Below are 41,053 nucleotides of genomic sequence, written 5' to 3'. Positions count from 1 at the left end.
AAGATAATCGGGCGAGGGGTATCTGCGGACGCAATCTGAATAGCGCAACAAAGCCGGGAAAGGGGAACTCCGGACATAACCGGATTTGCGCAACAAAGCCCTGAGGCCGTAAAATTTCACCTTCGCTCTGGCGGGCGGGGCTAAGCCTTGCCGCTGTTAGGACTTGGGCAGCGGACAGAAAGACTCAATGATACTTCGATGGGGCTGGCTGGTCTAAGGAAGTTTCATCCGGATTATGTGGCATTGCAGCAGCATCGTCCGCCCTGTCCTACCTTGGCCCGCGAGGTGTCAGGGCGATAGTAGAGCTGTAGGCAAGCCCAAAACGATAATCAGCGGGCGCAACCGGATCGCTGCGCCTGCCCCATACGTACCGTCGTCGCGCGCTGCGCAAGTTCGGGACCATTAGGGATGTCGAGGTAAGCAAGCGAGGGCCGACGACCCCTAAACAATACCACAACACTCGATTCGACCCACACCAGCCATCCGGCCGGGCTCTTTCACATCCATCATGGAGTCTGACAAGAGTTAGATCGCTCTGGTGATCGGGCATAGCGCTCGGGATGCAGGACGCCATGGTCCGCACCCTCAGCCTACGGGGTCGCGGTGTCAAGGTGATTGCGCGGGACGGACAGGGCGGCACCTCAATTGGGACCGGCAACCCTCCCGCCATCCTGATCGCGCCGTATTTTGGCAGCAACGCGGGCGACTGCACCGCCACTGATCGCAATTTCCGGTGCTTGCTCGCACCCAAATTGGGCGAAAACTGTCGAACGGCGGTGCGGCGTGGCTGACGGAGAAACTTGTAGGAGCAGCCGTTCAAGCGGACCGCAGCGAGATCATAGACACTTCAATTATGACCGGCAGAGAGCAGTCCGTGGTGCAGCAGGCTGACTCGCTGGGCCGATTGCCAGTACACCCTGTTCTATTTGACCACTCCGGGTATTGTTCCTTAGCGGGCGCCGGCACCCGCAAACCAGAGTGCCTGGTCAGGCCCAGGCGGGTATTTCAACAGCAGTCTCCCCCCCGTCGGCGTCGTTCAGCACGGGTGCGATCCCGACGTTGATCGCGTCCAGTACCCGTAGCCCATTTACGGCTGCTTCGACAAATGCATCAAAAAGGATGTTCCGGCTTGAGATTCGCCCTGCGCGGATTAGCAGGGCGATCATGGCGGCGTCATCTAGGGGGTGAAAGGCGGTGCGTGCGGAGCACCTGTTCGGGCGAATCTTCTCTAATCCAAGCCTGTGCAGGGCCTCAAAACTCAAGCCGGTCGATCTTGGATAGGCTTCCTGCAGGCACAGACGGAAGCCGTCACACTGCCACCAGAACGCATTCAGCGCCAAAGCGTTAGACCATCTGATGAACTGAGAGAACCGCGCCTCATCTCCGCCGGTCAGTGCGATGATCCGCGCATAGGTGGCCACCTGTTCTGTTGTCATCGCCTCGGCCGGTAGCAAAGAGTGACCGTCTGGCGCTATGATGGTCTCTGGATCATGTCCTGCGATCAACAGATCCTGAAAATCCATGGGCTGCGCCGAGGGGCGACCACTCCAGTGGCCGTTTACCGCCACGGTTTTTGCAAAGCCTGCCTGATCCATGATCTCCAAAACCCGATGGCGCGGATGGGCGATGACCAGTTCCGGATTGACCGGGTTTTCGACCCGGCTTTCGCCATTCTGATACTTCAGGGCGAAATGCCCCCTGCCAGCGGCCAGGAGCTGATCGACATCGGTATCAAGCAGGAAGATCGTGGTCACCAGGCGCCCCGAGGGCGTCAGTACCCGCGCCGTCTCGCGCAAATAGGTCTCGACCGTGGGCAGATCAACATGGGTCAGAACCGAGATCATGAAGACCAGATCCAGACTGGCATCGTCAAAAGGAAAGCGGAACCTGGCTCCGTCTTCGGTACCATCGGGATTGTAAGGCTTACTTTTGACGTCAATCCGCCGGAAGCGGAAATTCGGATAGTGCGGCGTGATGTTCTGCTGCGCCCAGGCGATACCATCGGCATTGGGATCAAGGCCGGTATAAGCGACATCCGGCCCCAACCGCCGCGCCAACGCCATCGCAATCCGCCCGAAACCGCAACCCAGATCCAGGATCCGGGCATTCTCTGGCAACTCGCTTGACGTCAGTATCCCGGCGTAATGATTGGCAACCTGAGGCGCGACACCGCCATTGAATCGGGTTTCCTGTGCGACCGTAGGCTGAACGCGGGTCTCAACGCGCTCTTCCAGCTCTGCGGCAATCATGCAGGCAGAGGTCCAGAGGCGCTGGTGAACTTCGGTTGGATTGAGATTTGGCGACAAGGATCAATATCCGGAAAGAGTTAATATGCCACGCTGGCACTGTGGCACACCGACAGTCGACCAAAACCTCCTACGTAGCGCTAGCCAAACGTATAGCCACCATTGCAAAAAGGGTGAATTTGTCCAGTGTCGGTAATCATTTCGAAAAAGAGGTGGCATGCACATGGCCGAGACAGTCCGCAGGTCATCCGCGACTGGCAGCCCATTGATCGCCACATGCAGGTCCCGTAGCGGGGCCAAGTCTATAAAGATCCGCCTGTTCGTGTCCTTGCCCTCCGATCAATTCGATGTGGATCGGCATCGGGATCGACAGCACCGGCGCCAGACCGCGTTGACGAACTGCCGGAACGAGTGGTTGACGTAACTATGGCGTATTTCGACGCCGGGGAGCAGAAGTCATCCAACCCTTCCCACGTCACTACCACGGCCACCCGTGTTGTGCTGTGTCAGTGCTAAACATTGCAACGGTGGTCCATGCCCCAAAGCGTATAGGTCCGGGCGCTCATCTTCGCTGAACCAAAACACCCGCAGCTCGCCCATTGCTTCCGCAACGCAACGGCGCCAAGGTCAAGTGGTGGAATCGGCCTCGGTTGTGTGAGCATCTGACTGCCCCCAGCAGAGAAGCGGCTTAGGCAACATGTATGGCTAAACCATCACGACAGTCTGTCACACCCCAGTGATCTTCTTCCCTTCTTTCAGACAAACCGCCACGAAACGGGTCATGAGACAGGAATTCTTCGACACTGAACACTATTGCCGTCAATGCGGTCATGTCCTGAGCAAGAGTGGGGCATGGAAGCATTTCCAAAATGACGGCGATGCTCTTGGACTGGACCCTTCTCCCTACTTTTCAACCCGGTTCTACAAGGATCGCTATCGGGACTGGGGTACGAATGGCGCCACAGCTTTAGAAGATTACCTGGTTCGGACCGCCAAAGGTGATAAGCGTCAACCGCACCCTTTGATAGATGCAGACGACTACCTTGGCGCCTATCCAGACCTGCTCGGCTTCGGACCAAGTGCGGTCTTGCATTTCATACTGCATGGCGATGCCGAGGGGCGCTCGCCTTCCAAAGGGTTCGATGCCGGTTTCTATCGCCGGTGTTACCTCGCGCTCGGCCAAAGCCACCCGTTTCGTCACTATATCACCGAAGGCTCTGCGCTAGGATTTCTGCCGCGGCCAACACCTGTCGATGCGGCAATGTCACGCGAAGCGATGGGGGCTGCGATGACCGGACGGCCACGCCCCTTCGTGCTGGTCTGCCATGACGCGCAAAAGGCCGGGGTGCCGATCCTGACGCTCGATCTGGCGCGCGCCCTTGGCGCACGGGGCTATGATCCGGTTTTCCTTATGGGCAATGCCGGGCCTTTGCTCGACAGGTTTCGCGCGCTTGGCCCCGTTTTCATCCTGGCAGAGGGATGGGATGCAACCGGGCTGGCCTCTGCTCTGCCACAGGGCACGGCTGCGCTGATCAATACCAGTGCCGCCGCCGCGCTGGCGTTGCCTCTGGCGCAGGCAGGTCTCGACTGTCTGGTGCTGCTGCATGAGATGCCCGATTACATCCGGGACCAGGGCCTGATGCCGGATCTTCGTCTGGCGCAAGCGGCGGGCGCGCGGCTGATTGCCTCGATGCCGCAGATTTCACGGGGCATTTCACCGCTCATCTCGCAGGGGACCTCACGGGGCAAGGCAGGGCCGCCGGCGGGGGCCCCCCCTGTCGGGGAACTGCGCCCAGGGATCATTCCGCCCCCGACGCCGCTGGCCTCATTCCGGCGCGCGCGTCTCTGGCGGCAGCGGCAGGACGGGCCGGTCTTTATCGGCGCCGGCCATGCCGACCGGCGCAAAGGCTTTGATCTCTTTCTCGACGCGGCCCGGCGTATCCGGGCGGCGCAGCCCGGCGCGCGCTTTGTCTGGCTGGGGGCGCTGGACGCCTGGGCCAGGGATCTCGCGAATGCCGCCCTGGCCGGGGGGCTGCCCCTGACCCTGCCCGGATTTGTCGAGGATTGCCTCGGCTGGTATCGCGTCGCTGACGTCTATCTGCTGACCTCGCGCCAGGATCCGGGACCGACCACCGCGATCCATGCCGCAGCGGTTGGCACGCCCTTTGTCGGCTATGCCGCCGATATCGGCCTGATCGGCCTGATCAGGATGACGGAGGGCGTCGGGCGTTTTCTGCCCCCGGAGGATGAGGCCGGATTTGTCGCGGCAGCGGTTGCCGCCGCCAATTCCGTCACCGCCGGGTCCCGGCGCGATCTGCGCCGGCTGATCCGACGGGAGACCGGGTTCGGGCCCTATGTCACAGCGCTTCTGAGCCGGTTTCACCCCGCAGCAGACGGCGAAGCCTGACCCAGTCGCGGATCGGCATGGCCGGATTGCCGATCATGCGCGCCCCGGCCGCGACCTTGCCGATCACCACCGCGCCGCCGCCGATCTCTGCCCCGTCGCCGATCTCCATCACCCGGCGGCGGCTGCCATTCATGACCGCCCCCCTCGGAGCGATATTCACGCTTTCGCCGATCTTCACATGCCCGGCCAGGGCGGATTCGATCGCCAGCGTTGAGAAATCGCCGATCTCCACATCATGGCCGATGCTGGAGGACAGGATCATCGCACAGGCGCCGATCCGCACCGCCGGCCCGATCCGGGTCCAGGGCATTGTGATCGAACCGGGGCCGAATTGCACATCCGGATCTACATGCGGCAGATCGGGACAGCAGGCGGTGGCAAGAGTTGCACCTTCCTCGCGCAGCCCCCCGGCCACCCGGCGCCGCAATCCGGGGTTCGAGACCGTCAGCAGCACAGGCAGGGCTGCGTGGTCACGCAGCCGCACAGCCGAAGAGATCACCGGCACACCAAGGCCGGAATGCACGAACCCGTTCTCGATATCATCAATCAGCGCCCGGACACGGACGCGGCCCCGCCAGTATTCCTCAAGCCCGCGCAGGATCATCAGACTATGCCCGCGTGCACCGAAGACGGTGATCTCGTCGAAATCACTGGTGGATTTCATTCGGCCTGCTCCGGTTTGGGGTCGCTGTGATCAAGCACCGCCGCAACGATTGCGGTGATCCGGGTCAGCTGTGGCGCAGTAATACGGCCATGAAAGGGCAGGCAGAGGAGTTCAGGCGCTGCCTCCGGCGCCACCGGGGGCGTGCCGGAGGCGGTTACGATACCGGCACCGTCCCAGTATGTGCCAGGGCCGCAAAGCAGCGGAAAGTGATCTCGCGCGAAGATGCGCCCCTCGGCGAGGGCCAGCACAAGCCGCGCGCGCAGATCCGGCGCAAGACGCAGCGCGTAATAGCCGGGGCTTTCGCCCCCTGCCCGATGCAGCCGCAGCCCCGGCAAGCCGGAGAATGCACTGTCATAGGCCTGGCGCAACGCCCGGCGCGCGGTCTGCTCTGCCGGCAGATCGGGCAAGAGCGCCAGCCCCATGGCGGCATGCAGTTCCGAAAGTTTGCCATTGAGACCCGGCCCGGTCGCCCGCCCCTGTTCCAGCCCGAAATTGCGCAACCGGCGCAGCGCCGCCGCCTGATTGCCGCACGTGACGACAAACCCGCCCTCAGCCGTATGCAGCAATTTGGTCGCATGCAGGGAAAAGGCCGAGGCATCGCCGAAATGACCAATCGGCATGCCGTCAATCTCGGCCCCGAAGGCATGGGCGGCATCATAGACCAGCCAGAGGCCATGCCGCCGCGCCAGGGCTTCCAGCGCCACGACATCGCAGGGTATCCCCAGGAAATGCACCGGCAGAATGGCCGCCGTGCGCGGCGTGATCGCCGCCTCAACCGCGCGCGGGCAGAGCGTCAGCCGGTCTGGATCGACATCGGCAAAGACCGGCACCAGCCTGAGCGCTGCAATCGCCTGCGCGGTCGCGGCAAATGTGAGCGGGGTGGTGATGACCTCGGCTCCTGCCGGCAGCTCGCCCAGCATCAGCGCAAGTGTCAGCGCCATCGTTCCCGATGAGGTCAGCGAGACCGTATCCCCCCCGTGCTGCCACGCACTCAGCGCGCGTTCCAGCCGCATATGCAACACACCGCTATTGGTCAGCCAGCCCGCATCCAGCGCCTCGGCGGTCAGGCTGGCGAAACGGGCGGGATCGGGCAGCATCGGCGCTCCGAACACAACAGGCGGCAGATCAGTCATTGAAGGCTCCGCTCGCAAGCGCCTCGCGATAAGAGGTGATGCGTGGGAGATTGCCGCAGCCTGGCCGTAAGAAGGTTTGTGCAGCACGGGAGATCGGGCTGTCTGTCCTGGGTCGAAATTGCACAAAATACCATCTGACATGTGCTGGATTATTGCAGGTTAAAGAAGTCAAGAAATATAGATTTATAGCCACATTTTGCCGCCACTGCCGGCCACAACCGCTCGATCAGATGATACTCTGTTCCATCGAGTGCCAACGGCTCTTCTGGCCAGGGGTAGTCATTGCCAAAGAGATCCAGCATGGCCTTCGCAACCGCACCACGACAGAAGAACATATTGCCGGCGGGAAAAAGCATCGGCTCATCGGGGAGCGGTTGCGTGAAGGCGCCCTCGACCAACGGTAAATGTCGCGCAGAGGGCCCCCAGATTTTACCTACATTGCAAAATGGCGAAATCACTCCGAGATCCGTATCCGAGAGATCAATGCCCACGGAAGGTATGGCTTCCTCGCGGGAGGGTGGTGACAGTAGGGTCGTCAACAGATGGTCGCGCCATTGCAGACCCTTGGACAGATGAGCAGAGCGCTTCTGATGAACATGACCCCACCATAACGCCGGCGCGGCCACGAAATCATCATAGAGAAGGCGCAGGAAGGGAAGGACGTCACGGCCGAGATTTGCCGTCACAACGATCTCGGGGGTATCCATCAGACCCCGAAGCGCCTCGCGCAAGCGCGCCGCACTGGCGGCGGACGGAACAGTGAAAACCACCCGGCGCGCATTGCGATAGGTGGCCAGATGCTGGCGAACTGTTCCGGTGATCTCACCCGGGTAGAACACGTGGTGATGCAGGGCGTACGGGGCGCTGCCATGGAGGATGCGGGTCTGCTCGGGCGGTGGGACCTTCAGCATCCGATGCAGCCAGTTATTTGACCGGGCGATTTCCGCGCGACAATCCTCAATTGATAACCAGGAATTACGCCGCCTGGCCGGTAGTAACCGCGCCTGATCGTAGATAACCGGATGAAAACGCGCGATACGGACCGGATCACCTCTCTCTTTCGCATGATCCTTCACAACCTTCAGCACGGCTTTGGCAAAGACCGGACCGAAGGGCGGCAGCGGTGTTGAGCTGGCCCAGTCCCGTCCCTTCTCGGCCATCAGGAAATCGTACAGCGCAAGGATATCGATGACGGGAAGCGATCGCAGCCGGTCGCTCAGACCCACCTCTCGCGCGAGGGTCATGGCCTCGGAGGCTTCCCCGCAGATTGCGACCTGCGCCCCGGCCTGAGCGGCCAGAAGAATGGCTGTGTTATCCGACGTGCTGCGATGAAAAGACAGGTAATGGCTACAAACACCGGCCAGAATCGGTAGGAGGGACGGTGTCTGCCATATTTCAAGCGTCTCCCCCGCTCGGGCAGGCATCGCTGCGTGATCCCGACTATCCTGGCCGTCTGCCACATCCGGTCGCGGGCCCGGCAGTATAATCCAGAGGAAGTGCGCTTCCGATCCGGCAGCCCGCATGGTTTGGGCGAGAGCCCGAAACACCTCAACCCCCGATGCAGGTCCGGAAGCGAGGACCAGAGGGCGAGCGCGCCACTCTGCCCCGAATCGCACGGTTAGTGTGCGATGGACCGCAGCTTCCTGGGCGCCATTGTCGCCTTCGGGCGAGGGGATGAAGACAGAGGCCGGTGCCAGATGGAGACTGGCTGGCGGTATCCCGACTGTTCTGCCGAATAGTTGCCAAGCCCGTGCAATCTCCTGGTCCGGGGAGATCAGGCCGTGGGCATATGTCAGCAAAAGTGCCTCACGCCTTTGCTTCTCTGCACCTGCGGGGGCGCTGAGCGGTGCGGCAAAAAGCGGTATCCCCGCTGCCTCACATTCGTAATACAGCGACGGCAGCTCGCCCCCGGAAAGATCGACCGCCGCCGCAAGTTCCTGCGGTAACTGCCCAGCTAGAGCCCGTAGTTGCCAGACCGGAAGGTCGCCGCTTAGAATTGCCGCCGGATCAGGGTCCGAGGTATCGTCGGAGAATGTTTCTACATCGGCCGAGCCAATACAGAAAACCGGAGTCAATCCGACTTTCCTCGCCTGCCTCGCGAGCGCCTTCGCCACGCTCTCACCTGCCGCCGTCAGTGGATCAGGGGTAGCGATCAGCAGGATCGGATCGGTTGCTGCTGGGCGCACCAGTCTGGACCGGTTCCGGAGCTTAGCGGGAGTCAAGCGCATCGCCTCACGGTGGCCCCAGCGAAGATAGTGGACAATTGCCGGGCTACCGCTACGTGCGATGTCGTGATGCTGGTCGTAGTAAAGCGAGGCGGAGAATCCCGAGACCATCCGATCGACCGGCTCCCCAAGGGCGATCAGCTCAAAAAACAACTCATCGGGGAGCGATATTAGAGCCGGATCTCGGATGAAATCAGGAAGCTGGCGGAGCTTTGCAAGCAAAGCAGGCAGTTCCTCCACCTGCTCTTTTATCCACGCGTAGAGGTTCGTCGGTGTACTGCCATCACGTAGCCGGAACCCGGAAGCGTCCATCTCCGGATCGCGCCGGTAATCCTGGCGCGCGGAAGCGGGGTCGGCGATTTGCAGGTAGCGGCACCAGAGGGCGAGGTTTTGGGCACTCAGCGCATCCGGCACTTCGACCGAAAGGGCTTCCACCTGGGCGCTACCGCAACTGCCAGACGTATCTCCGACTTCATACCCGGTTTCAGGAGGATCTCCCTTTTTGTCTGATGTCACACTGTAACCCCCGCAGTCGAGAAGAGAGGTTGCATCGTTTGGCCGAGATACTTCTCAGCGATATAGGCGTAATCTGCGGCTTGGGTCAGGATAACACGCTGAACAGCTTCGGCTTCGACCAGTTGCGGAAAAATTTCGAAATCTCCCACAGCTTCGCCACGCTGGACGCGGCGGTTGAGCTCTGCTTCCTGGACCTGAACCGGCCCTGCTGATCGATTGTCCCGCCGGAGTTCGATATGCGCCAGATGCTCCGGCAGGGGGGTGCTGATCTGCAGAAAGAAGTCGTGCACCATATTCAGAGTTTCTGACTTTCCGGCCTCGTTGCGATGCAGGTCATGCGTCAGCGGGCGGACAACGATGTTTGCGGCAGGAAAAGCCGCACGCCAATGGTCCAGTAGCGCACCGTAGGAGTGAAAATGATCAGGATGCCTAGCCAGCCAGTCGACATAGCCAGCAAAGCCCGGCGACCATGGAAAAGCGCCGGGAATGCTTGCCACTGCCTGGGCATAGAGCGAGGCATACCAGTAATCGTGGCGCCGCAGATAGACCACCACGGTCAGTTCATGTCCGGCGAGGAATTGCTGCAGCCTGCTGATATCCCGGCGCAGACAAAAATACTCACTGCTGAGAAGCAGGAGGTTCGGATTGTGTGCGGTGATCTCGTTTTCAAGATCGGCCTTCAGCTTACCCGCATCACCCTCAGAGCCGGCAGGCGTGTTGGAATATCCGAGCATGCGGCTCAGTTCATACTGAAAGATCATCGAAGTGCCGCTCAGGCCGCAGCCTGTCTCGGGATAGAGCATACCCGCAGAGAGAAGACCGGCGCGGCCCCAATAAAGCGCGTTTTGCAAGGAGGTGGAACCGGTCTTGTTCATACCTATATGCAGGACAGTTCTCACGACGCCACCTCCGTGACGGCCTGAAGCTGATGATATACCTTCTGTATTTCATCAACATCCACTGGGACGATATGGCCATTGGGGGCGGCCATGACCGCTTCGCCTTGGGCTCCGATGTTGAATGACATGACTGGCAGACCAGTCGCGATCATCTCATGGGTGGTGAATGAAAACGTCTCTGGACAGATCGAAGGCATCAGCCACACCGCAACCCGGTGCCGGTACATTATATCCGCGAGATTGCGAATATCGTATCGACCGGTCACCACCGTGGACGGGGCAAGGGGAAAACGCCGGTCAAACTCGCCAATTATGACCAGGTTCGGGCCATCACTGCGACCCTCCAATGCAAAGGACAGCTTGCTGACGATCCGCGCTCCTTTTTCTTCGCCAATAGCCCCCAGCACTGCCAGAGAGACCTTCTGCCCGGCCCTCGCTATCGCGGGCTTCACCCGAGGAATATTTCCCGGCAGCCGGCTGGGCTTCAGACGGATCTTACCTTCCGCCCAAGGCCAGCATTGCGCAACGATACCTTCGCTGCTGCCGGAAAAAACGGTGAGTTGATCTGACCGGCGGATAAGCTGACTCTAGGCCGCACGCCATTCAGCCAGACTAACCTTTTGACCGTCAGGCCGCGCAGAGATATGCGCAGGATCTTGGCTGGCGGGATTGGGTACACCGCGCCATGTGGCGTCGCCGTCCAATAGGTTGAAGGATGGACTGATCGGCAGATAGTCGTGGAACAGCACTTCCAGGCTGCTGCCTTCTCCCGCGGCGAGGTCACAGAGAAGACCCGGCAGCGCAACCGGATCTGGATCGCCGACGCCGCAGGAGTAAACCACATGCAGCGTGCCTACCGGACCGAAAAGCTGCCGCAGATGCTGCGGGTCTTCGATCGTGCAGGTGAAGCTTCCGCCGTCCACGTGCAGCGCAACCACGAATCGATCAGAGCCACCAATGCGGATCACAGCAGTCGCGTAGCCATCCGCCTCGCGCTCGCTGATACGGCGATCCAGCCAGCTCTGCGCGCCACCGCCCATCGAATGCGCGAGATAGACATGCAGCGGAGCCTCCGGACGGCTGGCGGCAAGGGCCAGCGCCAGCACAAATCGCGCCTTCCAAAGTGGATCGAGACGGACGAATTCCTGAACCTCTGCATCATATTGTGGATAGCGGCGCGCAACAATCTGCCCTGCGCTTCTCATCGCCTCAAGCTTATGCGCCTGTCCGAAGGACTGGCCACCGCGGTGCTCTACGAAGAGATTGCCAATACCGACATTTTTCATGCCGGTTTGCGCGACGCGCTGGCACCAGTCGACCTCTTCGCCGTATCCCTTCCCAAAGATGGTATCGAGTTGCGGAACCCGGCGCAGCGCCTCGCGATTGAGAGCCATACAAAAACCGACGCCGGTCGGGGCGACCGCATGGGCGGATCCGGGGTCGAGTCTCGCAGCGACCGCGTCTATATGATCGACTGCGCCCGGCATGATCTGGCAAGAACCGGCGATCAGCGGCACCGAAAAGATGGTTGCATCATTCGACATCGGCGTGACGCTGGCGATCTCCGGGTTCGAGGCGATCGGTGCAATCAGGCGCGAGGCCCAGCCCTGCGGCACAAACGCATCGCTGTTGAGGAGAACGACATGCCCGCTATCGCGACTAGCGCGTTTCAGGCCGTGGTTAACACTCTCGATAAAGCCGAGATTTTGGTCATTCGCGATCAGCGTGACCAGTTCCTCACGACCTCGCGCCCAGTGTTGCAACCAAGGTCTGACCCTGGCGTCACTGGAACAATCCTCGATCAGAATCAGATGCCACGGCAGATCCGTATGGGCCTCGACTCGGGCAAGCACCTCAGGCAGCAGATCAAAAGCATTGTAGACGGGCAGCACTATCGTGATCGGAGTATCGCCGGCTGGCGTGACGGCTACGTCATCGCCGCGTTGAAAAATGTCCACATCGAACCTCTGCGACACGCGCAGGGGAGGATGTAGATTGAAGTGGTGGACAAGCGCTGTGCGTAAATGCTTCGGGCGCCCAAGTAATAGATAAGCGCAGCCCTTCGGAAGCGCCTTAAGAACCTTGCCGGCAAAGGGGAGCAGCAGTTTCCGCCGGGCATCGCCGATTCGCTTTTGCGAAGGAACCGGAACCAGCCAGTTCAGCACAGTATTGTCGCGCTGAAGTGCCAGAGTGACGGATCCACCACGCCATTCTGCCTCCTCGTCGAACGCCACCCGTCCATCTGCGTTACCCGTACTAAACATCGCAGGCTTGCCTAGTGCCGCAATCACGTCCCCACGGTGCAGGCCGCGCCGGATAGAAATCCGTCCGGAGAGTGTTGAAAGCTGCAAGTTATCAAACAAACACCAACCAGCCACTCGGACCCGCCTGTCGCGGTATTCGATATGTTCGATGTATCCAATCAACTGACCAGTAAGATCGCGCAATGGCATAGGCTTCGCCGCGAAAACCGTGCTGACACCCTGATAACGATACCAAAGATTTTTGAGTGAGGATATTGCCATCAGAGGTGAAAGTAGTAAGTGTTCGTACCTTGACGCACAAAGAAGAACACGTTCTCCGATAATAAGTTAGCAGCAACGCTGAAGCCAAATTGCTTGCTGCTGCTGGCTCGGTCGAGTTCAGGAAATGTCTCGATCACATCTGGACGTGGCAAGTTGGGAACTTTCGATATCCTAGTACCGCCATCCTGTAAACCTACCTCATCTGCATTAGCCCAGCCGGTTACTGAAATTTGGTCACCGTTCAATTCGATGGAATCGACAAAGCCGATCATGCTGTCGTCACCCGCCCATATTGGGAAGTTCTTGGAGATTTCTTCAGCAGAAAAAAAACAAACCATGGCTCCTGCTTATGTCCTCGATTAATTCAGAGACGATACTCGGTACGACCAGCCTGTGTACTATCTTAACTATTTCTCACATACACTGAGCGGTGTGAAGGGCAGCCCAGCAAATTTCTTCGTCCTGATGCTGAGCGAGAGTGAGTTTTCCCGGGCTCGATGCAGTTTGTAACGAAGCTTGTGTTCGGAGTTTGATATTTTGCTGCCATTCGCAATTGCCCTCATAAGCTACACCGTTTGGTGGTGCTTTGCGTTCCGCCCTAGCAACTGTGTTCACCTATCGGGCTGGGTCTGCCACGGGACGCCTGTATCGATGATGGCGTTTGCGATTGTAACCAGCCTGCGGGCGATAGCGACGATGACCAGCTTGTGGGGTTTGCCGCGTATTTTGAGGGCCTGTGCGACTGGCTTCAGAACGGGGTTGTGACAGGCTGCAGCCAGTGCGGCCTGGAACAGGACATGTCTCAATGCGCGCCGACCTCCGGCGATTGCCCGCTTGCCCCGCATTGCGCCACTGTCACGCGGGATGGGAGCAAGGCCGGTCATCGCCGCGGCTTCACCGGATGTCATCCGCCCGAGTTCCGGCATTTCCGCGATCAGCATGGCCGCGGAGACGGGGCCAATCCCAGGAATGGACAGCAGAAGCCTTGCCTTTGCCGCCGCGGTTTCCTCCTGCTCGATGACTTCTTTGATCCTCTGCTCAAGTTCACCGACCTGGGCGTCCAGTATTGCCAGGAGGTTGGCATCCATACTCTCGAGATCGGCGGGGATGTGTTGTTTCCTGCGCGCCGCTATCTGCGCAGAAAGCCGTTTGCGCATTTCTACCACTTGCGCCCTGCGTGTTGTTAAAGCTCTGAGAATACGCAAGTTCTCTCGCGGCAAGTTCCGCCCGGCTTCTGGTCTGAAGAGCATGAACCGCGCGATGAGTTCGGCATCGATCCTGTCGGTCTTTGCCCGTGTGCCCCGGGAAAGGGCAAAGGCCTTGATCTGTGCCGGAGGTAGCTGCACAGCTTCCACCCCGGCCGCGACAAGTGTGGACCAGAGCACCCATTCCTGACCACCCGTTGCTTCAAATCCGACCCGCACTGGCTGGGACAAATTTTGGATCTGCGTGAGAAGTTCCACATGGCCTGCCGCGGTGTTGGGCAGGCGGATCCGTTGCCCGCTCGACGCGCAAAAGCCGTCGAGCCAATCGCGGGAAACATCTATGCCGATCACGGCCGCTGGAGATATCATATCACTCTCTCTTCCTTATGCTTCGCGGTCCCGCAAAACGGGCCGCCGTCAACTGTTCGAGACGGTGAAGAGAGGCGGGATCAGCCTGCTCTCATGATCGCAGTCAACCCTTTACTCAAAGCCATTTAATCCGGCTCGGCCGGGTGCTTTTGAGTGTAGATGTGCAGGGCAGGAGGCGGAACTGAGACGACGGTTGAGCAAGCTCTCATACGCGGGTTGGCTACCGCATGACCGTGGTTACGTCCTGGGGCTGCCTCGGTCTAGAGATCGGGCATCGACTATGTCGGCCCATAACAGGGCACGAGGGTTCCCCACCGCGTTCCGCCCCCAGACCAGCACACCGGGCTGATCCGGGCGATCTTTCCTTCTCAAGCAGCGGGGGCACGCGGCGCGGCAGGTGGTGTCGTCACCGCCCGTGCTATGGCCCAGACGAAGCCCAGCATCTCGCGCGCAATCGCCGTCACGACCACGACCTTGGCCTTTCCAGCCGCAATCAGGTGCCGGTAGCGCTGGCACATCCTGAGCTGGCCCTTCCAGGCGATGTCGCGCACCAGCTTGGGCAGTGCCTCAAGCCGGGCGAGCAGCTTCACGCTGATCCTCGCCTGCATCCGGTAGCTCCACGCCCCCTCTATCAATGCGCGCCGGGCGAGCCCACTGCCCGCCTTAGTGATCCCGCCTCGGCGCACACTGGCGCCGCTGGAATGTTCCGATGGGGTCAGCCCCAGATAAGCCATCAACTGACGTGGACTGTCGAAACGCTGGAAGTCGCCGACCTCGGCCACAACCGTCACCGCAACGATGAAGCCCACACCACGCATCGCCTGAACCGCCGCAACCACCGGCGCGAGGCTCCAGTGCGGCAGCAGATCGGCGATCTGGCCCGTCAGCCGCTCCACCCGCGCCTCGGCATCAGCCACCGCGTCGATGTAATCCTGCAAGACGATCTGCTGCGCCGGATGCGTAACCCTCACCAGCGAGAGCCAGCGCCGATAGGTCCCGGTCCAGCCCTTCTTTCCCGGATAGATCTGGCCATGGCGAAGCAGGAAGCCCTGCAGGTGCTGGCGCGACTTGCCCGCCACTCGCATTGCCGTTGCCCGGGCCGGACTAGGTCGCGAATCGCCTCATGCGCCGCATCCGGCACCCAGACGGCCGTCAACTCGCCCGCCCTGTGCAGCTTTGCCAGCATAAGCGCATCGCGGCGGTCCGTCTTAACCCGATCCCCCGATTTGACCGGAATCAGCGAGGGCGCGACCACAATACAGTCATGCCCCATCTCGACAAGGTGCCGGTGAAGACCATAGCCGCAGGGCCCAGCCTCATAGCAGAAGTGAAGCCGAGTTCGGCCTGCCGCCAGCTTCTCCACCAGCTTACGGATTTGATCTGGACTGTTTGGCACGGATACCCAGTGCCGAACTTCATCGCCACGCGTGCCTTGGGCAACGCCAACGGATATCGCTGCCTTATGGACGTCCAGCCCGATAAACGTGCTATGTTCCATCCGGTCTCTCCCCCATTCCTGAGGATCGGTGCCAGCCAATCTGGCGCAACCCTCGAACAGAGAATGCCGCGGGAGAGGCCACCGACCTAATCAACTCGTCACGCGATCATGGGGTCTAGGGATAGTGCGTCAGAAATTTCAGATGAGTTGACAAGATGTGGTTTGGCCCCGCTTCGCGCGGGGCCCGCCTTTGTCAGAACAGGAAGTTTCCTTCGTTGTAGATTTGGCCCCAGGTGACGCTATCAGCCGTATTGATCAGAATACGCTCATTTGAGGAGAGGACCCTTAGCGTGTAGTAAACGTCTCCTCCGATGACTGACTGCCACATGGAAAAGTCCGCCATAGATGAAACGCCCGCGAAGCCGGAGAGGTCGATCTTGTCCTGCCCGATTACGAAATCCTCGACCCGATCGAGAAGAAGGTTGCGCTCGTCTATTGTTCCGCTGATATGGCTCCAGTCGACAAGGTCGCCGGTGTTGAATTTGAAAACATCCGCGCCCGCCCCGCCCCACACGATGTCCTGCCCCGCCCCGCCCGTCAGCGTGTCGTTTCCGGCCCCGCCGTAGATGCTGTCATGACCGGCATCCCCGTTGAGCCTGTCGTTTCCGGCGTCGCCATAAAGCCGATCAGTCCCATTACCGCCGTTCAGGGTATCATTGCCATGACCGCCATACAGCGTGTCATTACCTTCTCCCCCAAACAGACTGTCGTTTCCGGTGCCGCCATAGAGTTGATCCTGGCCCGCGTCCCCGTGAAGGGTATCATTTTCGCTGCCGCCATACACAATGTCGTTGCCTGTGCCGCCGTAGAGCAAATCCTGATCCAGACCGCCCGCGATGAGATCGTTTCCGTCCCCGCCGTAAACGGTGTCCCGTCCACCGTTCGCGTCGATCACATCGTTTCCGGCGCCGCCGTATATCAGGCCGGAATCTCCTGAGTTATCGAAAATCCGGTCAGCCGCGGCAGTGCCGGTTACGGTAGCGGTGGTCCCATCGACACTATTCAGGGTGGCCTCGACGGCCGCATAAAGGTGATGAGGAACATAATTCCGCTGATCAATATACTGAACCGCCGGAAGGGAGCTTAACAGCGCCAGCGAGAACTGATCATCAGGGAAATGGTCTTCCTCCACGTCACCGGACGTCTTCCGCGCGCCCTCAAGCGCATAGGCGGCCTTATTTGAGAAAACCAGCCATTGCTGTCCGAGGTGTTCAACAATCTTTACACCTGCCGGGAGACTTGCGAGGCTCAGTTGTGTGCTTCCGAGCCAGATGCTGTCCCGTGAGTTGTCGAAATCATCGATTCTGCCGACCAGCATGCCCGCTGCGGCTGAGGGGTTCTGGAAGACGAATTTATCTGCACCGAGCCCGCCGAAGACGTGATGTCCATCGCGGTGGACCCAAGATGTTGAGTTGGCCAGATCCATGACGATGGTATCGTCACCATCTCCGCCATACATGTGAATCTGGGTGCCCGCGGTCTTCTTCGCATAGAGGTAGTCATTACCGCCCCCGCCATAGACACCGCCGCTGCTTCCCTCGAAGTAAATGAAATCATTACCGCCATCGCCGTAGAGCATATCCGCCCCGCCGCCGCCGTAAATCGTATCGTTTCCGGTCCCCCCCCTGATACTGTCATCGCCGGCTCCACCATAGATCAGGTCATGGCCGGCACCGCCGTTAAGGGTGTCATTGCCCGAGCCACCGTAAATGGTGTCATCTCCTGTGCCGCCGGTGATAAGATCGTTCCCGCTTGTTCCGTTGTAGACTGGCATAAATCACTCTCCAAAGAAAAATTCAGACGGCCCGACGTCAGGACAATTCCATGCAATCGACGGGGTAAATAACCCTCCGGGTCGAATTCTGCGGCGGTTGCGTAAAATATTCCGCTATATCCGCTTCTTACGGGTCGCATCATCCAAGTCTCTAAAATAACTCTGCGAACCGCAAATTTCCGCACAATTCAGTGCATGTCTATCTTTAACATCCGGGCGGGGCAGGGGTTCCTGAAGGCTTTCCGCTAGCCCCAACGCCATAAGAGCAGAGCGTGCCGCGTCTGTCATCCCATAACGTTCAACATACCCTATCAGGGCCTGCTCCAGCAAGGTGAGGAGATGTGCATCCACCGAAATTTCCTCATTTTTCGTGATGGAATGTATTAAATAGAGCTGAGGCTCTACGCCGTCGATCCGCCAGAAAAACGTCTTTCCTTTGCGTGTCAGGATATCCGCAAATCGTTAACGACAGATTAACGGTGCTACGTATTGCCGTGAAAACACATCAGGCGAACGGCGCTGTGATCAGGTCCGGCTGATGAACTCCGCTCCAAACCTCTGGGCCAGGAATTCCCTTTGGGAAGCCAGCCGTTCCTCGAGCAGCGCTCTTACCGAGTCCGGAATATTCCCGGGTCCCGTCTGGAAGACGGGCCTGTGAGCATCCGGATAGTCGCCGACCTCAAGTCCGCAGAATTGTTCTACGTCTCGCAGGAATTCCTGAGGTCGTGCCGAGATGTCACCGAATGCCATATATGAGATCCGCATGCCGCTGGCGTCCCACAAGGGGACATAGCCCTCATAGTTGCCGCGGGCAGTGATGACCGGGGCGCGGACGGCCTCCAGCCAGCTTTCCGTGTCATGAAGGGGGAGGCCTTTTCGCTTCATGTTCATCTTAGCCTGTGAGATCGCCCTCTCAACCGGGTCGCGAATGATATAGATGATGTGAGGATCCGGCAGGTATTTCTTCATGAACGAGATGCCCTCCGCGGGAAGCGTGGAATACTCGGGGGTTACGTCGAGCCCAACGCGTCCGGCGGGCATTTCACCAAATACTCTTTTATACCAGGTGCCGTTCAGGATCGGCTCCTCTATCAATGAACGAAGATGCACCTCCTGATCTGCCGTGAGGTTTCCGCGAGCCAGCAGCTTCTTGACATTTGAACGCACATGCCATCTGGCCCATTTTTTGCTGTCGTCGACAAACTTGAAATCGAAGAAGTGCAGCTCTTTGAAGGGGGGCACCCAAACCCGGGGATGTAGCGCAAGATTCTCATGCAGCCACGAGGTGCCGGCCTTTTGTGCGCCAATGCAGATAATTCCGGGCAACTGGCTCATGACTGATTCTTTCTGCCATCGAAGGAGAATGTAAAGCGTGGGTGTTCCGAGAACGGGTGTACCGATGCCAGCGCGTCGGTGCGTTGAAATACGGTATCGCCTCTGGCCACGGCATCCATCAGATGGATGAGTGGTGCGCCGGCAAGCCCACCGCGCTTGGCTGCGTCCAGCATGAGGACGTTGAGGTTGATGAGGATGTCATCACCCGGACTGAAACCGAACATGCCGGGAACACTCTTGTTCTTGAATGCGTGTGCTTCTGGCGGTCGATTGCGCCGACGAGCGTGGTGCTCCGTCTCGTAGACTTTTATGAGGTTGCCATAGATGAAGCCCATGCCTCCCGCGCTGCGCTCATCGGGCACGTCGCTATGATCATAGAATGTTTGGAGTGCCGAAATCAGCCAGCGGACGCTCAGTCTTTCCACAAGAAAACCGGACTGCTCCGCCCATAGCCTTCGAAACAGCTTCCACGCCTTCTGTGTGTGCGGCGTGTCTCTCCGGAGGTAAGAGATCGCCACGGCATGAAGCAGTTCGAGTTCGGACTGGCCTTCGAAGGTTTTTGACAGCAACCTGATTTGCTGTTCCATATCAGAGCGCTTCCCATCCGGCCGAGAGGTCGGCTTCTCAACGGTTAGGCCCGCCATCTCCCCGAGGTCCGCAGAGTCTTCCGGGAGAAAATCGACCGTGTCCGGAGCGCGGGAAAATCTGCGTCTCAGTCGATCATTGAGGGCCTGAAGCGCCTCCGGGACTTTAAATTCCAGCATTCCGAGCGGCTCCAAGGCCTGTCGCTGCATATGCCTGACATTGTTGCCGCTCCGCAGCTTCAGCAGCACTCAGACAGGTTGCAATTCGTACCGATATGTCTGCCGCCTAACTGACAGGGTCGTTATCACAACCTCCTGATAACGCCGCCCATGTGGCGGCACAAGCTGCGCGTTTTTGGGGAATCCCGAGCGCTCGTATTGCAGACTGAACCGTTCCGGGCCTGTGCGCGGACATACAGGGGAGGTCGCGGGATGTCTGGCCATTTAGGCTGAGCGGCCAGAAGATCTTTTGCGGTCATGCGGCAAGGCGTGCAAAATGGCGGGCTTTGATCACGCGGGGGCTCTTCGATGCCGACAGGACTGCGGTTAAAACTGGCTATGTTGCACAAAGCCGGTGATTGGATTCACGTTGTGAACCGAGTGTGATAACCAGGCGGCATGAGCAGACCGGCGCCCCCGAGCTACAAGACCAAGAACTGGCCGACCTACAATGAAGCGCTCAAGCGCCGAGGCTCGCTGACGATCTGGTTGGACCCCGGGATGAACTGGGTTGCCGCGCCGACGGGCAAGCGTGGCCGGGAGCAGGCCTACAGCGATGCGGCCATTCAGACCTGCCTTTCGATGAAGGTGTTGTCCGGCATGGCGTTGCGGGGTTCGTCGAGAGCCTCTTGCGGCTGATGGGTCTGAACTGGGCGGTGCCCGACTTCAGCACGCTGTCTCGCTGCCAGCAGAGACTGGCCGTGAACATTCCGTATCGCGGTTCCAAAGGGCCGCTGCACTTGCTGATCGACAGCACGGGGATCAAGGTCGAGGGTGAAGGTGAGTGGAACGCCCGCAAGCATGGCGGCCCCAAACGGCGGGTCTGGCGCAGAATCCATTTTGGCATCGACGAACGAACATTGGAGGTCCGCGCCGTCGAGATCACGGGAAGCCACATCGGTGATGTTCCGGCTCTGCCCGACCTGCCCGACCAGATTCCCGAGGATCAGGAGATCGGCAGTGTCACGGCAGACGGTGCCTGCGACACCCGCAAATGCCATGACGCTATTGCCGAGCGTGGCGCACATGCAGTCATCCCGCCTCGCCGGAATGCGACCCCCTGGAAGACCGTCACCGCCGGTGCCATCGCACGCAACGAAGCTTTGCGGTCATCGAAGTATCTGGGCCGCGCCCTGTGGCGACGATGGAGCGGATACCACCGTCGGAGCCGCGTCGAAACCAAGATGCACTGTGCAAAACTTCTGGGTCAGCGTCTCGTGGCACAGGACTTCGATCGCGAGGTCGCGGAACTTCAGGTTCGGATCGCCGTCATGAACGGCTACACCGCGCTCGGAATGCCCATCACAGAGGCCGGGGGATAGGTCTGTCCGGGGAAGCGGAAACCTCGGCTATCGGCCAATTTGTGCAACAGAGCCCCTCTTGCGCAGAAATTCTACTGCGATCACCAGGCCGAGCCATGGCCCGCGTTGCTGGAGCGGTTGAAACGGGCCAAAGCGCGGCTGTCCAAAACCTTCGCCGCGCGCAGCAATGATGAGCTTTATGGCAAGGCGTGGTATGGCGAATTGAAAAAAGGGCCGGATGATCCAGTTCAACACCTCCTCCCCTTATGCCAATGCGCGGCGTTGGATCCGCAGCTGGCTGCGCGCGCAGAGGCTGTCATGATCCGCCGTCCGGCCTCATATCCCCGCCAGCAGCGCCCCGAGCGCGAGCAGAGCGGGCACCGCCTGGATGAAGAGGATTCGGCGGGTTGAGGTCGCTGCGCCGAAGACCCCCGCGAGGGCGACGCAAATGAGGAAGAACAGTTTGAACGCCATCCCCTCCGCCCCCATCAAAAGGCCCGTAATCAGCCCTGCGGCCAGAAAACCGTTGTAAAGACCCTGATTGGCGGCCATCACCCTGGTCTTTTGTGCGAAATCTTCGGTCAGATTGAACACGCTCCGTGCGCGTGGCGTGGTCCAGAGAATCATCTCGATCACAAGAATATAGACGTGAAGCGCAGCGATCAGGGCGATCAGAACTGTGGCTATCATGGGCGACGTTCCTTCAGGTGTGGGCTTTGCCTCCCATCGTGGCAGATTTTTCCGGCGCAGGCGATGCGCAGGATGCCCCTTAGCCGGTCAGGAATTCGGGCTCCTCCGTGCTGAAGAATTCGCGCATGATCGGGTTGGGGTTTCTGCCATGTATGCGAAACAGCCCGCATTGTGCGATGGCTGACCTGGCCTGGCTGGCCGCTGATCCAGTCGTCGATCAGCCAGCCGGCCCAGGGGCCAAGCGTTGCGCAGACTAAAATCTCGGCGGGCGGTTAAACCGGGTCTCGGGCGGGGATGTCTGGACCCTGCTTCCTGTTCTGAGGTGGAATGACCGGCTCCTCTCGCTCAGTTCAGCGGCTGTGCGCTGCGGTCCCGCCCGCGATCCATTCCCGCTGCAGGATCGCGTATTGCATCGTGTTCTCGTAGACCGGGTTTCCGGCCTCGTCTTTGGTGAAGGACACGAATTCGAGAAACACACCCTCGCGGCGCATGCCCAGCTTTTCGCAAAGTCGCTGCGAGGGGAGGTTGTGGTCTTCAACATAGGCGTAAAGGCGGCGGAAGCCTTTTGCGAGGAACAGATGATCGAAGAAGGCGCGCGCCGCCTCGAAAGCATAGCCGCGCCCGCCAAATGCAGGGTTGAGGTTCCAGCCGACCGAGGCGGTCTCGTCTTCCTCATCCGGAGTGGCGCCGCCAAAGAGGCCGCCGATAACCTGGCCGGACTCTTTCAGGCAGATCGCAAGCGCGCTCTCATCGCCGGCGCGCTTTTGTACATCCGCCTCCGCCGCCGCCATATCGGGAAGCGCCATCGACAGGAAACAACTCGCAGTCGGGGCCTTGAGATAGGCGAAGAGGCCCGCGGCATCGCCGGGCTGAAAGGGGCGCAGGATCAGGCGTTCGGTTTCAATCATCTGGAGTTCCGTTCCCGGGATGGCATCCGGTAGAAAGGCTGCGGCAAAGAGGGCTGGAAGCCAAAGATGCGCGGAGGCGCAGAGGGCACCATGTTTCCCGGGCAGTGACTTCCCGCGCCATATAAATACAGATGTATCGTTTTCAATGGCGGTGGTGAAGACGCGCAGAACGGGGCAGGCGCCTTCGTGCAGGCTGGAGGCGGCGCCTGTGATAGCCTATGGAGCACTGCGATGCAGATCATCGCGCTGTGCAGTCGGATCAGGCTATGGACGGATTTGCTCTCAATCCCACGCAGATTATTGCGATTGTGATTTTCACCCTCACCTATGCGGTGATCGCCATTGGGCGGATGCCCTTCCTCAGGGTGGACAGGACAGGGGCGGCGCTGATCGGGGCGGCCTTTATGATCGGCTGCGGGGTGCTGACACCGGAAGAAGCTTATCAGGCGGTTGATCTCGACACGATCACGCTGTTGCTGGGGATGATGATCGTCGTCGCCAACCTGCGGATCTCGGGGTTTTTCAGCCTGGTGACGGGGTGGGCGGTCGGGCGGATGCATCATCCGGTCCTGCTGCTGGCGGCGGTGGTGGTGACAACGGGTGTGCTCTCGGCCTTTCTGGTCAATGATGCGATCTGCCTGATCATGACGCCTGTGGTGATCGCGGTGACGCGGACGCTTGGGCGCAACCCTGTGCCCTATCTGATCGCGGTGGCGGTCTCGTCGAATGTCGGATCGGTTGCCACCATCACCGGTAACCCGCAGAATATGATTATCGGCAACCTTTCGGGGCTGAGCTATACCGGCTTTGCCACGACGCTGGCGCCAGTGGCCGCGCTTGGGCTGCTGGCGGCGATCCTGCTGATCACCGTCCTCAACCCTGGCGAATATCTGACGCGGGCGCGGCTGGCGACTGTCACCCTGCCGGTCAGGTTTCACCGCTGGATGGTGGTGAAATCGGGGCTTGTCTGCCTTGGGATGATTGCGCTTTTCTTCAGCGGCCAGCCGGTTGCGAAAGTCGCGATCTGTGCGGCGGCGCTTTTGATGCTGACCCGCCGGGTCGAGCCGCGCAAGATCTATGCCGAGATCGACGGCAAGCTTTTGTTGATGTTTGCGGGGCTGTTCATCGTGGTGCGGGGGCTGGAACATGCCGTGCTGACCGGCGATCTGCTCGCCGCGGCAGGGCGTTTCGATCTGAGCAATACCCCCACGCTGACCGGGCTGACTGCGGTGCTGTCAAACCTTGTCAGCAATGTCCCGGCAGTTCTGGTGCTCAAACCCTTTGTTGAACAGCTTCACGACCCGCAATCGGCCTGGATCGTGGTTGCCATGGCTTCGACCCTTGCGGGGAATTTCACGCTGCTGGGATCGGTGGCCAATCTGATCGTCGCGGAACATGCGGCGCGCGATAGTATCCGCATCGGCTTTGGCGCCTATTTTCGCATTGGTGCGCCGCTGACGCTGGTCACGCTGGGGATCGGGCTCTGGGTGTTGTCTTAAGGGGCGGCAGGCTTGAAGTGCGGCGGGTCGGCACCGCCCTTTCGCGGTCATTCGGCCGCGAGGAAATCCTTCGAGACGCAGTCTTTCAGGCTGCCTTCCTCAAGCTCGTTTTCCAGCGTCGCGTTTGCGCCCTTTGACAACCAGATATACTGGCCCGAGGCATAGCGCGCGCCCGAGCCGGAAACCACATTGGCGAAGCTGCGGGTCTCACCATCAATGGGCAGGATCGCCAGCGTATTGGCACCGGCATTGACATATTGCGCGGTGAAAGGCGCCCCCCGGCGCAGCTGTAGCTGGCGGTGGCGATCGTGCTGGTCGCGCCGGTTTCCAGCGGGATCGAGAGCGAGACCTCGGCCTGTGCCGACGCGGCGGAGAGGGTCAGGGCGAGGGTGGGGATAATGAAGCGGAACATGTAACCTCCTGATACTGAAACCAGATTACAGCGTCTGGGCCCGGTGCGGCAAATCACATTCGGCGGCGGGCCGATCAGTCTTCGGGCTGCGCGCCCGCATCTGCGGCAAGGCGGGCCGCGTTGATCCAGCGTTCCAGGTGTTTCGCGTCGATATCGGCCCCGGTCTCAAGCCGGATATGGCGGCGCAGCCTGCCTTTGCCGAGGAGCTGGTTCTCAGGATCGGCGAGCCTCGCGCCTTCGCTGAATTCAACGGTGACATGGGCCTGAAAGGCGAAAACGCCGCAGAAATTCGCGCGGCTGGCAAAGAGGATGCCGCCATATCTGAAACTCTCGCTCACCGAGGGGCCGGATGCCAGCGCGATATCCCTCACGCGCCGGACGATGGGGAACAGCGCGCCATGGCTCAGCCGCAGGTCGTCGAGATACTGGCCGATCCGGTGCATGATGCCCCCATTGCGCGCGGCCTTATCTGCGCTGCATCGCGCGGACCGGCGTTCTTGTGATGAACCCGTCGATATGCTGCGCCCGGGCCGCTGTCCATTGCCAGATCCAGACCGTTGCCAGCAGGGTCAGCAACCAGCCCAGCGTGACGTCCGAGAGGAAATGCGCCCCGAACATCACCCGGTTGAAGGCAATTGCAATCAGCGCCGGGGTCACGATCATCGCCGCCAGCCTCTGCCAGGTGACCGGCACGAAGACCAGCAGGGAAAGCGCGGCTGCCGCTGCCGCTGCTTCTCCGGATGCGAAAGAGCAGTTGCGGCTGCATTCGCCGGCAAATTGCCAGACCGGCGTGAATTCGGCCGAGCCGCCGAATTCCAGCAGATCGCGCGGGCGGGCACGGCCGATCAGCGGTTTCAGCGCCTCGACAATCATCTGGCCCGAGACGAAGCTGAGGATCACGAAAAGCGCCTTATGCGGCGCGCCGACCCGCAGCCGCCCGGCAGAAATCGCTTGAAACGTCAGGATCAGCACCATGATGCACATCGCGATATAGGGGCCTTTCAGCCCAACCTGGCGCAACCCCGCCAGGAAGGGGTGACCGGCGAGGACAAAATCCTGCCCATCCGCGAACCAGCGTGTGACCGCCAGATCCGCCGCCGGAAAGATCATGAAGAAGAAGCTGATCGCGATGGTCAGCCGCGCCAGGATTGTCAGCCCTGTGGTTTTCCGGCTTTGCGATGCGGGCGCGAAACGGGCGGTGGCAGGCAGCGTGCTGGCAGGGGGGCGTGGCATAGAGGTCTCTTGTCTTTGTCGTTCCCCCGTCAGTTCCGACCCGATTGTCAAGAAATGGCGAAGAAGCGATCAAGGACTTATCCGGGTCAGGTAAACGGACTGTCACGCTGCTGTCCGGCCCATTGTCCGGGCGGTAGCAAGGCCTTACGATGCCCCGGCAAACAGGCGCAGGAGGGGCAGGAGAGGGATGGAGAACAGTCTTGTCCTCATCGTCGAAGACGAGCCCGCCATCGCGCGCATCCTTGACGCCTATCTTTTGCGCGAGGGGTTTCGCACCGTCCAGGCCTCGGATGGCGAGACGGCTTTGCAGCATCATGCGGTGCTGAAACCCGATCTGGTGCTGCTGGATGCCGGTATCCCCAGGCTCGACGGTTTCGCGGTGCTCGCGCGGCTGCGCCAGTCCGGCTCGACCCCGGTGATCATGGTGACGGCACTTGCCGATGATATCGACCGGCTGAGCGGGCTGCATCTTGGCGCCGATGACTACATCGTAAAACCCTTCAACCCCCAGGAAGTTGTCGCCCGGGTCAAAGCGGTGCTGCGCCGCAGCCTTGGCGAGCAGAAAGGCGCGGCGCGGCGCTTTCGCGGCCTTGAGGTTGATTTTGACAGCTACGCAGCCTTTGTCCTCAAGGACGGCCAGCGCCAGCCGCTGACCCTGACCCTGAGCGAGTTCCGCATCCTCGCCCATATGATCCGCCACCCGACCCAGGTCTTTGCCCGCGCCGATATCCTTGACGCCTGCATGCCCGAAAGCGATGCGCTGGCGCGGACGGTGGACACCCATGTCTCGAACCTGAGGCGCAAGCTTGAAGAGATGGGCGAGACCGGCTTTCTGCCGGCGGTGCGTGGCATCGGCTATCGCCTGGCAGACCCGCAATGACGCTGCGCCGGATCCGTGCGCTGCCGCTTGCCACGCTGACGGCGGCGGCGATTGTGACCATGCTGCTGCTGAGTGTCGGCATGGCCTATATCGGGGTGACCTGGTATTCGGCCTATCTCGAAGAAAACAACAATAACAGCCTGCCCCCCGAGGCGGCAGAGGCCTACCGGCTGGTGAATGAAGGGCTTGTTCCCGACGCCGAAGGCCTCAGGATCGTGGTGGAGCACCTGAATGCGCTCTCGGCCCCGACCGATTTCAAGGTTCAGATTGCCACCCTGGTCATAGGCATCGTCTCGGCGCTCCTCTCCGCCCTGATCGGCGTCTGGCTGGCGCGGCGGATCGCCCGACCCCTCGAAGAGCTGACGATGGCGGCTGAGGTCCTGAAATCCGGAGATTTCTCGGCCCGCGTGGCGGCACCGCCCGGCACCACGCGAGAGGTGACGAGCCTTGTCCAGACCTTCAATGCGCTGGCGACCAGCCTTGAGAACATGGAAAACCGCCTGCGGTTCAACAATATGTCCGTAGCGCATGAGCTGCGCACGCCGCTGACCGTTTTGCAGGGCGCGCTGCAGGGGATGATCGACGGCGTCTTCCCGATGGACCGCAGGATCATCGCCGATCTTCTGCTGCAGGTCGAAGGACTTGGGCGGATCGTCGAAGACCTGCGGACGCTCTCGCTTGCGATCGGGCAGAAACTGGTGATGCAGCGCGAGGAGCTTGATGTCGCGGTCGAGGTGGCGGCAGTGCTTTCTGCGGCGAAACCGATGCTGGAGGCAGGCGGGCTGGTGCCGGAGACCGATCTGCGCCCGGCCCTGATTGCCGCCGATCCGGCCCGCATCCGCCAGGCTGTACTGGCGCTCTTGCAAAACGCTGCCCGCTACGCCTCCACGGGCGGCGTGCTGCGCTGCGAGACCGAAGCGCAACCCGATGGTCATGTCACGATCCGCGTGCTGGATCGCGGCCCCGGTTTCCCCGAGGATATGCAGGCGGTGGCGGTCAATCCTTTCTGGCGCGGCGATGCGTCGAGATCGCGCGAGACCGGCGGCACGGGCCTCGGGCTTTCGGTGGTGCAAGCGATTGCGGCGGCACATGGTGGCCGTCTGGATATCGCGAACCGTGAAGGCGGCGGCGCGGCAGTCACCCTCCATCTGCGGCCCGTGGCAGTGCCGCCCATTGGGTGAAATGAGCGGCACTGGCTGGTGAGCATCGGCGTTGTTGCAGAAGTCCTCGTCGGGCAGGACTCACATAGCGAATCCATGTGGTTAGAGGTTTGTCATGACCCGTCCTGATCCTTGCCGCTACTGACGACGAAGTGGAAGTCCTTAAATGACGCTCTGAGTCGTCGCGAGTCACTGCTGGTCTGGCTTGACAGGGACATGGTGTGGCTGGCGCCGAAGGCGGGTCGAAATGGCCGGCCACCAGTGTTCAGTGATGCCGTGATCGAGTGCTGTTGGGGTGGGAACCCCCGCCCGACGGCATCGCAATGTGCCGGGGTGGGGATGTTGGACTCGCCACATTGGAGGGGGTGTCCATGGAAGAGATTAACGTAGTCGGTGTGGATTTGGCCAAGAACGTTTTCCAGATCCACGCTGCGAATGCGGAGGGACGAGCCATCGTTGGAAAACGCCCTCCGCGAACGCGCTTCATGGCGTTTAAGTCCACACTTCCGCTGTGCGTTGTGGCTATGGAGGCCTGCGCCACATCGCACCATTGGGCACGGGAGTTGCAGCCGCTCGGTCATGACGTCCGCCGGATCCCACCGATTTATGTCAAGCCATTCGTCAAGCGGCAGAAGGATGACGCGAATGATGCAGAAGCCATTGTCGAGACCGCGATGAGACCGTCGATGCCTGGCACGCGTCATGGCATCTCGCGTTTGCCTGATGTGGAGGGCGACAAGCCGAAGTGGTCGAAGTTCAAAGGCTATCCCAGAGGGTTCTTCCACATCGCCATCGCCGGGGTGAAGACCGCTCACGTATGAGGAGGATCAGAAAACGCTCCAGTAATAAACAGGATCAGTATTCGATCCGGGGGATCGAATACCCTGCGAATACGCTTTCCAGACGAGGGGCTATATTTGCTCGTCGGCATCGACCGCAGGAACAAATTGGCCGTGACTCAGCCCATCGACAAGGCCGACAGCAAGACAGTCTGGGAATTCCGGTCGCACATGCTCGCAGCCGTGCCCTGTCAAGTCCATACTATTTTCGCCGACAATGGAATCCAGCTCGCGGAGCAGCCATGGAACCGGAACACTATCTGCTCCGGTCCGATGCGCTTCGACATGATCTGCGAGATCCAGACACGGTTGCGCCACCGGTTCGAGAAACCGTGGCGAGGCGGGATCGAACACAGGCTGACCAAACCCAATCCCCCCTCGACCAATGGCCAGGCCGAAAGGATGAACCGCACGATCAGGGAGGTCACAGTCAAGCGCTTCCATTACGACAGATACGGCCAGCTGCGAGCTCATCTGACGGACTTCATGGCGGCTAATAACTTCGCGCAGGCTAAAGACGCTCGGCGGTCTCACGCGCTGCAAATACATCTGCACGTCTGGACATCAGAGCCTGAAAGATCCATCCTAAACCCGATCCTCCAGATGCCGGTATTGAACACCTGGGGCCCAGGCGACCGCTTGCTGTGCGATGAGGAATGCCGATTGCTGTGTATGATGGCCCAGTGACAGCTGAAAAGACAAAAGCCGTGAGCGGCGAGACTCACGGCTTTCTCAATAGGCAAACGGGGCAGTGGGTCAGCGGCCGATCAGCGCGATCTCGCCCCGGTGCAGACCGATATCCGCCAGTTCCCGATCGCTCAGTACGCTCAGCGCTTTGCGGGTCACCCGCAGCTCATTCCAGGCTTTTAACCCCGCGATCATCCGCGAAAGAACCGAGGAATGCTGCGGAGCGGCATGAGCGGTCGGGCGGGTCAGGGTGATGGCAGTCATGGCCGTATTTCTCTTTTCTGAAAGCAAATCGAAGCGGCATTCGCTTCGGTTGACGATCAAATAGTAGGCCACATGCGAAGTTTCCAGCCGCAGTGCAGCATTCCCGCGTTGCAGGCCCTGCATACCGGCAGAGGGGAGGTCCCTGCATCAGATTTGTGCAGGTGTGGCCGCATTTGTTTCTGCCGGGGTTCGTTGCTGCCCTAGTGCACACGAAGATCCCGGCGCTGACAACAGATCACGCTCTGCTGCTGGTGCAGCGATCCTTGATCAGTGGAAGGACCTGGGGCAACATGCAGGTTAAGCATGTTCCAAAGGTGGCATGGCGGCGCAACTAAATCAGCGCCCTGGTAAAGGCACGAGTGGTCGCGGTGGCTCAGCCCAGTTCCCTGAGGAACGAGTGGACGAGCTTACTGTCCTTACGATCCGAACGGGAAATCGCGCAAAAACGGATGTGATAGCTGAATACTTCAGGCAGAAGCTCGCGCAGCTGGCCCTGTTCGAGCCACTTCGACGCGAAATGATCCGGAAGAAACCCCAGATAACTGCCCGTCATGACGAGCATGGCGATGCCTTCGATCGAGTTCGTGCTGTTCACGATCCGGAGCGTGTCTGCATGAAGCCCAAGCTGGCCGTTCAGCAGATAATCGGGGGCCGCAACCTCTGCTGAAAAGATGTCTTCCCGGCTGCAATCCGTCTCAAAAAGAGGATGGCCCGGGCTGCAATAGAGGGACATCTTCTCTTCATGCAACTCCTGGTAGGTCAGGTCGACGACGCGTCGGTGTGTGGGCAGGAAACCTATATGTGCCAGTCCATTAAGGACGTGGGACTGGACACCGGACGGGGGCAGAACGCTGAGTTCGATCCTTACATTGGGCGCCCGCAGCTTGTAGCGCGTAATGTATTCTGAGATCCGGTTGTTGCGATCCGAGAGCGTGCTTTCGGTGATCGCAAGCCGCAACTCTCCGGCCATGCCCTGGCGATAGGTGCCGATGCTTTCCGAGAACAGATCCATCTCGCTCAGCAGTCGCTGCGTCGCCTTCATCACGAATTCACCATCCGCCTCAAGCACGAAGCCGCCGCGCCCCCTTTGGCACAGCATCATACCGGTTCTTGCCTCCAGGTCGGACATTGCCCGGCTGACGACAGCTTCACTGACCCCAAGAGCGGTCGAGGCCGCAGCGAAACTGCGGCCGATGACAACCTGGTGGAAGATCCTGAGCAACCGGATGTCGCTATAGGCCAGCCTGAACATTGCTTACCCAAAACGCAAGTGAGTGACGTAAACCTTGCATTAAAGTGATCGCATTCCTTTGGCAAGGTTTCCGAACCGGGAGCCGGAGAAAAAATGCCAAATCAGAAATCACATCATCAACCTCTCTCATCCGATATTGTGCCCAGATATGCCGGGATCGCGACGTTCATGCGTCTTCCACAGATTGTGCTGGATGCTATCAAAGATCTTGATATCGGCATTGTCGGAATTCCATGGGACAGCGGAACGACAAATCGACCCGGCGCACGCCACGGGCCAAGACAGGTCAGGGATTTATCAGCGCTCATGCGCCGATATCATCCGGAGCTTGATATCAGCCCCTATGAGATTGCCAATTGTGCTGATCTGGGGGACGCGCCTGTTAATCCTCTTGAGATCGTTCCGGCATTGGATGCCCTTACGGATCATTATCGCACGATAACCCGTCATGGAGTTGCTCCCTTGTCTGTGGGCGGCGATCACCTGGTGACATTGCCCGTGTTGAGGGCCCTGGCCGAGCGTCATGGACCCCTGGGGATGATCCAGTTTGATGCACATTCCGATCTTTGGGACGTGTATTTCAATGGCAGCAAATATGCGCATGGAACACCGTTCCGTCGGGCGATTGAAGAAGGAATCCTTGATCCTCACCGGTTGGTCCAGATTGGACTCAGGGGCGGGCTCTACAGCTCTGATGACAATGCCTGGGGGGTGGAACAAGGCGTTCATCAATTCCCCATCAACACGGTTTTCGAGTGTGGTATCGAAGCCGTAATGGCGGACGCCAGAAGGATCGTCGGGGCCGGAAAGACCTATGTCACCTTTGATATCGACTGTCTTGATCCGGCTTTCGCGCCTGGAACCGGAACGCCGGAAGTTGGTGGCTTCACCACCTATCAGGCTCAGAAAATGTTGCGCAGCCTCAGAGGGTTGAACCTGATCGGGGCGGATGTGGTCGAAGTCTCGCCTCCTTTTGATCCCGGCGGATCCACCGCCCTGGCCGGGGCAACGATGCTTTTTGAATTGCTCTGCCTTCTCGCAGAGCGCTGTTCCAAAGGCAAGGCCTGATCTCTGCATAAAAAACCCGGCCGCAGTCCATTCGCAGGCCGGGATAAAATAAAAAATAAAAAACAGAGTCTTCGGGACTTTCAATTCCTATGGCTCTGAAATCACAACAGAGGAGAAGTCTATGACTATAGACGTTATCATCGTCATCGCCTATCTGGCCATGATGATTCTTTGTGGTGTTATCGCCATGAAGCGCCTTAAAGGCACGCAAGACTATCTGATCGCGGACAAAAACCTTCCGATGTGGGTGTTCTTCCCCTGCCTCGCCGCTGTTATCCTCGGCGGGGGGTCGACATTCGGATCGGCGTCCCAGGCCTATCAACACGGGATTTCCGGGGCATGGATCACCTTCATGTTCGGACTTGGGGTGGTGACAGTCGGCGTGCTGTTTGCAGGAAAAATCTCTAAGCTTGAGATTTTCACCCTCAGCGAATTGCTGCAACGTCGCTACAAGCATGGCGCTGGCTGGATCAGTGCGGTTGTATCGACAGTATATGCGGTGCTGATTGCGGTGGTCCAGATTATCGCACTGGGTGCGATAATCAAATCTCTTATCGGCTGGGATCTGAGTTACGGAATCCTTGCCGGTGGCATCGTGACGGTCGTTTATACAATGATCGGCGGCATGGTTGCGATTACCATCACCGATTTCATTCAGTTCATACTCATGACAATCGGTATAGCGCTTCTGCTGATATTTGGCGTCAATGCTGCGGGTGGCGTTCACGCTGTCACCATGGCCGTGCCGCCCGAATTCCTGACACTGACCAATATCAGCGGCACACGCCTTCTGACCCTGTTTCTGTCGTTCTTTCTTGGCATCATGATTGGTCAGGACATCTGGCAGCGCATTCTCACCGCCAGAAATCAGCGGGTCGCGCGGGTCGGGTCTGTCTATGCCGGGCTCTATTCGATTGCCTGGGGCGTCGCGATGGGCATCTGCGGGGTGCTGGCCTTCATCTTGCTGCCCAATCTCGACTCGCCTCAGGACGCGCTTCCGGCGCTGGTCGTCGAGGTCATGCCGGTCGGGCTGAGCGGTATCGTTCTCGCGGCCCTGATGTCGGCGCTGATGTCTACTGTCAGTGCGGCGGTGCTTGCCTCGGCGACGCTGGTCACCAATGACATTCTGAAGCCGGTCTTCAATTTCAGCAGCGAGACAGAACTCAGTGTGTCCCGCATCATCACGGCGCTGACCGGGGGCATCGTCATTTTGCTGTCGATCTGCATCGGTGATGTCTTTGTGGCGCTTGATACCGCCTATGCCTATCTTTCCGGCTGCCTTTTCGCACCGATCATGGCCGCGCTTTTCTGGCCGAAAGCCACGTGGCAGGGCGCGATTTCGTCGATGGTCATCAGCGGGATCGTCGTGACTGCGGGCCTGATGATCTACGGGTCCTCTGCGATGGAGCCGATCATGTATGGCATGCTTTCCAGTGCCGTCGTCCTGGTGATTGTCAGCCTGCTGAAGCCCGAAGAAAGCGATACTTCGGTCCGGACGTAACCACGCCTTGGCCGGTCCGCCGGGCGCACCCCCGTCCGGCGCACACAAACCCTAAGACAATGTGAATGACTGCCGGAGGGCCGGGCGGATGCGGCCGCCTTCCGGATCAGAAAGGAATGATCCATGACACTGAACCAAAGGCTGAGCGCCGATGATCTCAAGGCGACATTCGATGCTTTCAACCGGCACGATATCCGGGGCGTAATGACCCATTTCGCCGATGACTGCGCATTCTTTACGGTTGCCGGCGAGAACGAATATGGCAACCTTATCAGCGGTAAAGAAGCGATTGCGGCCGCATTCGTGGCAGTCTGGACTGCGATGCCTGACGCCCAATGGGCCGACCATTCGCACTTCCTTTCCGAAGACGGCACCCGTGGCGTCAGCCAGTGGACCTTCCGGGCGACAAATCCCGACGGAACAGGGATCGCGGTTCAGGGCGCCGACATTTTTCGCATCCGTGACGGGCAGATCATCGAAAAGCAGGCGATCCGCAAGCAACGCCCTGCCGTTCCGGCGGGTCAGGCCTGAAATGACTGTCCGCGAGATTTCGGGGCGCGCCGTTCCCTTTGACCCGTTTTACGATCCGATGACCGCGCGCGGGCTTGGCCCGGGCAGCAATTACGCGCCGACCTATTGGATAGGCACCGCCGGCACCGCACCCGAAGGGGACGGTCCTGTCACCCGCGCCATGGATGTGGATGTGGCGGTTATCGGCTCGGGCTATACCGGGCTTTCCACCGCCATTCACCTCGCCCGCGAGCACGGCATCAAAGCCACTGTGCTTGAGGCGAACGGCGTGGCCTATGGGTGCTCGACCCGAAACGGCGGCCAGGCGCAGATCAGCGCCGGCCGGCTGAAGCGCAGCCAGTGGGTGAAACGCTGGGGCCTTGATGTCGCGCGTGGCATGCATGGCGAAATGGTCGAGGCCTTCGCGCTGTTCCGCAGTCTGCTTGCAGACCATAACATCCAGTGTGACCCGCAGGACGGCGGCCATTACTTTATCGCACATAAAGAACGCATCATGCCGTCGCTGATCAGCGAGGCGGCCTTGTTGCGCGATGCCTTCGGCTATGATGCCCGCATCCTGACACGCGACGAGCTGTTTGCCACAGCGGTCCGGGACCAGGAAGCGCATGGCGCAATGTGGGAGCCGGACGGCATCGCGATACATGCGGCGAAACTGGCCTTTGAATATCTGCGTGTGGCACGCGAACTCGGCGCAACCGTGCATCCTGACAGCCCGGTTCAGGGATGGTCCGTCAAAGACGGCGTGCATCATCTGCAAACGCCGGGCGGCGTGGTCCGCGCCCGCAGGGTTGCGGTCGCAACAGCGGGTTATGCTGCGCGAAACCTGCAGGGGCGGCTGCGCGACCGGCTGATGCCTGTCATGTCGAACAGTATCGTGACGCGGGTTCTGGACAGATCCGAGCTGGAGGCCGTCGGCATCCGGAAGATGTCGCCCCTGACGGATACCCGCACGCTGCGCCATTACTACCGGCTCTTGCCCGACAACCGCCTGCAGATCGGATCACGTGCCGCGATCACCGGGGCTGATGCCGCCAATCCGGCCCATCTGGGCGCGCTTCGCGAAAGCCTTGCGCGCAAGTTCCCGGCCCTGCGCGGCATTGACCTTGATTACAGCTGGTGGGGCTGGGTGGATGTCAGCCATGATATGATGCCAAGGATCACTGGCGTGCCGGATGTGCCGGGCATGTTCTACGCGCTCGGCTATGGCGGCAATGGCGTGATGTATTCGGCCATGGCCGGGCGCAGACTGGCGCAGTTGGTTGCCGGACAGACCGTTCCCGACCTGCCGATCTTCAATTCGGAATTGCGCCATGAGGGCTGGAAGACGCCGTTCAGGCGGCTCGGTCAGCGCGGCCTTTATCATCTCTATCACTATCGCGACGAGCGGAAATAGAAAGGAATTGTCATGCGGATGACGACGGAAGAAGCCTTTGTAAAGGTTCTGCAAATGCATGGGATCGAACATGCATTCGGTATTATCGGCTCGGCCATGATGCCGGTCTCGGACCTGTTTCCCAAAGCCGGGATCACCTTCTGGGACTGCGCCCATGAAACCAATGCAGGCCTGATGGCGGACGGGTTCACGCGCTCGACCGGCAAGATGTCGATGTCCATCGCGCAGAACGGGCCGGGCGTCACCGGCTTTGTGACGCCGGTCAAGACGGCCTATTGGAACCACACACCGCTGTTGCTGGTCACCCCGCAGGCGGCGAACAAGACGATCGGCCAGGGCGGCTTCCAGGAGATGGAGCAGATGCGCCTCTTTTCCGATTGCGTCTGCTATCAGGAGGAAGTCCGGGATCCGAGCCGCATCCCCGAGGTCCTGAACCGCGTCATCATGCAGGCCTGGCGCAACAGCGCACCGGCCCAGGTGAACATCCCCCGCGATATGTGGACACAGGTGATTGATGTCGACCTGCCGCAGGTGGTGGCATTTGAACGCCCCGCCGGCGGCGAAGCGGCGGTGAAAGAGGCTGCCCGGCTGCTCTCGGCAGCCAGCTTTCCGGTGATCCTTTCCGGGGCGGGTGTGGTGCTCTCGGGGGCAATCCCGGATCTGATCCGGCTTGCAGAGCGTCTGGACGCGCCGGTTTCGTCGAATTACCAGCACAATGACAGCTTTCCCGGCTCGCATCCGCTGGCGCTTGGCCCCCTGGGCTATAATGGCTCCAAGGCCGCGATGGAGTTGATCCGCCAGGCTGATGTCGTGCTTGCGCTTGGCACAAGGCTCAACCCGTTCTCGACATTGCCGGGCTATGGCATCGATTACTGGCCGAAAGATGCAAAGATCATTCAGGTCGATATCAATGCCGACCGCATCGGGCTGACGAAAAAGGTCACGGTCGGAATCCAGGGCGACGCGACCCTGGTCGCGCGCAGTATTCTCGCACAGCTTGCCGAGGGGGCGGGTGATGCAGGCCGCGCGGATCGCAGGGCGCTGGTGGCACATACGCGGTCACGCTGGGCGCAGGAATTGTCGAGCCTGGATCACGAAGACGACGATCCCGGCACCGAATGGAATGCAGGCGCCCGCCAGCGTGACGCGGATCTGATGAGCCCGCGTCAGGCCTGGCGCGCGATCATGCAAGCTGTACCGGCGGATGCGATCATCAGCTCGGATATCGGGAACAACTGCGCCATCGGCAACGCCTATCCCACCTTCGAGGCAGGTCGGAAATACCTTGCACCCGGATTGTTTGGCCCCTGCGGCTATGGCTTCCCGGCGATCCTGGGTGCCAAAGTCGGCAATCCCGGCACGCCGGTGATCGGTTTCGCGGGCGACGGCGCCTTCGGCATCTCGATGAACGAGATGACGGCCTGCGGTCGGGAGGACTGGCCTGCGATCACAATGGTGATCTTCCGCAACTACCAGTGGGGCGCGGAAAAGCGCAACACGACGCTGTGGTACGACAACAACTTCGTCGGGACAGAGCTGGATCGTGACACCAGCTACGCCGCCATCGCCCGAGCCTGTGGTGCCGAAGGGGTGCAGGTCCGCAGCCAGTCAGAGCTGACGGCGGCCCTGCATGACGCGGTCGAGCGGCAGATGAAGCACCGGATGACCACTTTCATCGAGGTGCTGCTCAACCAGGAGCTTGGCGAACCCTTCCGCCGCGATGCGATGAAGAAACCCGTCGCAGTGGCCGGGATCGACCCCGCCGATATGCGCCCGCAACGCGGCGCCGTCTGACCCCGGAATATCAGGCTCAGGCCTTTTGATGACATGGCCACCGGCGCGATCACCACGCGCCGGCAGCTTTTCTGCACGCAATCGAAAGACGATACGCATGATAACGCCTGGCATAGTGCGCCGGAGGATTTCAGAGCTTTTCCCCGGATTTGCGGTTTCGGTTCTGGTCGCGGTGACGGCGCAGTTCCTGTCGGATCACTACGGCGCCCCGGCGATGCTGATGGCGCTTTTGCTGGGCCTTTCGCTGAACTTTCTCGCGGATCCGGGGACCCGCACGGAACCCGGAATTGCGGTGACCGCCCGGACCGTGCTGCGGCTTGGGGTGGCGCTTCTGGGGGCCCGGATCAGCTTTGAGATGCTCGCAGGCCTTGGTGCCCAGGCCATCGGCCTCGTGATCGCAGGCGTGGTCATGACGCTTCTGTTCGGGCTTGGTGCCGCGCGCCTTTTGCGTCGTGACTGGCGGTTCGGGCTTTTGACGGGCGGTTCGGTTGCCATCTGTGGTGCCTCGGCGGCAATGGCGATCTCGGCCGTCCTGCCGAAGAGTGAGTCGAACGAACGCGACCTTGCCTTCACCGTGCTGTCGGTGACGGTTCTGTCGACCGCCGCCATGGTGTTCTACCCGATGCTGTCCGAATTTTTCGGCTTTACCGTGCGCGACAGCGGGGTGTTTCTGGGCGGCACAATCCATGATGTCGCCCAGGTGGTCGGCGCCGGATTCTCGATCGGACCCGAAACCGGAGAGACGGCAACCCTCGTCAAGCTGATCCGCGTTTCGATGCTTGCGCCGGTGGTGCTGTGCTTTTCACTGGCAATCCGGGTCAAAGGCCTTGGCTGCACCGAGGGCGGCAAAAGACCGCCCCTGCTGCCCGGGTTCGTCCTTGGCTTTCTGATCCTCGCGACGCTGAATTCCCTCGGTCTTGTGCCTGCCATGCTGGCCGACTGGGCCGGCGCGCTCAGTCGTTGGGCGCTTTTGATTGCCATCGCCGCTGTCGGCATCAAGACCTCGCTCATGCGGATGATGAGCGTCGGAGGCGTCGCAATCGGCCTGATCGTGGCCGAAACCCTCTTCCTCGGTGTCTTCGTCGTCGCCGGCATCCATTTCCTGACCTGAGGAGACTGCAATGAAACCGTTAGATCGGATCCTGGCCGCCGCCCGCGCCAATCCGCGCCACATCATCCTGCCGGAAGGAGAAGATCCCCGTATCGCCGAGGCCGCCCGGCGCCTGAGCGATCAGGGTCTGGCGCGTATCAGCCTGATGAATGGCCCCGATATCGCCGGCGTTCATGGGCTTTGCCCCGCCGAAGACCCCGACCTGCCCCTGCTGGCCGATCATTGGCACAGGATGCGGGCGTCAAAGGGCATGACCGCCGAACGGGCAGTCGTCGAAATGCGCGACCCCCTGCGCCAGGCGGCGATGCGGGTGCGGCTCGGCATGGCTGATGGCACCGTCGGAGGCGCTGTAGCCACCACCGCCGATACCGTGCGTACCGCACTTCAGGTGATCGGTATGGCACCGGGCGCCGGCATCGTCAGCAGCTTTTTCCTGATGCTGTCCTGCGGGCCTGACGCCCCGATGAAAGGCGGCGTCATCTTTGCGGATTGCGGGCTTGTTGTTGACCCCGACGCCGGAAAGCTCGCGTCCATTGCCCGGTCGGCCGCACAGTCCTGCCAGCAGTTACTGGCAGAGCCGCCGCGCATCGCCTTGCTTTCGTTTTCGACGGCAGGGTCGGCAGATCACCCGATTATCGACAAGGTCCGCGAGGCCCGCGCGATCATCAAAGCCGCAGAACCCGATCTGGAGGTCGATGGTGAACTGCAGTTTGATGCCGCCCTGGATGAGGCGATCCGGATGAAGAAAGCCCCTTTGAGCAGCCTGTCCGGTCGCCCGAATGTCTTTGTTTTCCCTGACCTTTCATCAGGAAACATCGGGTACAAGATTGCGCAGCGTCTTGGGGGCCTTACTGCCATCGGACCCATACTTCAGGGGCTGGCAAGGCCGGCAAATGATCTGTCACGTGGCTGCTCGGTCGACGATGTGATTGCGGCGGTTGCTGTAACAGCAGCGCAGGCAAAAGCGAGCGAGGATGGCGGCGCGACAGCGCCTGAGCCTGAATGCGGCTGAAACTGGTTTTACACGCTTTAGCCACTTTCCTCCGTTTGGCGCTTGTGGCCGCGCCCACCGGGCAATGTCTCTTAGCTTCGGGGGAAGCTGGCAGCAGCGCTTCATAGATGAGCATCAGCAGGATCAGTCTGATCCGTGGGATCGGACACCCGATGAACCTGTCTTCCTGATGACTGACCGGTGTTGATGGACTTACCCAGGCTCATTCGACCGTGTGCTCACTTCGATGATCACCGTCTTCGGAACGGCCGTCTCGTGCAGCAATCGGGGCAGCACATCTCATATAAATGTCGCGCTAAAACGGATAGCGCTACGCCTGTGGTACTCCACCGCTTCCGGAGCGTATTAGGCCAGATGTCCGCGTAGGGCGTCGATCGCCTGTGTCCGCTGCCGGATCAGCAATTGAGGCATGCAGAATAACATCGCCGTCTCTTGCGTCTGGGCATATTGCCAGCACGAACCGGCGGCATGTCACTCCTCGCCGAAGCGAAAGATGGCGAGGCTGCGTTCACGCTCATTCACCGCCAGCCTGCGGTTTATCGGTGCATGGGCACGGGCGGCGCAGTCGCGCCGTTCGCAAAGATAGCAGTTCAGCCCGATCTCAACCGGTTTCGATCTGACAAGGTCGATTCCATCCGCATAGATCAGGCGCGGCGCATAGGCGGTGTCGCAGCCAAGCCCGATCGCAAGCCGCTGCGCCGGTTGCCCCTGCATGCCGCCCGCGCGGGTCACGGTGCGCGCAACCGAAACATAACTCGCGCCCTCGGGCATGCGGATCAGCTGCGTCTGTACCTGATCGGGCGTCTCGAAAGCGCCGTGGATGTTCCAGAGCGGGCAGGTGCCGCCGAAGCGCGAGAAGGGGAACCGCCCCGCCGAGAAGCGTTTCGAGATATTCCCGGCGCGGTCCACCCGCACGAAGAAGAACGGGATACCCCGCGCGCCCTCGCGTTGCAGCGTCGACATGCGATGCGCCGTCTGCTCGAAACTGGTGCCAAAGCGGTGGGACAACAGTTCGACGTCATAGCGCGTTGTTTCGCAGGCGCCGAGGAAACGCGCATAGGGCATCACCAGGGCTGCGGCGAAGTAATTGGCAAGGCTGACGCGCATCAGGGTGAAAGCCGGCGGATCCGTCAGCCCGGCCTCATCAACGAGCCGCGCGATCAGTGGTTCCTGCTCCAGCCGCGCAAGAAGCACTCCGATCTGAAACCGCCGGCTTGACTGACGCAAAAGCTCGGACAGCATCAGCTCCTTGCGATGCAGGTCAAATCGCCTGAGCTGGCCTCCCATCACATCGGCGGGCAGAATACGGGTGCGGATGTGATGTGCCGCAAGCCTTGCCGAAAGCGCGACATGCGGCTCGCTGCGGTGCAGCTGCAGCTCCGCCGCCAGCGCCTCGGCGGCGCGGTCCAGTGGATCGACATGATTCCCGCGCGCATAGAACCAGGCCCGGACCGCCTCGACCGGGCGCGAGCTTTCGGAAAGCGCCTCGACCTTGTCACGGTCGGTCAGCGGGTTGTCATCCGCCATCGGGCGCAAAACGGTCTCGCGGTAGCGGTCATGCAGGTGAAGGAATGCGCGTGCCAGCCGGGGCGATGCCTGAAGGATCGCCTCGATCTCGACCTTCGGGATCTGCCCGGCCTGAAGGAGTGGATCTTTCAGCGCCGCATTGAAATCTGCGGCCAGCTGCGCGTCACTGGACGGGGCGAGTTCCGAGATATTCAGATCGTAGATTGCCGCGAGTTTCATCAGAAACTGCGCCGAAGCCGGACGCTGATCGGCCTCGATCAGGGTGATGTAGCTTGCCGAAACGCTAAGCTCGGTCGCCATCTGCGCCTGGGTCAGCCCAAGCGATTGCCGCAGCACTTTCAGACGCTGCCCGATGATCAGCTTTTCGCCCCGTTTGCCCTCGCCTGCCATGT

The 41,053-nt window shown here is 60.4% G+C and carries 33 protein-coding genes and 5 pseudogenes; 17 read left to right on the top strand and 21 right to left on the bottom strand.

What is annotated here, in order from left to right; all coding sequences use genetic code 11:
- Positions 1-986: 986 nt before the first annotated feature.
- Complete coding sequence (locus JC607_RS22285) at positions 987-2,306, bottom strand: class I SAM-dependent methyltransferase (RefSeq protein WP_198838937.1); 1,320 nt, start codon at positions 2,304-2,306, stop codon at positions 987-989.
- Between the two features lie 961 nt (positions 2,307-3,267).
- On the opposite strand from JC607_RS22285, the gene JC607_RS22280 reads away from it, so the two are divergent.
- The gene (locus JC607_RS22280) at positions 3,268-4,653 is read left to right on the top strand and encodes a glycosyltransferase (RefSeq protein ID WP_233093084.1); all 1,386 of its coding nucleotides are present in this window, start codon (positions 3,268-3,270) and stop codon (positions 4,651-4,653) included.
- On the opposite strand, the gene JC607_RS22275 is transcribed toward JC607_RS22280, so the two are convergent.
- The 12 genes and pseudogenes from JC607_RS22275 to JC607_RS22220 form a co-directional block, all read right to left on the bottom strand.
- The gene (locus JC607_RS22275; RefSeq protein ID WP_198838935.1) at positions 4,604-5,317 is read right to left on the bottom strand and encodes an acetyltransferase; all 714 of its coding nucleotides are present in this window, start codon (positions 5,315-5,317) and stop codon (positions 4,604-4,606) included. The genes JC607_RS22280 and JC607_RS22275 overlap by 50 nt on opposite strands.
- Positions 5,314-6,450, bottom strand: coding sequence for a DegT/DnrJ/EryC1/StrS aminotransferase family protein (locus JC607_RS22270; RefSeq protein ID WP_198838934.1), 1,137 nt, complete (start codon positions 6,448-6,450; stop codon positions 5,314-5,316). The genes JC607_RS22275 and JC607_RS22270 overlap by 4 nt, the downstream gene beginning before the upstream one ends.
- A 149-nt stretch (positions 6,451-6,599) precedes the next feature.
- Complete coding sequence (locus JC607_RS26200; protein WP_198838933.1) at positions 6,600-9,110, bottom strand: rhamnan synthesis F family protein; 2,511 nt, start codon at positions 9,108-9,110, stop codon at positions 6,600-6,602.
- Between the two features lie 77 nt (positions 9,111-9,187).
- The gene (locus tag JC607_RS22260; protein WP_198838932.1) at positions 9,188-10,066 is read right to left on the bottom strand and encodes a hypothetical protein; all 879 of its coding nucleotides are present in this window, start codon (positions 10,064-10,066) and stop codon (positions 9,188-9,190) included.
- Between the two features lie 20 nt (positions 10,067-10,086).
- Positions 10,087-10,542 (bottom strand): glycosyltransferase, encoded by a 456-nt coding sequence (locus JC607_RS22255; RefSeq protein ID WP_198838931.1) that lies wholly within the window; start codon positions 10,540-10,542, stop codon positions 10,087-10,089.
- A gap of 135 nt (positions 10,543-10,677) precedes the next feature.
- Complete coding sequence (locus tag JC607_RS22250) at positions 10,678-12,543, bottom strand: glycosyltransferase family 2 protein (protein WP_198838930.1); 1,866 nt, start codon at positions 12,541-12,543, stop codon at positions 10,678-10,680.
- A gap of 71 nt (positions 12,544-12,614) precedes the next feature.
- Entirely contained in the window at positions 12,615-12,953 is a 339-nt protein-coding gene (locus JC607_RS22245) for a hypothetical protein (protein ID WP_198838929.1), read from the bottom strand.
- Positions 12,954-13,226: 273 nt separating this feature from the next.
- Positions 13,227-14,189 carry an IS110 family transposase gene (locus JC607_RS22240; RefSeq protein WP_198838928.1) on the bottom strand — a complete coding sequence of 321 codons (963 nt, stop codon included), beginning with the start codon at positions 14,187-14,189 and terminating at the stop codon, positions 13,227-13,229.
- 368 nt (positions 14,190-14,557) lie between these two features.
- Positions 14,558-15,687, bottom strand: a pseudogene (locus JC607_RS22235) (IS110 family transposase).
- A gap of 193 nt (positions 15,688-15,880) precedes the next feature.
- Positions 15,881-17,461: a calcium-binding protein gene (locus JC607_RS22230; protein ID WP_198838927.1), complete on the bottom strand. Its 1,581-nt coding sequence runs from the start codon at positions 17,459-17,461 to the stop codon at positions 15,881-15,883.
- A gap of 525 nt (positions 17,462-17,986) precedes the next feature.
- Positions 17,987-18,796 carry a sulfotransferase gene (locus JC607_RS22225; protein WP_198838926.1) on the bottom strand — a complete coding sequence of 270 codons (810 nt, stop codon included), beginning with the start codon at positions 18,794-18,796 and terminating at the stop codon, positions 17,987-17,989.
- The gene (locus tag JC607_RS22220) at positions 18,793-19,560 is read right to left on the bottom strand and encodes a hypothetical protein (RefSeq protein ID WP_198838925.1); all 768 of its coding nucleotides are present in this window, start codon (positions 19,558-19,560) and stop codon (positions 18,793-18,795) included. Before JC607_RS22220 ends, JC607_RS22225 begins: the two co-directional genes overlap by 4 nt.
- A 438-nt stretch (positions 19,561-19,998) precedes the next feature.
- On the opposite strand from JC607_RS22220, the pseudogene JC607_RS22215 reads away from it, so the two are divergent.
- The 3 genes and pseudogenes from JC607_RS22215 to JC607_RS25850 all read left to right on the top strand — a co-directional run bounded on the left by JC607_RS22215 (position 19,999) and on the right by JC607_RS25850 (position 21,222).
- Positions 19,999-20,921: pseudogene (locus JC607_RS22215) on the top strand (IS5 family transposase).
- Positions 20,922-20,960: 39 nt separating this feature from the next.
- Positions 20,961-21,065 (top strand): annotated as a pseudogene (locus tag JC607_RS26195) (hypothetical protein); the annotation flags it as partial.
- Between the two features lie 73 nt (positions 21,066-21,138).
- Positions 21,139-21,222 (top strand): ClbS/DfsB family four-helix bundle protein, encoded by an 84-nt coding sequence (locus tag JC607_RS25850; RefSeq protein ID WP_255532642.1) that lies wholly within the window; start codon positions 21,139-21,141, stop codon positions 21,220-21,222.
- A gap of 14 nt (positions 21,223-21,236) precedes the next feature.
- On the opposite strand, the gene JC607_RS22205 is transcribed toward JC607_RS25850, so the two are convergent.
- Both JC607_RS22205 and JC607_RS22200 read right to left on the bottom strand, forming a co-directional pair.
- Positions 21,237-21,590 carry a DUF1304 domain-containing protein gene (locus JC607_RS22205; protein WP_198838924.1) on the bottom strand — a complete coding sequence of 118 codons (354 nt, stop codon included), beginning with the start codon at positions 21,588-21,590 and terminating at the stop codon, positions 21,237-21,239.
- 350 nt (positions 21,591-21,940) lie between these two features.
- On the bottom strand, positions 21,941-22,498 hold the full coding sequence (locus JC607_RS22200; protein WP_198838923.1) for a GNAT family N-acetyltransferase: 558 nt from the start codon (positions 22,496-22,498) through the stop codon (positions 21,941-21,943).
- 266 nt (positions 22,499-22,764) lie between these two features.
- Here JC607_RS22200 and JC607_RS22195 point away from each other — a divergent pair, with 266 nt between their 5' ends.
- The gene (locus JC607_RS22195; RefSeq protein ID WP_198838922.1) at positions 22,765-23,997 is read left to right on the top strand and encodes an anion transporter; all 1,233 of its coding nucleotides are present in this window, start codon (positions 22,765-22,767) and stop codon (positions 23,995-23,997) included.
- Between the two features lie 47 nt (positions 23,998-24,044).
- Here JC607_RS22195 and JC607_RS25595 read toward each other — a convergent pair whose 3' ends face one another.
- The 3 genes from JC607_RS25595 to JC607_RS22180 form a co-directional block, all read right to left on the bottom strand.
- Positions 24,045-24,284 carry an MliC family protein gene (locus tag JC607_RS25595; protein ID WP_255532641.1) on the bottom strand — a complete coding sequence of 80 codons (240 nt, stop codon included), beginning with the start codon at positions 24,282-24,284 and terminating at the stop codon, positions 24,045-24,047.
- Positions 24,285-24,483: 199 nt separating this feature from the next.
- Positions 24,484-24,852, bottom strand: a complete 369-nt coding sequence (locus JC607_RS22185) for a DUF1801 domain-containing protein (RefSeq protein WP_198838921.1) — start codon at positions 24,850-24,852, stop codon at positions 24,484-24,486.
- A gap of 22 nt (positions 24,853-24,874) precedes the next feature.
- The gene (locus JC607_RS22180; protein ID WP_198838920.1) at positions 24,875-25,642 is read right to left on the bottom strand and encodes a phosphatase PAP2 family protein; all 768 of its coding nucleotides are present in this window, start codon (positions 25,640-25,642) and stop codon (positions 24,875-24,877) included.
- Positions 25,643-25,829: 187 nt separating this feature from the next.
- Here JC607_RS22180 and JC607_RS22175 point away from each other — a divergent pair, with 187 nt between their 5' ends.
- The 5 genes and pseudogenes from JC607_RS22175 to JC607_RS22160 all read left to right on the top strand — a co-directional run bounded on the left by JC607_RS22175 (position 25,830) and on the right by JC607_RS22160 (position 29,208).
- On the top strand, positions 25,830-26,522 hold the full coding sequence (locus JC607_RS22175; RefSeq protein ID WP_198838919.1) for a response regulator transcription factor: 693 nt from the start codon (positions 25,830-25,832) through the stop codon (positions 26,520-26,522).
- Positions 26,519-27,703 carry an ATP-binding protein gene (locus JC607_RS22170; RefSeq protein ID WP_198838918.1) on the top strand — a complete coding sequence of 395 codons (1,185 nt, stop codon included), beginning with the start codon at positions 26,519-26,521 and terminating at the stop codon, positions 27,701-27,703. Before JC607_RS22175 ends, JC607_RS22170 begins: the two co-directional genes overlap by 4 nt.
- A 94-nt stretch (positions 27,704-27,797) precedes the next feature.
- Positions 27,798-27,973 (top strand): annotated as a pseudogene (locus JC607_RS22165) (transposase); the annotation flags it as partial.
- A gap of 80 nt (positions 27,974-28,053) precedes the next feature.
- A pseudogene (locus tag JC607_RS25590) lies at positions 28,054-28,371 on the top strand (IS110 family transposase); the annotation flags it as partial.
- Between the two features lie 228 nt (positions 28,372-28,599).
- A complete protein-coding gene (locus tag JC607_RS22160; RefSeq protein WP_233093083.1) occupies positions 28,600-29,208 on the top strand; it encodes a hypothetical protein in 609 nt (202 codons plus the stop codon).
- A 69-nt stretch (positions 29,209-29,277) separates the two neighbouring features.
- Here JC607_RS22160 and JC607_RS22155 read toward each other — a convergent pair whose 3' ends face one another.
- A complete protein-coding gene (locus tag JC607_RS22155) occupies positions 29,278-29,472 on the bottom strand; it encodes a DUF1127 domain-containing protein (protein WP_198838939.1) in 195 nt (64 codons plus the stop codon).
- Positions 29,473-29,845: 373 nt separating this feature from the next.
- Positions 29,846-30,724 (bottom strand): LysR family transcriptional regulator, encoded by an 879-nt coding sequence (locus JC607_RS22150; protein WP_198838917.1) that lies wholly within the window; start codon positions 30,722-30,724, stop codon positions 29,846-29,848.
- Between the two features lie 93 nt (positions 30,725-30,817).
- Here JC607_RS22150 and speB point away from each other — a divergent pair, with 93 nt between their 5' ends.
- The 7 genes from speB (at position 30,818) to JC607_RS22115 (ending at position 39,134) form a co-directional block, all read left to right on the top strand.
- Entirely contained in the window at positions 30,818-31,792 is a 975-nt protein-coding gene (gene speB / locus JC607_RS22145; RefSeq protein ID WP_198838916.1) for an agmatinase, read from the top strand.
- A gap of 121 nt (positions 31,793-31,913) precedes the next feature.
- Positions 31,914-33,293: a hypothetical protein gene (locus tag JC607_RS22140; RefSeq protein ID WP_198838915.1), complete on the top strand. Its 1,380-nt coding sequence runs from the start codon at positions 31,914-31,916 to the stop codon at positions 33,291-33,293.
- A 123-nt stretch (positions 33,294-33,416) separates the two neighbouring features.
- Positions 33,417-33,824: a nuclear transport factor 2 family protein gene (locus JC607_RS22135; protein ID WP_370584919.1), complete on the top strand. Its 408-nt coding sequence runs from the start codon at positions 33,417-33,419 to the stop codon at positions 33,822-33,824.
- A gap of 1 nt (position 33,825) precedes the next feature.
- Positions 33,826-35,217 carry an FAD-binding oxidoreductase gene (locus tag JC607_RS22130; protein WP_198838914.1) on the top strand — a complete coding sequence of 464 codons (1,392 nt, stop codon included), beginning with the start codon at positions 33,826-33,828 and terminating at the stop codon, positions 35,215-35,217.
- Between the two features lie 12 nt (positions 35,218-35,229).
- The gene (xsc, locus tag JC607_RS22125) at positions 35,230-37,011 is read left to right on the top strand and encodes a sulfoacetaldehyde acetyltransferase (protein ID WP_198838913.1); all 1,782 of its coding nucleotides are present in this window, start codon (positions 35,230-35,232) and stop codon (positions 37,009-37,011) included.
- Between the two features lie 97 nt (positions 37,012-37,108).
- Positions 37,109-38,122 (top strand): YeiH family protein, encoded by a 1,014-nt coding sequence (locus JC607_RS22120; protein ID WP_198838912.1) that lies wholly within the window; start codon positions 37,109-37,111, stop codon positions 38,120-38,122.
- A 10-nt stretch (positions 38,123-38,132) separates the two neighbouring features.
- Positions 38,133-39,134, top strand: coding sequence for a phosphate acetyltransferase (locus JC607_RS22115; RefSeq protein ID WP_198838911.1), 1,002 nt, complete (start codon positions 38,133-38,135; stop codon positions 39,132-39,134).
- A gap of 471 nt (positions 39,135-39,605) precedes the next feature.
- On the opposite strand, the gene JC607_RS22110 is transcribed toward JC607_RS22115, so the two are convergent.
- Positions 39,606-41,051: a short-chain fatty acyl-CoA regulator family protein gene (locus JC607_RS22110; protein ID WP_198838910.1), complete on the bottom strand. Its 1,446-nt coding sequence runs from the start codon at positions 41,049-41,051 to the stop codon at positions 39,606-39,608.
- Between the last annotated feature and the right edge of the window lie 2 nt (positions 41,052-41,053).

Origin of the sequence: Paracoccus sp. IB05, from assembly GCF_016405985.1 — a bacterium.
Lineage (GTDB): Bacteria > Pseudomonadota > Alphaproteobacteria > Rhodobacterales > Rhodobacteraceae > Pseudogemmobacter.
This window is presented reverse-complemented; position numbering and strand designations above follow the sequence as displayed.

Coding starts and splice junctions, on each gene's coding strand:
- JC607_RS22115 (WP_198838911.1), top strand. CDS start 38,133: ATGAAACCGTTAGATCGGATCCTGGCCGCCGCCCGCGCCAATCCGCGC.
- JC607_RS22130 (WP_198838914.1), top strand. CDS start 33,826: ATGACTGTCCGCGAGATTTCGGGGCGCGCCGTTCCCTTTGACCCGTTT.
- JC607_RS22205 (WP_198838924.1), bottom strand. CDS start 21,590: ATGATAGCCACAGTTCTGATCGCCCTGATCGCTGCGCTTCACGTCTAT.
- xsc (WP_198838913.1), top strand. CDS start 35,230: ATGCGGATGACGACGGAAGAAGCCTTTGTAAAGGTTCTGCAAATGCAT.
- JC607_RS22110 (WP_198838910.1), bottom strand. CDS start 41,051: ATGGCAGGCGAGGGCAAACGGGGCGAAAAGCTGATCATCGGGCAGCGT.
- JC607_RS22180 (WP_198838920.1), bottom strand. CDS start 25,642: ATGCCACGCCCCCCTGCCAGCACGCTGCCTGCCACCGCCCGTTTCGCG.
- JC607_RS22270 (WP_198838934.1), bottom strand. CDS start 6,450: ATGACTGATCTGCCGCCTGTTGTGTTCGGAGCGCCGATGCTGCCCGAT.
- JC607_RS22275 (WP_198838935.1), bottom strand. CDS start 5,317: ATGAAATCCACCAGTGATTTCGACGAGATCACCGTCTTCGGTGCACGC.
- JC607_RS22230 (WP_198838927.1), bottom strand. CDS start 17,461: ATGCCAGTCTACAACGGAACAAGCGGGAACGATCTTATCACCGGCGGC.
- JC607_RS22220 (WP_198838925.1), bottom strand. CDS start 19,560: ATGCTGGAATTTAAAGTCCCGGAGGCGCTTCAGGCCCTCAATGATCGA.
- JC607_RS22195 (WP_198838922.1), top strand. CDS start 22,765: ATGGACGGATTTGCTCTCAATCCCACGCAGATTATTGCGATTGTGATT.
- JC607_RS22175 (WP_198838919.1), top strand. CDS start 25,830: ATGGAGAACAGTCTTGTCCTCATCGTCGAAGACGAGCCCGCCATCGCG.
- JC607_RS22120 (WP_198838912.1), top strand. CDS start 37,109: ATGATAACGCCTGGCATAGTGCGCCGGAGGATTTCAGAGCTTTTCCCC.
- JC607_RS22200 (WP_198838923.1), bottom strand. CDS start 22,498: ATGATTGAAACCGAACGCCTGATCCTGCGCCCCTTTCAGCCCGGCGAT.
- JC607_RS22260 (WP_198838932.1), bottom strand. CDS start 10,066: ATGAACAAGACCGGTTCCACCTCCTTGCAAAACGCGCTTTATTGGGGC.
- JC607_RS22185 (WP_198838921.1), bottom strand. CDS start 24,852: ATGCACCGGATCGGCCAGTATCTCGACGACCTGCGGCTGAGCCATGGC.
- JC607_RS22245 (WP_198838929.1), bottom strand. CDS start 12,953: ATGGTTTGTTTTTTTTCTGCTGAAGAAATCTCCAAGAACTTCCCAATA.
- JC607_RS22150 (WP_198838917.1), bottom strand. CDS start 30,724: ATGTTCAGGCTGGCCTATAGCGACATCCGGTTGCTCAGGATCTTCCAC.
- speB (WP_198838916.1), top strand. CDS start 30,818: ATGCCAAATCAGAAATCACATCATCAACCTCTCTCATCCGATATTGTG.
- JC607_RS22250 (WP_198838930.1), bottom strand. CDS start 12,543: ATGCCATTGCGCGATCTTACTGGTCAGTTGATTGGATACATCGAACAT.
- JC607_RS25850 (WP_255532642.1), top strand. CDS start 21,139: ATGATCCAGTTCAACACCTCCTCCCCTTATGCCAATGCGCGGCGTTGG.
- JC607_RS22240 (WP_198838928.1), bottom strand. CDS start 14,189: ATGATATCTCCAGCGGCCGTGATCGGCATAGATGTTTCCCGCGATTGG.
- JC607_RS22170 (WP_198838918.1), top strand. CDS start 26,519: ATGACGCTGCGCCGGATCCGTGCGCTGCCGCTTGCCACGCTGACGGCG.
- JC607_RS22135 (WP_370584919.1), top strand. CDS start 33,417: ATGACACTGAACCAAAGGCTGAGCGCCGATGATCTCAAGGCGACATTC.
- JC607_RS22225 (WP_198838926.1), bottom strand. CDS start 18,796: ATGAGCCAGTTGCCCGGAATTATCTGCATTGGCGCACAAAAGGCCGGC.
- JC607_RS22140 (WP_198838915.1), top strand. CDS start 31,914: ATGACTATAGACGTTATCATCGTCATCGCCTATCTGGCCATGATGATT.
- JC607_RS22155 (WP_198838939.1), bottom strand. CDS start 29,472: ATGACTGCCATCACCCTGACCCGCCCGACCGCTCATGCCGCTCCGCAG.